This is a genomic window from Lentzea terrae (assembly GCF_003265345.1).
Classification (GTDB): domain Bacteria; phylum Actinomycetota; class Actinomycetes; order Mycobacteriales; family Pseudonocardiaceae; genus Lentzea; species Lentzea terrae.
In genome coordinates this window covers 95649-149309 of record NZ_QFWW01000032.1, presented here as the reverse complement: position 1 = coordinate 149309, position 53661 = coordinate 95649, and the positions used below count along the sequence as shown (strand labels likewise).

The 53661-nt window shown below is 70.6% G+C and carries 61 protein-coding genes and 1 pseudogene (2 of these 62 running past the window's edge); 30 read left to right on the top strand and 32 right to left on the bottom strand.

The features are described from left to right. The 4 genes in view from DI276_RS40665 to acsA are tightly spaced (each overlapping or abutting the next) and all read right to left on the bottom strand, a layout consistent with a single transcriptional unit that may run on beyond the window. Nucleotides 1–1201: the 5' portion of a dihydrolipoamide acetyltransferase family protein gene (locus tag DI276_RS40665; RefSeq protein ID WP_232837255.1), read on the bottom strand. The gene continues 284 nt to the left of window position 1, outside the view; only the first 1201 of its 1485 coding nucleotides appear in the window; it begins with the start codon at nt 1199–1201; its stop codon lies beyond the left edge, outside the window. Then, complete coding sequence (locus DI276_RS40660) at nt 1194–2171, bottom strand: alpha-ketoacid dehydrogenase subunit beta (RefSeq protein ID WP_112273910.1); 978 nt, start codon at nt 2169–2171, stop codon at nt 1194–1196. Before DI276_RS40660 ends, DI276_RS40665 begins: the two co-directional genes overlap by 8 nt. Continuing rightward, nucleotides 2168–3121, bottom strand: coding sequence for a pyruvate dehydrogenase (acetyl-transferring) E1 component subunit alpha (gene pdhA / locus DI276_RS40655; protein ID WP_232837254.1), 954 nt, complete (start codon nt 3119–3121; stop codon nt 2168–2170). Before pdhA ends, DI276_RS40660 begins: the two co-directional genes overlap by 4 nt. Further along, nucleotides 3118–4863 carry an acetate--CoA ligase gene (gene acsA, locus DI276_RS40650; RefSeq protein ID WP_112273908.1) on the bottom strand — a complete coding sequence of 582 codons (1746 nt, stop codon included), beginning with the start codon at nt 4861–4863 and terminating at the stop codon, nt 3118–3120. The genes pdhA and acsA overlap by 4 nt, the downstream gene beginning before the upstream one ends. A gap of 170 nt (nt 4864–5033) precedes the next feature. Here acsA and DI276_RS40645 point away from each other — a divergent pair, with 170 nt between their 5' ends. Further along, nucleotides 5034–5414, top strand: a complete 381-nt coding sequence (locus tag DI276_RS40645; RefSeq protein WP_198681214.1) for a VOC family protein — start codon at nt 5034–5036, stop codon at nt 5412–5414. 16 nt (nt 5415–5430) lie between these two features. Here the strand turns inward: DI276_RS40645 and DI276_RS40640 are convergent, their stop codons facing one another. After that, entirely contained in the window at nt 5431–6792 is a 1362-nt protein-coding gene (locus DI276_RS40640; protein ID WP_112273906.1) for a wax ester/triacylglycerol synthase domain-containing protein, read from the bottom strand. A gap of 91 nt (nt 6793–6883) precedes the next feature. Between DI276_RS40640 and DI276_RS40635 the strand changes: the two genes are divergently transcribed. Together DI276_RS40635 and DI276_RS40630 are read left to right on the top strand one after the other, a co-directional pair. Continuing rightward, on the top strand, nt 6884–7228 hold the full coding sequence (locus DI276_RS40635; protein ID WP_112273904.1) for a YidH family protein: 345 nt from the start codon (nt 6884–6886) through the stop codon (nt 7226–7228). After that, a complete protein-coding gene (locus DI276_RS40630) occupies nt 7225–7515 on the top strand; it encodes a DUF202 domain-containing protein (RefSeq protein WP_112273902.1) in 291 nt (96 codons plus the stop codon). Before DI276_RS40635 ends, DI276_RS40630 begins: the two co-directional genes overlap by 4 nt. Before the next feature lie 6 nt (nt 7516–7521). Here the strand turns inward: DI276_RS40630 and DI276_RS40625 are convergent, their stop codons facing one another. The 3 genes from DI276_RS40625 to sqr are packed head-to-tail and all read right to left on the bottom strand — an operon-like array spanning nt 7522 to nt 9578. After that, nucleotides 7522–7989, bottom strand: a complete 468-nt coding sequence (locus DI276_RS40625; protein WP_112273900.1) for a DsrE/DsrF/DrsH-like family protein — start codon at nt 7987–7989, stop codon at nt 7522–7524. A gap of 21 nt (nt 7990–8010) precedes the next feature. Further along, nucleotides 8011–8328, bottom strand: coding sequence for a TusE/DsrC/DsvC family sulfur relay protein (locus tag DI276_RS40620; RefSeq protein WP_112273898.1), 318 nt, complete (start codon nt 8326–8328; stop codon nt 8011–8013). Nucleotides 8329–8339: 11 nt separating this feature from the next. After that, nucleotides 8340–9578 (bottom strand): type III sulfide quinone reductase, selenoprotein subtype, encoded by a 1239-nt coding sequence (gene sqr / locus DI276_RS40615; protein ID WP_112273896.1) that lies wholly within the window; start codon nt 9576–9578, stop codon nt 8340–8342. Between the two features lie 112 nt (nt 9579–9690). Between sqr and DI276_RS40610 the strand changes: the two genes are divergently transcribed. Beyond that, nucleotides 9691–11418: an aminotransferase class V-fold PLP-dependent enzyme gene (locus DI276_RS40610; RefSeq protein WP_112273895.1), complete on the top strand. Its 1728-nt coding sequence runs from the start codon at nt 9691–9693 to the stop codon at nt 11416–11418. Here the strand turns inward: DI276_RS40610 and DI276_RS40605 are convergent. After that, nucleotides 11385–11648 (bottom strand): metal-sensitive transcriptional regulator, encoded by a 264-nt coding sequence (locus DI276_RS40605; protein ID WP_112273893.1) that lies wholly within the window; start codon nt 11646–11648, stop codon nt 11385–11387. The two genes, DI276_RS40610 and DI276_RS40605, sit on opposite strands and share 34 nt — an antisense overlap. 108 nt (nt 11649–11756) lie before the next feature. On the opposite strand from DI276_RS40605, the gene trxA reads away from it, so the two are divergent. The 4 genes and pseudogenes from trxA to DI276_RS53165 all read left to right on the top strand — a co-directional run bounded on the left by trxA (nt 11757) and on the right by DI276_RS53165 (nt 12963). Further along, nucleotides 11757–12116: a thioredoxin gene (trxA, locus tag DI276_RS40600; protein ID WP_112273891.1), complete on the top strand. Its 360-nt coding sequence runs from the start codon at nt 11757–11759 to the stop codon at nt 12114–12116. A 14-nt stretch (nt 12117–12130) separates the two neighbouring features. Next, nucleotides 12131–12529: a DUF302 domain-containing protein gene (locus DI276_RS40595; protein ID WP_112273889.1), complete on the top strand. Its 399-nt coding sequence runs from the start codon at nt 12131–12133 to the stop codon at nt 12527–12529. Between the two features lie 49 nt (nt 12530–12578). Further along, nucleotides 12579–12680 (top strand): annotated as a pseudogene (locus DI276_RS53530) (hypothetical protein); the annotation flags it as partial. 70 nt (nt 12681–12750) lie between these two features. Continuing rightward, entirely contained in the window at nt 12751–12963 is a 213-nt protein-coding gene (locus DI276_RS53165; RefSeq protein ID WP_157985280.1) for a DUF2202 domain-containing protein, read from the top strand. Nucleotides 12964–12979: 16 nt separating this feature from the next. Here the strand turns inward: DI276_RS53165 and DI276_RS40580 are convergent, their stop codons facing one another. From DI276_RS40580 to DI276_RS40570, 3 genes are read right to left on the bottom strand one after another with little or no spacing between them, the layout of a single operon-like run. Continuing rightward, nucleotides 12980–13837, bottom strand: coding sequence for a sulfite exporter TauE/SafE family protein (locus DI276_RS40580; RefSeq protein WP_112274083.1), 858 nt, complete (start codon nt 13835–13837; stop codon nt 12980–12982). Nucleotides 13838–13842: 5 nt separating this feature from the next. After that, entirely contained in the window at nt 13843–14418 is a 576-nt protein-coding gene (locus tag DI276_RS40575) for a rhodanese-like domain-containing protein (protein WP_112273885.1), read from the bottom strand. After that, nucleotides 14415–15806, bottom strand: coding sequence for an MBL fold metallo-hydrolase (locus DI276_RS40570; RefSeq protein ID WP_112274081.1), 1392 nt, complete (start codon nt 15804–15806; stop codon nt 14415–14417). Before DI276_RS40570 ends, DI276_RS40575 begins: the two co-directional genes overlap by 4 nt. A gap of 288 nt (nt 15807–16094) precedes the next feature. Here DI276_RS40570 and DI276_RS40565 point away from each other — a divergent pair, with 288 nt between their 5' ends. Beyond that, the gene (locus DI276_RS40565; protein ID WP_112273883.1) at nt 16095–16358 is read left to right on the top strand and encodes a hypothetical protein; all 264 of its coding nucleotides are present in this window, start codon (nt 16095–16097) and stop codon (nt 16356–16358) included. Here the strand turns inward: DI276_RS40565 and DI276_RS40560 are convergent. After that, the gene (locus DI276_RS40560) at nt 16345–18909 is read right to left on the bottom strand and encodes a cation-translocating P-type ATPase (RefSeq protein WP_112273880.1); all 2565 of its coding nucleotides are present in this window, start codon (nt 18907–18909) and stop codon (nt 16345–16347) included. The genes DI276_RS40565 and DI276_RS40560 overlap by 14 nt on opposite strands. Before the next feature lie 455 nt (nt 18910–19364). Continuing rightward, on the bottom strand, nt 19365–19868 hold the full coding sequence (locus DI276_RS40550) for a universal stress protein (RefSeq protein ID WP_112273876.1): 504 nt from the start codon (nt 19866–19868) through the stop codon (nt 19365–19367). Between the two features lie 127 nt (nt 19869–19995). On the opposite strand from DI276_RS40550, the gene DI276_RS40545 reads away from it, so the two are divergent. After that, a complete protein-coding gene (locus tag DI276_RS40545) occupies nt 19996–20445 on the top strand; it encodes a universal stress protein (RefSeq protein ID WP_157985279.1) in 450 nt (149 codons plus the stop codon). Nucleotides 20446–20504: 59 nt separating this feature from the next. On the opposite strand, the gene DI276_RS40540 is transcribed toward DI276_RS40545, so the two are convergent. After that, entirely contained in the window at nt 20505–20807 is a 303-nt protein-coding gene (locus DI276_RS40540) for an HPF/RaiA family ribosome-associated protein (protein WP_112273872.1), read from the bottom strand. Nucleotides 20808–20960: 153 nt separating this feature from the next. Between DI276_RS40540 and DI276_RS40535 the strand changes: the two genes are divergently transcribed. The 4 genes from DI276_RS40535 to DI276_RS40520 all read left to right on the top strand — a co-directional run bounded on the left by DI276_RS40535 (nt 20961) and on the right by DI276_RS40520 (nt 25123). Then, on the top strand, nt 20961–23291 hold the full coding sequence (locus DI276_RS40535) for a phosphoketolase family protein (protein WP_232837253.1): 2331 nt from the start codon (nt 20961–20963) through the stop codon (nt 23289–23291). Next, nucleotides 23288–24373: an acetate/propionate family kinase gene (locus DI276_RS40530; protein WP_112274079.1), complete on the top strand. Its 1086-nt coding sequence runs from the start codon at nt 23288–23290 to the stop codon at nt 24371–24373. The genes DI276_RS40535 and DI276_RS40530 overlap by 4 nt, the downstream gene beginning before the upstream one ends. Nucleotides 24374–24463: 90 nt before the next feature. Then, on the top strand, nt 24464–24802 hold the full coding sequence (locus DI276_RS40525; protein WP_112273867.1) for a sporulation protein: 339 nt from the start codon (nt 24464–24466) through the stop codon (nt 24800–24802). 6 nt (nt 24803–24808) lie between these two features. Then, nucleotides 24809–25123 carry a hypothetical protein gene (locus DI276_RS40520; protein WP_112273865.1) on the top strand — a complete coding sequence of 105 codons (315 nt, stop codon included), beginning with the start codon at nt 24809–24811 and terminating at the stop codon, nt 25121–25123. Nucleotides 25124–25184: 61 nt separating this feature from the next. Here the strand turns inward: DI276_RS40520 and DI276_RS40515 are convergent, their stop codons facing one another. Genes DI276_RS40515 through DI276_RS40505 form a run of 3 tightly spaced genes read right to left on the bottom strand, consistent with a single transcriptional unit; the run spans nt 25185 to nt 26526 of the window. Beyond that, on the bottom strand, nt 25185–25400 hold the full coding sequence (locus DI276_RS40515) for a PLDc N-terminal domain-containing protein (protein ID WP_112273863.1): 216 nt from the start codon (nt 25398–25400) through the stop codon (nt 25185–25187). Then, nucleotides 25397–25840 (bottom strand): universal stress protein, encoded by a 444-nt coding sequence (locus DI276_RS40510; protein WP_112273861.1) that lies wholly within the window; start codon nt 25838–25840, stop codon nt 25397–25399. Before DI276_RS40510 ends, DI276_RS40515 begins: the two co-directional genes overlap by 4 nt. Continuing rightward, the gene (locus tag DI276_RS40505) at nt 25840–26526 is read right to left on the bottom strand and encodes a CBS domain-containing protein (protein WP_112273859.1); all 687 of its coding nucleotides are present in this window, start codon (nt 26524–26526) and stop codon (nt 25840–25842) included. Before DI276_RS40505 ends, DI276_RS40510 begins: the two co-directional genes overlap by 1 nt. 163 nt (nt 26527–26689) lie before the next feature. On the opposite strand from DI276_RS40505, the gene DI276_RS40500 reads away from it, so the two are divergent. From DI276_RS40500 to DI276_RS40485, 4 genes are read left to right on the top strand one after another with little or no spacing between them, the layout of a single operon-like run. Next, nucleotides 26690–27154 (top strand): universal stress protein, encoded by a 465-nt coding sequence (locus DI276_RS40500; protein WP_112273857.1) that lies wholly within the window; start codon nt 26690–26692, stop codon nt 27152–27154. Next, the gene (locus tag DI276_RS40495; RefSeq protein WP_112273855.1) at nt 27111–28034 is read left to right on the top strand and encodes an ABC transporter ATP-binding protein; all 924 of its coding nucleotides are present in this window, start codon (nt 27111–27113) and stop codon (nt 28032–28034) included. The genes DI276_RS40500 and DI276_RS40495 overlap by 44 nt, the downstream gene beginning before the upstream one ends. A 2-nt stretch (nt 28035–28036) precedes the next feature. Then, entirely contained in the window at nt 28037–29206 is a 1170-nt protein-coding gene (locus DI276_RS40490) for an ABC transporter permease (protein WP_112273853.1), read from the top strand. After that, a complete protein-coding gene (locus DI276_RS40485; protein ID WP_157985278.1) occupies nt 29203–30300 on the top strand; it encodes an ABC transporter permease in 1098 nt (365 codons plus the stop codon). Before DI276_RS40490 ends, DI276_RS40485 begins: the two co-directional genes overlap by 4 nt. On the opposite strand, the gene DI276_RS40480 is transcribed toward DI276_RS40485, so the two are convergent. Together DI276_RS40480 and DI276_RS40475 are read right to left on the bottom strand one after the other, a co-directional pair. Continuing rightward, nucleotides 30206–31600, bottom strand: coding sequence for a wax ester/triacylglycerol synthase family O-acyltransferase (locus DI276_RS40480; RefSeq protein WP_112273849.1), 1395 nt, complete (start codon nt 31598–31600; stop codon nt 30206–30208). The genes DI276_RS40485 and DI276_RS40480 overlap by 95 nt on opposite strands. Nucleotides 31601–31694: 94 nt before the next feature. After that, on the bottom strand, nt 31695–32393 hold the full coding sequence (locus DI276_RS40475) for a CPBP family glutamic-type intramembrane protease (RefSeq protein ID WP_112273847.1): 699 nt from the start codon (nt 32391–32393) through the stop codon (nt 31695–31697). Nucleotides 32394–32405: 12 nt separating this feature from the next. Between DI276_RS40475 and DI276_RS40470 the strand changes: the two genes are divergently transcribed. Continuing rightward, the gene (locus DI276_RS40470; protein WP_112273845.1) at nt 32406–33464 is read left to right on the top strand and encodes an acyltransferase family protein; all 1059 of its coding nucleotides are present in this window, start codon (nt 32406–32408) and stop codon (nt 33462–33464) included. Beyond that, nucleotides 33461–34261, top strand: a complete 801-nt coding sequence (locus DI276_RS40465; RefSeq protein ID WP_112273843.1) for a 2-oxo acid dehydrogenase subunit E2 — start codon at nt 33461–33463, stop codon at nt 34259–34261. Before DI276_RS40470 ends, DI276_RS40465 begins: the two co-directional genes overlap by 4 nt. A gap of 3 nt (nt 34262–34264) precedes the next feature. On the opposite strand, the gene DI276_RS40460 is transcribed toward DI276_RS40465, so the two are convergent. Further along, nucleotides 34265–35386 (bottom strand): Gmad2 immunoglobulin-like domain-containing protein, encoded by a 1122-nt coding sequence (locus tag DI276_RS40460; RefSeq protein ID WP_112273841.1) that lies wholly within the window; start codon nt 35384–35386, stop codon nt 34265–34267. Between the two features lie 12 nt (nt 35387–35398). Continuing rightward, entirely contained in the window at nt 35399–35644 is a 246-nt protein-coding gene (locus DI276_RS40455) for a hypothetical protein (RefSeq protein WP_112273839.1), read from the bottom strand. Nucleotide 35645: 1 nt separating this feature from the next. On the opposite strand from DI276_RS40455, the gene DI276_RS40450 reads away from it, so the two are divergent. The 6 genes from DI276_RS40450 to fbp all read left to right on the top strand — a co-directional run bounded on the left by DI276_RS40450 (nt 35646) and on the right by fbp (nt 39926). Next, a complete protein-coding gene (locus DI276_RS40450; RefSeq protein ID WP_157985277.1) occupies nt 35646–35828 on the top strand; it encodes a hypothetical protein in 183 nt (60 codons plus the stop codon). After that, entirely contained in the window at nt 35825–36100 is a 276-nt protein-coding gene (locus DI276_RS40445) for a DUF4342 domain-containing protein (protein WP_112273835.1), read from the top strand. Before DI276_RS40450 ends, DI276_RS40445 begins: the two co-directional genes overlap by 4 nt. Further along, nucleotides 36097–36744 carry a LiaF transmembrane domain-containing protein gene (locus DI276_RS40440; RefSeq protein ID WP_112273833.1) on the top strand — a complete coding sequence of 216 codons (648 nt, stop codon included), beginning with the start codon at nt 36097–36099 and terminating at the stop codon, nt 36742–36744. Before DI276_RS40445 ends, DI276_RS40440 begins: the two co-directional genes overlap by 4 nt. After that, nucleotides 36741–37832: an AI-2E family transporter gene (locus tag DI276_RS40435; RefSeq protein ID WP_112273831.1), complete on the top strand. Its 1092-nt coding sequence runs from the start codon at nt 36741–36743 to the stop codon at nt 37830–37832. Before DI276_RS40440 ends, DI276_RS40435 begins: the two co-directional genes overlap by 4 nt. Next, nucleotides 37765–38703, top strand: a complete 939-nt coding sequence (locus tag DI276_RS40430) for a hypothetical protein (RefSeq protein WP_157985276.1) — start codon at nt 37765–37767, stop codon at nt 38701–38703. The genes DI276_RS40435 and DI276_RS40430 overlap by 68 nt, the downstream gene beginning before the upstream one ends. Nucleotides 38704–38807: 104 nt before the next feature. Then, nucleotides 38808–39926 carry a fructose-1,6-bisphosphate aldolase/phosphatase gene (fbp, locus tag DI276_RS40425; protein ID WP_112273827.1) on the top strand — a complete coding sequence of 373 codons (1119 nt, stop codon included), beginning with the start codon at nt 38808–38810 and terminating at the stop codon, nt 39924–39926. A 39-nt stretch (nt 39927–39965) separates the two neighbouring features. Here the strand turns inward: fbp and DI276_RS40420 are convergent, their stop codons facing one another. Genes DI276_RS40420 through DI276_RS40410 form a run of 3 tightly spaced genes read right to left on the bottom strand, consistent with a single transcriptional unit; the run spans nt 39966 to nt 43366 of the window. Beyond that, complete coding sequence (locus DI276_RS40420; protein WP_112274077.1) at nt 39966–42233, bottom strand: heavy metal translocating P-type ATPase; 2268 nt, start codon at nt 42231–42233, stop codon at nt 39966–39968. A gap of 25 nt (nt 42234–42258) precedes the next feature. Beyond that, the gene (locus tag DI276_RS40415) at nt 42259–42783 is read right to left on the bottom strand and encodes a flavodoxin domain-containing protein (RefSeq protein ID WP_112273825.1); all 525 of its coding nucleotides are present in this window, start codon (nt 42781–42783) and stop codon (nt 42259–42261) included. 10 nt (nt 42784–42793) lie between these two features. Next, a complete protein-coding gene (locus DI276_RS40410) occupies nt 42794–43366 on the bottom strand; it encodes a CBS domain-containing protein (protein WP_157985275.1) in 573 nt (190 codons plus the stop codon). A 150-nt stretch (nt 43367–43516) separates the two neighbouring features. Between DI276_RS40410 and DI276_RS40405 the strand changes: the two genes are divergently transcribed. Next, nucleotides 43517–43987, top strand: coding sequence for a GyrI-like domain-containing protein (locus DI276_RS40405; RefSeq protein WP_157985274.1), 471 nt, complete (start codon nt 43517–43519; stop codon nt 43985–43987). Here the strand turns inward: DI276_RS40405 and DI276_RS40400 are convergent. Next, nucleotides 43948–44760, bottom strand: a complete 813-nt coding sequence (locus DI276_RS40400; protein ID WP_232837252.1) for a hypothetical protein — start codon at nt 44758–44760, stop codon at nt 43948–43950. The two genes, DI276_RS40405 and DI276_RS40400, sit on opposite strands and share 40 nt — an antisense overlap. Further along, complete coding sequence (locus tag DI276_RS40395; protein WP_232837251.1) at nt 44675–45292, bottom strand: universal stress protein; 618 nt, start codon at nt 45290–45292, stop codon at nt 44675–44677. The genes DI276_RS40400 and DI276_RS40395 overlap by 86 nt, the downstream gene beginning before the upstream one ends. Between DI276_RS40395 and DI276_RS40390 the strand changes: the two genes are divergently transcribed. The 3 genes from DI276_RS40390 to pflA are packed head-to-tail and all read left to right on the top strand — an operon-like array spanning nt 45280 to nt 49495. Next, nucleotides 45280–46521, top strand: a complete 1242-nt coding sequence (locus DI276_RS40390) for an Acg family FMN-binding oxidoreductase (protein ID WP_112273817.1) — start codon at nt 45280–45282, stop codon at nt 46519–46521. The two genes, DI276_RS40395 and DI276_RS40390, sit on opposite strands and share 13 nt — an antisense overlap. Next, nucleotides 46518–48767: a formate C-acetyltransferase gene (gene pflB, locus DI276_RS40385; protein ID WP_112273816.1), complete on the top strand. Its 2250-nt coding sequence runs from the start codon at nt 46518–46520 to the stop codon at nt 48765–48767. Before DI276_RS40390 ends, pflB begins: the two co-directional genes overlap by 4 nt. Then, a complete protein-coding gene (gene pflA, locus DI276_RS40380; RefSeq protein WP_112273814.1) occupies nt 48764–49495 on the top strand; it encodes a pyruvate formate-lyase-activating protein in 732 nt (243 codons plus the stop codon). The genes pflB and pflA overlap by 4 nt, the downstream gene beginning before the upstream one ends. A 71-nt stretch (nt 49496–49566) precedes the next feature. On the opposite strand, the gene DI276_RS53525 is transcribed toward pflA, so the two are convergent. From DI276_RS53525 to DI276_RS40355, 5 genes are all read right to left on the bottom strand, one after another. After that, nucleotides 49567–49968, bottom strand: a complete 402-nt coding sequence (locus DI276_RS53525; RefSeq protein WP_112273812.1) for a hypothetical protein — start codon at nt 49966–49968, stop codon at nt 49567–49569. Nucleotides 49969–50037: 69 nt separating this feature from the next. Next, the gene (locus DI276_RS40370) at nt 50038–50937 is read right to left on the bottom strand and encodes a carbamate kinase (RefSeq protein WP_112274075.1); all 900 of its coding nucleotides are present in this window, start codon (nt 50935–50937) and stop codon (nt 50038–50040) included. Then, on the bottom strand, nt 50937–51929 hold the full coding sequence (gene argF / locus DI276_RS40365) for an ornithine carbamoyltransferase (RefSeq protein WP_112273810.1): 993 nt from the start codon (nt 51927–51929) through the stop codon (nt 50937–50939). The genes DI276_RS40370 and argF overlap by 1 nt, the downstream gene beginning before the upstream one ends. A 13-nt stretch (nt 51930–51942) precedes the next feature. Next, nucleotides 51943–53187, bottom strand: coding sequence for an arginine deiminase (locus DI276_RS40360; protein ID WP_112273807.1), 1245 nt, complete (start codon nt 53185–53187; stop codon nt 51943–51945). After that, a protein-coding gene (locus DI276_RS40355) for an APC family permease (protein WP_232837249.1) crosses the window boundary here: on the bottom strand, nt 53184–53661 show its final stretch. 896 nt of this gene lie beyond the right edge of the window; the window shows 478 of its 1374 coding nt (coding positions 897–1374); the start codon falls outside the window, past its right edge — the gene reads right to left on this strand; it ends in the stop codon at nt 53184–53186. Before DI276_RS40355 ends, DI276_RS40360 begins: the two co-directional genes overlap by 4 nt.

The following is a 53661-nucleotide window of genomic DNA, read 5'->3' as shown; positions in this document are numbered from 1 at the left end:
CCCTGGCACGGGTGACGAGGTCGCGCACGCGGTCCATCAGCTCCACCGGCCCGAGCTCGGTCGCGTCCGCGATCACCGGAACGATCAGGCCTCCCCCGCGCAGCGACACCGCCATCCCGAGGTGCACGCCTGCACCGGGCTCGAAGTGCTCGTCGGTCCACAACCCGTTGAGCTGCGGCACTTTCGCCGCGGCCCGTGCGCACGCACGCAAGACCAGCGCGATCGGCAGCACGCGGCGTTCGACCGGGAGGTCGCGGTTGAGCTCGGCCAGCCGTGCCATCGCGGCGGACATGTCGATCGTGGTGCTGAGGTAGTAGTGCGGGATCTCGCGCTTCGACCGCGCCATCAGCTTCGCGGTGGCCTCGCGCATCGCCCGGGCCTTGTCGGCCACGGGAGTCACCGGACTCGGCTCAGGCGTCACCGGAGCGGGCTTCGACGTGCGAACGTCACCGGCGCGCACGATTCCGTCCGATGCGGAAGCGGTGATCCGGGTGAGGTCCACGCCCAGTTCTTTCGCGAGGCGCCGCGCGTACGGCGTCACCTTGCCGCGACCGGCCGGTGCGGGCCGCGCGGCCCGTTGCACGTCGGCGCGGGTGATCGCGCCACCTCTGCCGGTACCGTGCAAGGTCGTCAGGTCGACGCCGAGCTCCGCGGAAAGCTTGCGCACCAACGGTCCCACGACCGGAGGTCGTGGCCGGGGCGAAGGCGGGGGCGGGGCGGGAGCCGGCACGGGCACGGGTGCTCGCTCCGGCTGTGGCGCAGGCACTGCTGCGGGCTGCGGCTTCGGTTTGGGCACGATCGCAGGCTCCGGCTGCGATACGGGCACGGCCGCGGGCTCCGGCTGCGATACGGGCACGGCCGCGGGCTCCGGCTGCGATACGGGCACGGCCGCGGGCTCCGGCTGCGATACGGGCACGGCCGCGGGCTGCGGCTTCGGTTGGGACACGGGCTTCGGTTTCGCACCGTCCTCAGACCCGATGACCGCGAGCGGCGTACCCACGGGCACGGTCACGCCAGGCTGCACCAGGATGTCCTCGATCACGCCGCTGTCGAAGCACTCCACGTCGACGGCGGCCTTCGCGGTGTCCACGACCGCGACGACGTCACCCCGCGCGACGGTGTCGCCGGGCTTCACCAGCCACTCGATCACCGTGCCCTCGTCCATGTCGGCACCCAGCGACGGCATCGTGAACTCAGCCACCGCGCACCACCTCCCGCGCGGCGGCGGCGATCGACGCGGGCTGCGGCAGTGCCGCCTCCTCCAGGTGCTTCGCGTACGGGATCGGCACCTCCGCGGTGCACACCCGCCGCACTGGCGCGTCCAGCTCGTAGAACGCTTCCTCGGCAATGCGCGCGGCGATCTCGGCGGACAGGCTGCCGGTTCGCCATCCCTCGTCGACCACCACCGCGCGGTGCGTGTGCCGCACGGATTCGAGGAACGTGTCGGAGTCCAACGGCCGCAACGTGCGGAGGTCGATCACCTCCGCGTCGATGCCGTCCGCCGCGAGGTCGTCGGCGGCGGCCAGCGTCTTGGCAAGACTGCCGCCGTAGGTGATGAGCGTGACGTCCTTGCCCTGCCTGCGGATCGCGGCGCGGGTGATGTCGACGGGACCGGCGTCGTCGGCCAGGTCACCGGAGAGGTTGTAGAGGCCGTTGTGCTCGAAGATCAGCACCGGGTCGGGATCGCACAGCGCTGGCCACAGCATGCCGCGCGCGTCCTCGAGCGTCGCGGGCGCCAGCACCCGCAGGCCGGGGATGTGCGCGTACCAGCCTTCGAGGCTGTGCGAGTGCTGCGCGGCGAGCTGCCGGCCGGCCCCCGTGGTCATCCTGATCACCAGCGGCACCGGGAACTGGCCGCCGGACATGTGCAGCAGGGTCGCGGCGTTGTTCAGGATCTGGTCGAGCGCGAGCAGGCTGAAGTTCACGGTCATGATCTCCACGATGGGCCGCATGCCGTTGAGCGCCGCGCCGATGCCCGCGCCGACGAACGCCGACTCGGACAGCGGGGTGTCGCGGATCCGCTCGGGCCCGAACTCCTCCAGCAACCCGAGACTGACCGCGTAGCAACCGCCGTAGCTGCCGACGTCCTCGCCCATCAGGAAAACCCGCTCGTCGCGGCGCATCGCGTCACGGATCGCCTCGCGCAACGCCTCCCGGTAGGTGGTCTTCACCTGGTCACCTCCGAGGTCACGAAGCGGGTGAGGCCGTCAACCGGTTCGATCTCGGCCGCCTCCGCGGCGGCGACGGCGTGGTCGATCTCGGCGGCCACTTCCGTCTCCAGCGCCGTCAGGTCGTCGTCGGTGAAGTCCGGGCGCATCGCCGCGATCAGGCGATCGATGGGGTCGCGGTCACGCCACTGCACGACCTCGGACTTGTCCCGGTAGCGCTCCGGGTCGTACATCGAGTGCGCGCGGAACCGGAACGTCCGCAGCTCCAGCAGGCACGGGCCGCCACCTGCCCGGATGGACTCGGTGGCACGTCGGGCGGCCTCCCGCACCGCGAGCACGTCCATCCCGTCCACCGCCCAGGCGGCGAGGCCGTAGGAGGACGCACGCAGTGCGAGGTCTGGTGCGGCGTGCTCCTTGGCGAACGACGTGCCCATCGCGTACAGGTTGTTCTCGCAGCAGAACAGCACGGGCAGGCGCCACAGCGCGGCAAGGTTCAGCGCCTCGTGGAACTCACCTTCCGCGGCAGCGCCCTCACCGAAGAAGCAGGCCACGACCCGTGGTTCGCCGCGCATCGCGTGGGCGAGCGCGAGTCCCACGGCGACAGGTAGTCCACCGCCGACGATCGCGTTGCCGCCGAAGAACCGGTGACCGGAGTCGAACAGGTGCATCGACCCGCCGCGGCCCCTGCTGCACCCGGTGACCTTGCCGAACATCTCGGCCATCACCGCGTCCATCGGCACACCCCTGGCGAGTGCGTGCCCGTGGTCCCGGTAGGTCGACACGACCGCGTCCTGGGGGTCGAGCTCGGAAACGACACCGACCGCCACCGCTTCCTCACCCACGTACAGGTGCAGGAAGCCGCGGATCTGAGCTGCGCTGTACAACTCCGCGCAGCGGTCCTCGAACCGCCGGATGCGCGTCATCTCCCGCAGCAGGTCCAGGTGTTCTTTCACCCTCCCACCTCCAGTGTCGACGTGTCGCCCTCTGGCAGTCCCAGTTCCCGGGCTTTCAGCAGCCTGCGCATCACCTTGCCGCTGCGGGTGTGCGGCAGGTGCTGGTCGAACGTGATCTCCTTGGGCGCCACAGCACCCAGCCGCCTGCGGCCGAACGCGATCAGCTCGGTGCGCAGCTGCTCGGTCGGCTCACTGTCCGCGCGCAACGTCACGAAGGCCTTCACGACCTCGCCGACCACCGGATCCGGTTTGCCGATCACCCCCGCCTCCGCGACAGAGGGGTGTTCCATCAGCACGCTCTCCACCTCGAACGGTCCGACCAGGTGGCCGGCCGACTTGATCACGTCGTCCGTGCGGCCGACGAACCAGTAGTAGCCGTCGGGATCGCGCCGGGCCAGGTCACCCGTGAGGTACCAGCCGTCCACAAAGGACTTCGCGGAGCGGGCGTCGTCGTGCAGGTAGCCGCGGAACATCGACGGCCAGCCCGGCCGCAGGGCGAGCTCGCCCACCGCCTCCGGATCGCGCACCTCCACGACGCGACCGCCCTCGCTCGTCACGATTCCGGCCTCCACGCCGGGCATCGGCCTGCCCATCGAGCCTGGCCTGATGTCCTCCGCGGCGTAGTTGCTGATCATGATGGCGCCGGTCTCGGTCTGCCACCAGTTGTCGTGCACCGGCAGACCGAGCGCTTCCTGGCCCCACACCACGACTTCCGGGTTCAGCGGCTCCCCGACGCTGGCGACGAACCGCAGTGCCGAGAGGTCGTACCGCTTCGGCAGCTCGGCGCCGGACCGCATCAGCATGCGCAACGCGGTCGGTGCGGTGTACCAGACCGTCACGCGTTCGTCCTGCAACACCTCGTACCAGCCGTGCGCATCGAAGTCCGCAGCGTCGACGATCATCGTCACGCCGTGCGTGAGCGGAGCGAAGATCCCGTACGACGTGCCGGTCACCCACCCCGGATCCGCCGTGCACCAGTAAACGTCGTCGACGTGCAGGTCGAGCGCGAACGCGGCGGTGACGTGATGCGCCAGCACAGCGCCGTGCACGTGCACAGCGCCTTTGGGCTTTCCCGTGGTGCCACTGGTGAAGTGCAACAGCGCCATGTCGTCCGGTGACGTCGGCGGGATGGTGAAGTCCTCGCTCGCCGAAGCCATCGCCTCGGTGAACGACCTGGTGCCGGGCGGAGCGGGCTCGTCGCCGATCACCAGCACGTGTTCCAGGGCGGGCAGGGAGTCGCGCAGCTGCTCGACCCGCTTGCGGTACAGCTGGGGCGTCGTGACCAGCACCCGGACGTCACCGAGACGCAGGCGTTCCCGCACCGGCTCCGGCCCGAACGCGGAGAACAGCGGCGCGTACACGCTGGTGTTCTTCACCGTGCCGACCGCCGTGACGTACAGCTCGGGCACCCGGCCCAGCAGCGTCGCCACCCGATCGCCCTTTCCGACGCCGAGTTCGCGCAGCACGTTCGCGAACCTGTTGGTGGCAAGGCGAAGACCGTCGTAGGTCAGCTCCGTCACGTGCCCGCCACGGCCACGGCAGCGCAACGCGACCTTCTCCCGCAACGGTCCGGCCGCATGCCGGTCCACGGCCTCGTTCGCGATGTTGAGCCCGCCGCCCGGCAGTCCGGACAGCTGCGAGCGCGCCGCGTCCCAGGAGAACGTCGCGCGCGTCTGCTCGTAGTCCGCCAGGTTCGGCCTGACCGCACCGGCGTTCCGCTTCCTGATCGGTTCCCAGCCCATGCCTCCAGGCTGGAGCGGCGCGGACCCCGGCAGCAGGGACGAAGGTCCTCGGTGTGCCCGTCGTTGGTGTGCGAAACGCGTCGTCCGCCGACAGTCCCGGCGAGAGCGGGACGTACTGCCCTCGCTGGACGGCGTCGCCGCGATCGACGATCAACGGTGGAGGTGTCGTGATGAGCAGAGTCGTGCACTTCGAGATCCCCGTCGACGATCCGGACCGGGCAGGCGCGTTCTACAACGCCGTGTTCGGCTGGGAGGCGCACAAGTGGGGACCCCAGGACTACTGGACGATGGCCACCGGACAGGAGCCCGGTAGCGGCCCCGGAGCCGAGGGTGCGCTCACGCCGCGAGCCGAGGCGCCGGAAGGAGTGCTGGTCTACGTCGACGTCGAGGACGTGGACGTCGCGCTGGCGACGGTCGAGAAAGCGGGCGGATCCGTGGTGCACGACAAGATGCCTATCCCGACGATCGGGTGGTCGGCGCACGTGCGCGACAGCGAGGGCAACCTGATCGGCCTGTTCCAGAGCGACGAGTCTGCTTCCGCCGACGCCTGACGGCTCCTTCGCGCGGTCAGGCGCCTGCCGATTCGGCGATGCGACCGAGTTCGTCGTGCAACGCCCGCGTGAGGACCCCGGGGTCGGGAAACCGGTCCGGATCCGCGATCGCCGTGATGGTGACCGTACCGGCGTAGGTGAACACTTCGAAGTACACGGTCATGTTGCCGTCGGTGCCCGCTCCCATCGGGATGGCCGCTCGGATCCGCCGGCCGGCGAAGGTGATCGGCTCGCCGGGGCCGCGGACGTGGCTGACCAGGGTGTGCATGCGGTGCTGGTGGTTCATGTACCAGCGGTAGGTCCCGAGCGCGGCCAGCGGGCGGAACAGCCAGCCCAGCAACGCGATCGGCGGCGGCCCCTGGGCCGTCGCCTTGTGCGTGCGCACCCAGTTCGCCGTGGACCGCAGCCGCTGCCCCAGGTCGCCGGTGGCGGGGACGGCGACCAGAAGTGGGCTGACCATGTTTCCCCGCACGGGTTCCCCGGCCGCGTGGCCGGACACCGGCACGCCGATCACCACGGTGTCGAGTGACTCCCCGCTCGCCCGCAGCACCCGGTTCAGCGCCGCGGCCACCGCCACCAAGATCGCGTCGTTGGTCGTGCCGCCCCACCGGTGCGCCGCCGCCCGAACGGCGGCCGCGGGAACGCGGACCACGGCCGGCCCGCCCCGCCCACCGGTCCGCCGCAGCAGCGAACACGGTTCCGCGCGCTGAGGACGCAACCCACCCGCGGCTGTGATCGAAGTGCGCAACAAGCGCACGGCCGTGCCGATGCGAGCCACAGCGCGCACACGGCCGGACAAGGCGTCGACGGCCAGCCGGAGCGTTCGCGGACGCGGCCGAGGAAACAGCGCCGGGAGCGCGGAGAGGCCCGGATCAGCCAGGCCGGCGAGGATCGCGAGGCCACCGATCCCGTCCGCGAGCACGTGGTGCAGCACGACCACCAGCGCGACCGCCCCGTCGGCGAGCCCCGTCACGAACACCGCCGACCACCTCGGGCCGGTGGGCGGCAACGGGGTCGCGACCAGGGAGCAGGCCGTGTCGAGCAACGCCCGCTCATCTCCTGGCACCGCACAGCGCACCACGCGCACTTGGCGCTCGACGTCGAAGTCCTCGTCGTCGATCCAGATCGGCCCGCCGCAGCCGAACGGGGTCCGGACCAGCCGCTGCCTCAGCCGTGGCACCGCGGCGACGCGCTCGGCGAGCACCTGCCGGGCGTGGGCCAGGTCGAACCCGCCGGCCTCGTCGAACAGGAGGATCACCCCGAAGTGGGCAGGAGCACGTTCGTCGTCCATCGCCAGGAACGCACGATCCGTCGGACTCGCCCGGTCGATCACCGGGTGGCCGGGCACATCGGAATCAGCTCGGTCCCAGGGCATCATCACTCCAGAAGAACCCGTACGCGGGCAACGCGACCAGGGACCAACGTCCCTCCAGGCGCCGCCGCTCGCCCGTGCGAACGAGGAGGGGCGGATGGCCGCCGAACCACCGGACACCGAACCCGACTACCGCTTCACCCTGGCCAACGAACGCACGTTCCTCGCCTGGATCCGCACCGCGCTCGGTCTGCTCGCCGCGGGTGTGGCGGTCAGCCAGCTCCTGCCCCCGTTCGCCGTGCCGGGAGCCACGACCGGGCTGGCCCTGGCCTGCACCGCCCTCGCCGCGGTGGTCGCCGCCACCAGCTTCCCGCGCTGGCGCCGGGTGCAGCAGGCGATGCGGACGGGTGCCCCGCTGCCGCACAGCCCGATGGTCGGCGTGCTGGCGGCCGGGGTGCTGCTGATGGCCGTGCTCGCCGCGGTCCTGGTGATCGTCGGATGAAGCGCGACACCGGTCTGCAGCCCGAACGCACGAACCTGGCGTGGAACCGCACCACCCTCGCCGCCGCCGCGTGCGCCCTGGTGATGCTGCACGTCGCGGCCGAGCGCGGCTGGAGCGTCGCCACCGTACCCGCGGTGTGCACGGCCGCCGTGGCGGTGACGCTGGTCCTGCTCGGCCGGCACCGGCACCTCGGCGCCACGCGGCCGCGCGTCCTCCTGCTGGTCGCCGTGCTGGTCACACTCGGCTGCGCCGGTGCCCTGCCTCTCGTGCTGAGCGGGCCGCGTTGACGCCGGTCACGTGAAGATGATCTGGCCGCCCGCCGCGAGCTCGTAGAACTCGCCGACCGTGATGATGTCCTGCACCTGGTCGATGAAGTCCTCCTTGGACAGACCGAACAGGTCCACGGAGGCCTGACACGCGTACAGTCCCGCGCCGGTGTCCGCGATCATCTCGACGAACTCGGGGATCGGCGGAATGTCCAGCTCTTCCATCTTGTGCGACAGGTAGCGCGTCATCACCGTGGACACGCCGGGCAGGCCGCCCGCCCAGGTCGCCAGGTGCAGGCCGGGGTTGCCGACGGTGGCGAGCTTGATGTGCTCGTGCCGTGCCTTGTGCACGGCGTCGAGCCCGAAGAAGGTGAAGAACAGGTTGGCCTCGATGCCTTCCGCGCGGGCGCCGTTGGCCATGATCAACGCGGGGTAGATCCCCTCCAGGGAGCCCTTGGAGACGATGATGGAGACCTTCTCGATCTTGTCCGACATCGCGAACGGTCCTTTCTGCGCTCAGATGCAGCCGCGCGGCTTCGGAATACCGGCGATGCGGGCCGCGAGCTTCGCGGGCCCCTTCGGGAACAGCTGGTAGAGCTCCTTCACGCTGACACCCGAGGTCTTGCCCAGGGCACGAACCGTGGGGCCGGTGCCCTTCTCCGCGAACTCCGCGCGCATGAACCTGATGACCTGCCAGTGCCGATCGGTCAAGTCGCCGACACCAGCCTCACGGGCGATCTCGGGCGCCATGTCCTCACTCCACTGCCCGGGTTCGACGAAGAACCCCTCGTCGTTGACCGGCACCTCGGTCCCCGCATACACCTTTGTGGACATTCGTGCTCCCCTCACCGGGCTTCGAACCGCTTGCCCGCAACGGGCATCGCGGCGGACACGCCGGGCAGGTCCCGGCCGGGCAGGAGGCTGTGCCAGTACAGCCAGGAGAACATCAGCTTGCCCAGGTGGTTGAGCCTGGACTCCGCCAACAGCGGCAGTCCTACCGCCGACGGGTAGTGACCGGGCAACGGCTCGGTGTCGTAGTTGAAGTCGATCAGCAGCGCCTTGCCGAACCCGCTCTCGATGAAGCAGTTGGTGTGGCCGTCAAAGCTCGCGTCGAGCTCCTCCCCCGCGAGGAACCGGGCCACGTTGCGGGTCAGCACCTCGCCCTCGAAGTGGGTGACCGACCCCGCCTTCGAGGTGGGGATCGCCGCGGCGTCGCCGATGACGAAGATGTTCTCCCGCACCTTGGACCGCAGGGTGTGTTCGTCGGCGGGAACGAAGCCGAGCGCGTCGCCCAGTCCCCACGACCGCTCGACGCATTCGGCTCCACCGTGCACCGGCACCACGACCGCCAGGTCGAACTCGACCTCGCGCTCGTCGTACGAGATCAGCTTCCCCGCGCCACCGTCGACCTCGCCGGTGTTGAACTCGGTCACCAGCTCGATGCCCTTGTCCTGCAGCATTCCGGCGAGCGCGCGGGAGGCGACGGGCTTCGTGAACGCACCGTCCAGCGGCGTCACATAGGTCAGGCTGACCCGGTCGCGGATGCCGCGTTCCTGGAAGTACCAGTCGGCCAGGAAGCAGAACTCGAGCGGCGCCACCGGGCACTTGATCGGCAGGTCCACGACGTTGACCACGAGCCGGCCGCCGTCGAACTCCTCCAGTGCCCGTGCCAGCGCGGTCGCGCCCTCCAGGTCGTAGAAGCTGAACACCTTGCTCATCCAGCCCGGCCCCGTCAGGCCGTCGGTCTCCTCCGGCACCAGCCGGGCACCGGTCGCGATGATCAGGACGTCGTAGCCGAGCGTGCCGCCGTCGGCGAGGTGCACCCGGTCGGCCTCCACGTCGACTCGGTCCACGCCGCTGCCGCGGTAGGTGATGCCGTCGTGCAGCTGGCGTCGCCGGGACCGGACCAGGTCGTCCGCGTGGGCGAGCCCGAACGGCACGAACAGCAGGCCCGGCTGGTAGACGTGGTCGTCGTCGCGGTCGACCACGGTGATCTCGCACTCGGCGTCCAGGGCGCGGCGCAGCCTGTTGGCCGCCAGAGTGCCGCCCGTGCCACCGCCGAGGATCACGATCCGCTTGGTCATGTCCGTCAGTCTTCGACGGGGCGCGACCGGTCCCCAGGGGCCTTCGTCCCCGCACACGCGGGCCCATCGACAGCGTCCGCGGACTCCCGCCGCGATCCACGATGAACCGGTGATGGGCAACGTTCTCGACGCGGAGGCCTCGCCTCTGCTGGACCGCATCCGGCGCGGCCTCATCGGTGACGGCGAGGTTCTCGACGGACCCTACGGCCCGCGCCGGATCATCTACGCGGACTACACGGCGTCCGGCCGGGCGCTGGACTTCGTCGAGGACTTCATCCGCGCGCACGTGCTCCCCCGCTACGCCAACACCCACACCGAGAGCTCCGGCACAGGTCTGTACACCACGAGGCTGCGTGAGCAGGCCCGGCGGCTCATCCGCGACTCGGTCGGCGGTACCGACGACGACGTGGTCGTCTTCTGCGGCTCCGGCGCGACCGCCGCGATCGCCAAGCTCGTCGCCATCCTCGAACTGCGGCTCCCGGCGGGGTTGAGCGAGAAGTACTCGTTGCTGGACCAGATCCCCTCCGACCAGCGCCCCGTGGTCTTCGTCGGCCCGTACGAGCACCACTCCAACGAGCTGCCGTGGCGCGAGTCCATCGCGGACGTCGTGGTCATCGGCGAGGATGCCCGCGGGCACATCGACGTCGCCGAGCTGCGCCACCAGCTGGTCCGGTACGCCGACCGTCCACTGAGGATCGGCAGCTTCTCCGCCGCCTCCAACGTCACCGGCGTGCTCACCAACGCCGACAGCATCGCCGCGCTGCTGCACGACCACGGCGCGCTGTCCTTCTGGGACTACGCGGCCGCCGCCCCGTACGTGCCCATCCGCGTGCGGGAGAGCGCACCGGGCCGCGGCGACCACAAGGACGCGATCTTCCTGTCACCGCACAAGTTCCCCGGCGGCCCGCAAACCCCCGGTGTGCTCGTGGTCCGCACGGAACTGGTCACCAACCGGGTGCCGACCGTGCCGGGTGGCGGCACCGTCGCGTTCGTCCACCCGCTCGGCCATCGCTACCTGACCGACCCGGTCGCCCGGGAGGAAGGCGGCACACCCGCCATCGTCGAGTCCGTCCGCGCCGGTCTGGTGTTCGCGCTCAAGGACGCCGTCGGCACCCGCCTGATCCAGGCCAGGGAGGAACGCCTGTGGCGGCACGCCCTGGTCACGTGGGAGGACGAACCCGGCATCGAGATCCTCGGCAGCCACGACGCGGCCCGCCTGTCGATCGTGTCGTTCCGCGTCCGCTCCGGCGACCGGTTCCTGCACCACAACTTCGTGGTCGCCGTGCTCAACGACCTGTTCGGCATCCAGTCGCGCGGAGGCTGCTCCTGCGCCGGGCCGTACGGACACCGGTTGCTCGCCATCGACACGGCGCACTCCCGCGGTTACGACCACGAGGTCGCCATCGGCTGCGACGGGGTCAAACCGGGCTGGGTGCGGCTGAACTTCAACTACTTCATCACCGACGCCGTCCGCGACTACCTCGTCGAGGCCGTGCGGCTGGTCGCCCGGTACGGCCATCGGCTGCTGACCGACTACGTCTTCGACCCGCACACCGGGCTGTGGCGGCACCGCGCCACCGCGACCGTCCCGCTGGGACTGCCGGATCTGCGCTCCGTCGCGATCGCCGGCACTCCCCCGCCCCACCGGTCAGCGCCGGCCGACGACGCGGTCCTCGCCACGCAACTGGAGGACGCCCGGTGCCTGCTCGCCTCTCGCGCGGACCTGCTCGACGACGGCCCCACCGGACTGCCGGAGGACTTCGAGTCGCTGCGCTGGTTCGTGCTGCCACCTGTGTGCCTGCTCGGTCAGGCCAGTGCGAGAAACAGCTTCTCCAGTTGAGCGCGGTCGGCCACCGACTGCTCGGAGCCGTCGGAGATGCACTGCTCCAGCCCGCTGGCGATCAGCTTGAAGCCGGCCCGGTCCAGCGCGCGCGACGCCGCGGCCAGCTGCGTGATCACGTCCTTGCAGTCCCGTCCGGACTCGATCATCTGCACGAGCCCGCCGACCTGCCCCTGCACGCGCCGCAGCCGCTTGACCACGTCGGTGAGCACTTCCTCGTTCAGCTCCACCAAGGACCTCCTTCTGTACCCCCCAGGGTACCTGAGCACCGGAACAACCCCGCCGCGAACGACGTTGGAACAGATACCCCCTGGGGTACCTGACGAGAGGAGAGCCTCATGGCGGTCGTTGAGCTGACCAAGTCCAACTTCACCGAGGTCGTGGGCCGGCCCGGCACTGTCCTGGTCGACTTCTGGGCGTCGTGGTGCGGCCCGTGCAGGATGTTCGCGCCGGTCTTCGAGCAGGCCGCGCTCCGGCACGGCGACATCACGTTCGGCAAGGTGAACACCGAGTCCGAGACCGACCTGGCGCGAACGTTCGGCATCTCGTCGATCCCGACGCTGATGGTCGTGCGCGACGGAGTCGTCGTCTACGCGCAGCCCGGCGCACTCCCCGCGGCCGCCCTCGAGGAACTGATCACCCAGGTCGGCGCGCTCGACATGGACCAGGTGCGTGCCGCCGCCCGGCCACGCCGCTGAAAAGGAGCCATACCGTGAAGTACGACCTGACCATCACACTCGACCTGCCCTACGAGGACGCGGTCCCGGCCGTCCGCGCGGCGTTGAAGGAACAGGGTTTCGGTGTGCTGACCGAGATCGACGTCCGGGCGACCATGCGCGAGAAGCTCGGCGCCGAAGTGGAGCCGTACGTGATTCTCGGCGCGTGCAACCCGCCGTTGGCACACAGGGCACTTGAAGTCGACCGGACGATCGGCCTTCTGCTCCCGTGCAACGTCGTCGTCCGCGCCGACGGCGACCACACGCTGGTCCAGGCGCTGGATCCCGCCCTGATCGCCGAGGTGCCGGAGCGCGAGGAACTGCGCCCGATCGCCGAGGAGGCCGGCCAGCGGATCCAGGCCGCCCTGGACTCGCTGGTCACCACGGCACGCTGATGGTGAAGGCGGTGCCCTCGGCGCTGGACGTGGCCGTGACGGTGCCGCCGTGCGCGGCCACGAGCTCCCCGCGTTCGCCGACCGCTACGACCTGCAGATCTTCGACCGCATCGCCGCGGCGGAGACCACGCACCTCGAGGCGGTCCGGACCCTGATGACCCGCCACGGGATCACCGATCCCACCGCGAACCAGGCGCCTGGTCGCTTCACCACCCCCGGCCGTGCAGGCGACCTACGACCAGCTGCTGGCCAAGGGATCCGGCAGCCAGGACGCCGCGCTCGAAGCCGGCCGCACGGTGGAAACGGCGGACATCTCGCTGCTGCGCCAGTCGCTCGACGGCCTCAGCGCGCCCGACGTTCAGCGCGTCTACGGCCACCTGCTGACCGCATCGCAGCACCACCTGACCGCGTTCGACCGGTGGCTCAACCGGTGAGGCAAGGGTGGCGGCCCTACTCGGGGCCGCCACCTGCTGTCACCCTGTGATCCTTGCGGTGCTTGCGGTGCACGAGCCACACGCCACCGCCTGCGGCGGCCAGCACCGCCGCGCCTACGGAGTACAGGACCGGCAGCTGCTGAGCCAGCACGAAGCCGCCCATCACGAGGACGAACCAGCCGAACCCCTTGCGCAGCACCGTTTCCGGGATCCGCCCGGCCAGCCTGCCGCCCGCCAGGCTGCCCGCCACCGCGGCCGCGGTGACCAGCGCGGCGAGCGTCCAGTCGATGTGGACGGTCGCCAGGTAGCCCGCCAGTCCGGCGACGGACTTCATCGCGATCACCACGAGGGACGTGCCGACCGCGACCGCCATGGGCAGTCCTCCCAGCAACGCGAGCGCGGGCACCACGAGGAAACCGCCGCCCGCACCGACCAGACCGGTGACCAGACCCACCACGACGCCCTCGGCGACGACACGTCCGATCGGCAGTTCTCCGTGCGGCGTCGCCTTGCCGCCCTCACGGCGTCCGCGGATCATCGCCACCGCGGTCGCGATCATCATCAACGCGAAGCCTGCCAGCAGCCACGTGCCGGGGACGAACTGCGCGAGCCGGCCGCCGCCGTACGCCCCGGCCATGCCCGCGGCGCCGAACACCAGTCCCGTGCGCCAGCGCACCCGCCCTGCCCGTGCGTGCGACACGGCACCAACAGCACTGGTGACACCCACGACGAACAACGACATCGCGATCGCCTGCTTGGGATCCTGACCGGCGAGGTAGACCAGGATCGGCACGGTCAGGATCGACCCCCCGCCGCCGAGCACCGCCAGAGCCACTCCGACGAGGACCGCGGCGAGCAGCGTGAGCACGATCATCCCGCTCACCCTCTTCCGTCACCCAGCGCGGCGACCACGGCCTCGACGGTGGTGCGAGGGCCGCGGTTGTACGGCAACTTCGCCAGCAGCAGTCCGAGCAGGCAGGTGTTGCTCAGCGCGGCCACGACCAGCCCTGCACCCACCAGACCCGCGAGCCACGTGACGGGCGGGACGAAGACCCCGGCGAGCACCGCGCTCACCACGATCGCTCCCGCCACCAACCGGACCTGGCGTTCGAGGTCCCAGCGCGGCTTCCCGTGCCGCACCGGGCCTCCCTCCGCCTGCCAGGCCGTCATCCCACCGGCCAGCAGCCGGAGGTTGGGCAGGCCGGCCGCCGTCAACGCCTGCTCGGCCTGCCCTGCCCGCTGTCCGGACCGGCAGACCAGCACCACCTGCTCGTCCAGGTGGCGGCGCAGCTCGTCGCGGTGCTCGCGCAGCAGGTCCAGCGGCACGTTGTAGGCACCGGGGATGTGCGCGGCCTCGAACTCACCGGGGGTGCGCACGTCGATCAGCCGCGGGCCCGTCCCGGACTCGACCAGCCGCCGGAGCTCCGCGACGTCCAGTGTCACCGGAGCGCTCACCGCTGCTCCCCCGCCACGACCAGACCGGCGTGCCGGGCGGTGTCGAAGTCGTCGTCGACGTGCACCACGACACGGCCCGCGCGGGCGAGCACACTCGCCGCGATGGAGGCCCGGTAGCCGGACTGGCAGTGCACCCACACGACACCGCCGGGCACGTCCGCCACCCGCTCCGGCAGATCGGGCAACGGGATGTGCAGCGCGCCGTCGAGGTGGCCCTGCTGCCATTCACCGCCCATCCGCACGTCCAGCAGCACGTCGGCGGGAGGCAACCCGTGCGGCGGACGCCCTGCCCGTGTCGCGGCGAGGTCCGCGAACGTGGCCACGGCCAGCTCACCCAGCCGGCTGTCGTCGTCGGCCCACTGCTCCGGCGCGCCGGTCGCCGCGGCCGCGGGCCGGTCGATCCCGATCCGCGCCAGCTCGCGCTGCGCCTCGGCCACCTGCTCGGCGGACTCGCCCAGCAACGTGATGGGAGCGCCCCACGGCGCCATCCAGCCCAGCCAGGTGGACATCGGACCGTCCAGCCCGAAGCTCAGCGTGCCGGTCAGGTGCCGGTGGGCGAACGCCTTGCGGGAGCGCAGATCCACCACCCACTCCTGGGCGTCGATCCGGCCGCGCAGCTCTGCCGCGTCGGCGATCCGGACCGGTGTGAGATCGACCAGTTCCGCCCCCTCGGCGTTCCGCACGCCCATGTGGGCGTAGTACGCGGGATACGCGTCCAGCCCGGCCAGCACCTGCACGACGAAGTCGTGTGTCTCCAGCCGCAGCGCCGGGTTCGCGGTCTTCTCCCTGCCGATCGTCGAGGACGGCGCGTCCGCCTGGGTCGCCGAGCAGAAGCTGCCGAACCCGTGCGTCGGCCACACCTGTGCACCGTCCGGCACCAGGTCGGCGAGCCGTCGCACCGAGGCGTGCTGGTGACGCGCCAACGTGTCGGCGTGCTGGTTGCCGAGCAGGTCCGTCCGGCCGGTCGTGCCGAACAACAGCGAACCACCGGTGAACACACCGATCGGCCCGTCCGGGCCGTGCAACACGTACGACACGTGGTGGAACGTGTGGCCTGGCGTGGCCACCACAGTCAGCCACATCTGGCCGGACAGCGCGATCTCGTCCCCGTCGCGCACCGGTAACCGGTCGAACCCGACGTGGTCCGCCGCCGCCACCGCGTACACCGCGCCGGTCAGCCTGGCCAGCGCCAGTCCGCCGGACACGTAGTCGTTGTGCAGGTGGGTCTCCACGACGTGCGTGATGCGCACGCCGCGCCGGCCCGCCAGCGCCACCACCCGGTCGATGTCGCGCTGCGGATCGACCACCACCGCCACCTGTCCGTCGTGTGCCAGGTAGCTCCGGTCACCCAGCGACGAGGTCGCCACGACCTCAACTTCTACCGTCATGATCATCCCTGTGTCAGATCCCTTGGGAACCAATGGAATTCCCATCACTCCCACATACCCCTGGGGGTACCTACGACTCCACCATACGACTCGCCGCGACCTTCCGGCAACTACCCCCGGGGGTATGTGGGACGTCGCACCTCGGTACGCTGCCGAGCGAGACCGGGTTCGCCGCCTCACCGGGGCGAAGGCCGACCGGTCCCTGTCACAACGGGACCTTGGCCCCTGGGACGGTTGCTCCAGGCGACGGAGAGTGTGGGCGTTCGTCCAGCCCACAGGAGGCCTGCAGTGCACCACACCAGCGCGGCCCGCACCCCGGTCGCTCTCACCCGCTACTTCGATGAGGTCGTCAACAGGCTTGCACGTGAGGGCATCGACGTCGCGCAGGTCGTCCTGGAGCTCTCGCCGTCGCGCCCCAGGTGCGGCGAGGTGGTCACCGAGCGAGGTCCCGTGCTGCGCTGGCGTGAGGACCTCGGCTGGAGCAACGGCATCAGGTCCACCAGCCCGGCCGCGCACCCCGGCGAGGTCGCCGGGCTGCTCAGCCATCTGTGAGCAACCGCGCGTGCTTGCGGGCCTGCAGGGCCTTCGCGGCCGTGTCCGCCAGCAGCACGGCGGGCACCGTGGCGGCTGCGAGCACCCAGCCCAGTGCCGAGGGGGCGTGCCCGCCGAGCAAGCCGGGAAGTGGTGGCACGAACAGGAACACGATCAGGACGGCGAGTTCGAACGCCACCGCCCACAGCAGCAACCTGTTGCCCCGCAGCCGTTTCTTCATCACGGGACGGGCCGCACTGCGGCACGCGTAGGCGTTGGCCAGCTGACCGAGCACGATGGCGGTGAACGCGGTGCCGGACGCGGTCGCGAGCAGTGCCGCGTCGGGGGTGGCGCCCAGCCGCCAGCCGCCCGCGAGGAGCACCACGACGAACGCGGCCATCGACACCGCGGCTTCCGCGGGGCCGAGCACGCCGAACACCCGCCGCATCAGCGAGGCGTCGATCAGTGAGCCGGTGCGCAGACGGCCTCGCATGGTGCGGGAGTTCGGCGGCTCGGCACCGAGGGCGAGCGCGGGCAGCAGGTCCGTGCCGATGTCCAGGGCGAGGACCTGCAGGACGGTGATCGCGAGCGGGATCGTGCCCCCGGACAACGCCCACACCACGAACGGCGTCAGCTCGGCGACGTTGTCGGTGAGGTGGTAGGTCAGGAAGCGGCGGATGTTGGCGAAGGTGGCGCGGCCCAGCTCGACCGCGCCGACGATGGTGCCGAAGTGGTCGTCGAGCAGCACGAGGTCGGCCGCCTCGCGCGCCACGTCGGTGCCGGACGCTCCCATCGCGACGCCGATGTCCGCCGCGCGCAGGGCAGGGCCGTCGTTCACGCCGTCGCCGGTCATGGCCACCACGTGTCCCTTGCGCTGCAACGCCTTGGCGATGCGCAGCTTGTCCTCCGGTGTCACGCGGGCGACGACGACGCCGTCGCGGTCGAGCAGCGCGCCGAGCTCGTCGAGATCGGCGGGCAGCTCCGCCCCCTCCACCACGAGCTGGTCGGGACCGCGCAGGCCGACCTGGTCGGCGATCGCGCGCGCGGTGGCGGGGTGGTCACCGGTGATCATGGCGATGCGGATGCCCGCCGACCGGCACGAGGCGATCGCCTCTGCCACGTCGTCGCGGGGCGGATCCTGCAGACCCACCAGGCCGAGCAGCTCCAGGTCCCGTTCGGCGTTCTCCCAGGACTTCTCGTCGCCCGGCCGCGCGGGCCGGCCCGCCACCGCGAGCACGCGGAGGCCCCGCACCGCCAATGTGGCGATCGCGTCCTCAGCCCCGTGCACCGGCAGACACCGGGGCAGGACGGTCTCCGGGGCACCGGTCACGTGCACGCCGTCGGAATCCACAACGGACGATCGGCGGCGCCGGGGGTCGAACGGGAACCGCACGGCGTCGGCCGACGGACCGTCGACGCCGACGCGTCCGGCGAGCACGTGCAGCGCGACCTCCATCGGGTCGCCGACCGGGAGCCACCGCTCGTCCTGAAGCCGTACGTGGGCGCGGGGAGAACACCGCTTGGCGCTGGCCGCCAACGCACGCACCCCGTCCACCGCGGCGGGTGCACCTTCCACGGTGCCGACGGGCTCGTAGCCGTTGCCGTGCACGCTCACCTCACCGGCGGGTGTCCATACGTGCACGACCGACATCTCGTTGCGGGTCAGCGTGCCGGTCTTGTCCGTGCAGATGAACGTCGTCGCGCCCAGCGTCTCCACCGCGTCGAGCCGGCGCACCAACGCCTTGCGGCTCGCCATCGTCTGCGCGGCACGGGCCAGCGACAGCGTCACGGTCGGCAGCAGCCCTTCCGGCACGAGCGCGACCGTGACACCGACCGCGAACAAGAAACCCTCGGTGAGCGGCAGTCCGAGCAGAAGGCTGACGCCGAAGAACGCCGCGCCCACGGCGGTCGCGAGCAGCGCGAGGACCACGACGACGCGGTGCAACTGCCCGGCGAGCGGGCTGCGCGGCGGCTTCGCGTCCTGGGTCAGCGCGGCGATGCCCGCGAGTTCCGTGTGCCCGCCGATCGCGGTCACCAGCACCGTCGCCTCGCCCTCGGCCACGTACGTGCCCGCGTGAACCTGCTGTCCCGCAACCGGTCTCATCGGAACGCTCTCGCCGGTCAGCATCGACTCGTCGACGGCGAGCCCCGAGGCGGTGAGCACCTCACCGTCTGCGCAGACCCGTGACCCCGCCTCCAGCAGGAGCTCATCACCTACGACGAGCTCCGACGCGTCCACGTGATGGGGATGCCCGTCCCTGCGCACCATCGCGCGCAGCGGCATCAGGTCGCGCAACCGCTGCGCGGCCCGGTCGGCCCGGTACTCCTGGGCGAACGCGAACACGCCGTTCAGGACCACCACGACCACGATCGCCACGGCCAGCGCGGGCATGCCGGCGAGCAGCGCGAACAGCGCCGCCACCCACAGCATCAACGCGAAGAAGTGGATCAGCTGCTCCACCAGCAACAGCAGGGGATGCCGCCGGCGTGCTCGCGGCAGCACGTTCGGGCCGTCGACCCGCAGTCGCCTCGCCGCTTCCGCCGAAGACAGTCCTGTGCTTGCGAGAGTCATGCTTTCATCCCAGCCGAGGCGGCACGGGGCGCACAGGGCGTGACGTCCTCGCCGGATCAGGACCAAGGCCCCGTCAATTCCGCGAATTTCCATCTGGCGCGAATTTCGGACACAGCTGTCCAGTAGCGGACATAATGGTCCGACACGGCGCTTAGCTGGCCGTTCATGGCAGCCATAAATGGGAGCAACCCAAACTGTTGCGGCGATCCGTCCACTTCGGACGGTTGTCCGGCAGCTGTGGACGATCTCGTGCTGTGCGGCGAGGACCTGCTGCGGGCGCTCGTCGCGGACCGGCGCGCCGGGTCGACCTCGCGGTGATCGCGGCGCGGTTCCACAACGGTCTCGCGGACGCCGTGGTGGCCTGCACAACAACGGGTTCCGCGTGCTCACGCACCGCCAGGTGCCTGCCAACGACGGCGGCGTCAGCCCAGGTCAAGCCGCCGTCATCGGCCGCCTCACAACAACGGTCCCGGAGTGAGCGGAGGACGGGGCACCTCGGCGTGCTCTTCCCGTGGCGGCCGGGGTTCCTTCACCACCACGACCGGGCACTGGGCGTGGTGAACGCAGTAAGAGCTGACCGAGCCGAGGATCGCCTCGACGATCGGCCCGTGGCCGCGGTTGCCGACGACGAGCAGCTCGGCGTTGGCGGAGGCGCTGGTGAGCTCCGTGCGCGGATCGCCGTGCACCACCACCGTGCGCAGTTCGACGTCGGTGACGTCCTTGACGGCGTGGTTCAGCACGGCGTGCTGGGCGGCTTCGAGGCGTTCGGGGGTCAGCTCCATCCCGATCTCGGCGGGCAGCGGTCCGATGATGATGCCGGGCTCCCGGTACCAGGCCGAGATCACCGCGAGCGGGACACCTCGGCGGCGGGCTTCGTCGGCGGCCCAGCGCAGCGCGGCCTGGGCAGAGGGTGACCCGTCCACACCGACGACGACGGGCTTCTGTTCTGAGTCGCTCATGTCGTCCAGCGTCGCGGGCGGCGTGAGGGGCCAGGCAGGGCGGATGGGCTCGCCCGCGTCGTGCCATTGGTCCCTGCCGAACGGCTCCGGTGGTGCCGGACGCTCGTGGGGAGCGATGGGAGAACTGATGAAGCGACGAGTGATCATGGTGGGAGTGGACGGCTCGGCATCCTCCCGCGCCGCGCTGAAGTGGGCGTTGAAAGAGGCCATGTGGACCGGGGCCCAGGTGGAGGCCGTGCTGGCCTGGCAACGCGAGGACGCCTTCGTGCCGGCGACCTCGATGGGCGTGCACCCGTACCGGGAGAAGCCGCAGCGGCATCCGGCACAGGAGCTGCACTTCGCGGTGCTGGACATGCGGGCCGAGGTCCCGGCGGCACCCGATGTCGTCGAGACCACCGTGGTGGGCCAGGCGAAGGACGCGCTCGTGCGCGCCTCGCGGCACGCCGATCTGCTCGTGCTGGGCACCCGCGGGCACAACGCCCTGGTGGGAGCGATCCTCGGCAGCGTCACCGCGCACTGCCTCAAGCACGCCGAATGCCCGGTCGTCGTGATCCCACCTCGCGCGGTGCCGAGCTAGACCTCTGTGCACGACGAAGGGCGCTTCCCCAGGTGGGAAGCGCCCTTCGTCGTGGTTGGTCAGTTGTGCATCTTCAGCAGACGGGTGTGCAGCTGGTCGTGCACCTCGTCGATCGCCTCGGCGAACGTGGCAGCCTCGGCCTGCGCGGGCAACGACGTGCCGTTCACGTCCAGGTTCACCTGCACCGCGATCGTGCGCGGGCCCGGACGGGTCAGCCGCGCTCGTGCGAACTGCACCGGTGCGGGCGCGTAGCGGCTGAGCGGGGCGATCTTGTCGTGGGCGTACTGCCTGGCCTCCGCGGGTACCCGCTCACCGAGCTCCACCACGACGTTGCCGATCTCGGTCGCGCCTGCGTGCTTCATCGAACACCTCCGTCGGTCCTGATGCGTGCACTGTCGCCGAACTCGATCACCCCGCGACAGGTGCCAAGGGGCCGTGCGGGCAGGGACCTGGGTCCCTGTTCCCTGATCGATCAGGTCAGCATCGTGAAAGCACACCGAGCAGAGGAGTGCGAGATGTCCCACGCCGACCTGTCGCTGGTCGACGCGTACTGGCGAGCCGCGAACTACCTTTCCGCCGGCCAGATCTACCTCATGGACAACCCGTTGCTGAGCGAACCGCTGGTGCCGGAGCACATCAAGCCGAGACTGCTCGGTCACTGGGGCACAACGCCTGGCCTGAACTTCGTCTACGCCCACCTCAACCGCGTCATCAAAGAGCGCGACCTCGACGTCCTGTTCGTCACCGGACCCGGTCACGGCGGCCCCGCGCTGCTCGCCAACACGTGGCTGGAGGGCAGCTACACCGAAACTCATCCGGACGTGCCGCGCGACGCGGAAGGCATGCACCGGCTGTTCCGGCAGTTCTCCTTCCCCGGCGGCGTGCCGAGCCACGTGGCGCCCGAGGTGCCCGGCTCCATCCACGAGGGCGGTGAGCTGGGGTACTCGCTCGCGCACGCGTTCGGTGCCGCGCTCGACAACCCCGATCTGATCGTGGCGTGCGTGGTCGGCGACGGCGAGGCGGAGACCGGGCCGCTCGCGGCCAGCTGGCACGCCGGCAAGTTCCTCAACCCGCAGCGGGACGGCGTGGTGCTGCCGATCCTTCACCTCAACGGCTACAAGATCGCCAACCCGGCATTGCTGGCCAGGATCCCGCACGAGGAGCTCGACGCGTTGCTGCGCGGCTACGGCTACGCGCCCTTCTACGTCGAGGGTGACGAGCCGACCGCGATGCACGCGCGAATGGCCGAGGTTCTCGACCAGGTCGTCGACGAGATCAGGCGGATCAAGAGCACGCAGGACCGGCCGCTCTGGCCGATGATCGTGCTGCGCAGCCCGAAGGGCTGGACCGGTCCGTCCGAAGTGGACGGCGTGCCGGTGGAGAACACCTGGCGCGCGCACCAGGTGCCGCTGGCCGGTGTGCGGGACAACCCTGACCATCTGCGGCAGTTGGAGCAGTGGTTGCGCAGCTACCGGCCCGCCGAGCTGTTCGACGACAACGGTGCGCCACGACCGGAACTCGTCGCCCTCGCACCTGAGGGAACTCGCCGCATGGGCGCGACGCCGCACGCCAACGGCGGACTGTTGTTGCGGGAGTTGAAGATGCCCGGTGTCCGAGCCCACGCGGTCGAGGTGAGCAAGCACGGCACCACGCACTCCGAGCCGACGAGGGTGCTCGGCCGGATGCTGCGCGACGTCGTGACGCTCAACGCCGACAGGCGGAACTTCCGCGTCTTCGGCCCGGACGAGACCGCCTCCAACCGGCTCGGTGCGCTGTTCGAGGTCACAGGGAAGCAGTGGCAGGCGCAGACGTTGCCCGTGGACGAGCACCTCACCCACGACGGCCGGGTGATCGAGGTGCTGTCCGAGCACCTCTGCCAGGGCATGCTGGAGGGCTACCTGCTCAGCGGCCGGCACGGACTGTTCAACTGCTACGAGGCGTTCATCCACATCGTCGACTCGATGTTCAACCAGCACGCCAAGTGGCTCAAGACGAGCAAGAAGCTGGAATGGCGCAGGCCCGTCGCGTCGCTGAACTACCTGCTCAGCTCGCACGTCTGGCGCCAGGACCACAACGGCTTCTCCCACCAGGACCCCGGCTTCATCGACCACGTCATGAACAAGAAGGCCGAAGTCGTCCGCGTCTACCTGCCACCGGACACCAACACCCTGCTCGCGGTCGCCGACCACTGCCTGCGCAGCAAGGACTACGTCAACGTCATCGTCGCCGGCAAGAACGAGACACCGGACTGGCTCGACGTCGACGAGGCGATCCTGCACTGCGCGCGCGGCGCGGGCATCTGGGAGTGGGCCAGCACGGACGACGGCGTCAGTGAGCCCGACGTCGTGCTCGCCTGCGCGGGTGACGCGCCCACTGTCGAGATGCTCGCCGCGGCTCGCCTGTTGCGCGAACACCTGCCGACTCTCCGAGTGCGCCTGGTGAACGTGGTGGACCTGATGCGCCTGCAACCGGACACCGAGCACCCGCACGGCATGCCGGACCGCGAGTTCGACGCCCTGTTCACCGCAGACCGGCCGGTTCTCTTCGCCTACCACGGCTACCCGTGGCTGATCCACCGCCTGACCTACCGCCGCACCAACCACCACAACCTGCACGTCCGCGGCTACAAGGAAGAAGGCACCACGACCACGCCGTTCGACATGCTGGTGCTCAACGACATGGACCGCTACCGGCTGGTGATGGACGTGGTCGACCGGGTGCCGGGACTCGGCCCGAAGGCGGCCCGGCTGCGGCAGCTCATGCAGGACCAGCGCGCCCGCCACCACGCCTGGATCCGCGAGCACGGCGAGGACCTGCCCGAGATCCGCGAGTGGACCTGGCAGTGAACGTTCTCGTGGTGAACGCGGGCTCCTCCAGCCTGAAGCTCGGTGTGCTCGGCGACGACGGCACCGTCCTCGCCGAGCACCACGTCGAGCGCTGGCAGGGAGACACCGGTCCGCTGCGGGACTTCCTCGGCCACGCCCCCGCCGTGGACGCGGCCGGGCACCGGGTCGTGCACGGCGGATCCGCCTTCACCAGCGCGACCGTGATCGACGACGAGGTGCGCGACGAGATCGAGGCCCTCACCGCGCTCGCCCCGTTGCACCAACCCCGTGCGCTGGCCGGCATCGACGCCGCCCGAGAGCTGCTGCCCGCGGTCCCGCACGTCGCGTGCTTCGACACGGCGTTCCACACCACGATGCCGGCTGCCGCGACGACTTATGCCGTACCCGCGGCGTGGCAACGCAAGTGGGAGTTGCGCAGGTACGGATTCCACGGGCTGTCGCACTCCTACGCCTCCCGGCGCGCGGCCGAGCTGGCCGGCACGCCGGACGGCCGCGTGGTCAGCTGCCACCTCGGCGCCGGGGCGTCGCTCGCGGCTGTCGCGAGTGGACGTTCGGTGGACACGACGATGGGCTTCACTCCCCTGGCGGGCCTGGTGATGGCGACCCGCAGCGGTGACGTCGATCCCGGTCTGCTGGTGTGGCTGCAACGGGCGGGGCTGTCCCTCGACGAGCTGGAGGACGGTCTGGAGCACCACGCGGGCCTCGCGGGCCTGTCCGGAGCCGGCGGCGACCTGCGCGACGTGCGCCGAGCCGCAGCGGCCGGCGACCGGCGGGCGGTGCTCGCGATCGAGGTGTACGTGCACCGGCTGCGTCAGGGGATCGCCGCGATGGCCGCGTCACTTGGCGGGATCGACCTGCTGGTCTTCACCGGCGGCGTGGGTGAGCACGACGCCGAGCTGCGTGCCGACGCCGCCGCCGGGCTGGAGTTCCTCGGCATCGGCGTGGACGCGGACCGCAACACCGGGACGGGACGGATCAGCCGGGACGGGTCGGCTGTCGGAGTGTGGGTCGTCGAGGCCAGGGAAGACCTGGAGATCGCCGGACAGACCCGTGCCGCGCTGGGCCACGGCCCAGTGGCTTGAGGCTCACCGGCGCGAGGACCTGCGCCCCTGTCCGGCCGCGGTGCCACCGCCGAGGCTGGAGGCGTCAGTCCGACGTCGAAGGGAGCGACGATGAAGATCGACGAGATCATCGGCAGGACCAAGGACTCGCTGGAGGCGCGCACCGTCTACGCCGAGCCCGTCGAACGGGACGGGATCACCGTGATCGCCGCCGCCACCATCGCGGGCGGCGCGGGCGGCGGCACCGGACGGGACGAGAAGGGCCAGGAGGGCGAGGGCGGAGGCTTCGGCCTCACCGCGAAGCCGGCGGGTGCCTACGTCATCGACCACGGCGAGCTGCACTGGAAGCCCGCGGTCGACGTGAACCGGCTGATCGCCGTCGCCGGCTCGATGGCCGTCGCCGCGCTCCTGGTCGTGGCGCGCGTTCTCCGGCCGCGGCAGAAGGACTGAGCCGCGATGGCCCGCCGGACGTGGGTGGTGCTGGTGGCCGTGGCACTCGTGGCCACGGCCTGCGCGGCCGGACCGAACGCGGTGTCCGCTGTAGACGGTGTGACGGTCGCGGGGTTCTGGCGCGGGGTGTGGCACGGACTGATCTACCCGGTCACGTTCATCATTTCGTTGTTCACCGACAACGTGAACATCTACGAGGTGCGCAACAACGGCAACTGGTACGACTTCGGGTTCGTGGTCGGCATCGGCCTGCTGCACACCGTGCTCGGCCACGGCCACCGCGTGTCACCCAAGCGCCGCAAGGCCGCCAAGGCATCCTGAGCGGTCGACGCGAAGGGGCGGTGCGGAGGTTCTCCTCCGCACCGCCCTGGGCACGCCGGGATCAGGTCCTCCTGCCCCAGCGGAAGTAGGCGATCGGGCCGGCGAAGTTGATCAGGATCACGAGTGCCCACCACAGTTTCCGGCCTCGGACGAACTCCGCGGGCCGCAGTGCCAGATCGGTCCACGCCGCCCCGGCGAGAGCGGCCTCCGCGACCATGGTGGCCACCGCCGTCCTGCGCTGCCACGGAGTCAGTTCACTCCAGTGCTTTCTGGTCATCCGGTCTTCGCCTCCTTCACGACCACGACGGGGCAGGCCGCGTGGTGCAGGCAATGTGCGCTGACGGAACCGAGAAGCGCCTCGGCGACCGCGCCGTGCCCGCGGTTGCCGACGACGAGCAGATCCGCGCCCGCGGACGCGTCCACGAGCACGCCGCGCGGATCGCCCTCGGCGAGCACTGGGCGGATGCGCACACCGACGTTGCCGATGTCGTACATCGCCTCGTCCAGGACCTTCTGCCCGAGCGACTTCATGTGCCCGTCCGACAGTTGCACGGCCACCTCGGCGGACACGGGACCCGAGACGAGGCCCTTGTCGCGGTGCCACACCGATATCGCTGCCACGTCGCAGTCACGCAGCACGGCCTCGTCCACGGCCCAGCGCAGGGCCGCCATCGAGACCGGCGAGCCGTCGACTCCGACGACGATCGAGCCGCCCATCAGCCGAAGATCTCGGTCTGGCGCTTCGGCTTCGTGTCGTCCCACTCCGCCCTGAGGTGGTTCTCGACGTCCACGACACCGGGGGTCGCCCGCACGAGGTGTTCCGCGATCTCGATCTGGCTGCGCTGCTCGAGCCGGCCGCTCACCGTGACGACACCTGAGGAGACCTCGACGTCGATGCTGCGCGGGTCGACCCACAGCGCCCGGCCGAAGACCTCCTCCTTGATCTCGCGGCGCAGGTCCTCGTCCTCCCGCACGAACAACGACAGCAGGTCCCGGCGGGACAGCACGCCCACCAGCACGCCGTTGTCGTCGACCACGAACAGCCTGCGCACGCCCGCGGCCGCGAGCTCGCGGGCCGCCCTGCTCGCCGGGGTGTCCGGAGTCACCGTCCGCACCGGCGAGGACATGACGTCCCGCGCGATCAGACCGGCGGACTGCGCCCAGCGGTGCTTCTCCGCGCGTCCGGCGAGCAGAGCGGGAGCCTCTTCGGCGCCGGCGCGGAACTCCTCCTTGGGCAGCAGGTCCGCCTCGGAGACCACGCCGACGGGCCGGTCGTCCTCGACCACCGGCACGGCGCTGATCTTGTTGTCCTCCAGAAGTCGCACGAGATCCTGGAACGGCGTGTCGGGGCTCGCACCGATGACCTCGGCGGTCATCAGTGAGGCCACGGTGGGTTCGCGCATGACAATCCTCCGCGAGTCGTCGGGTACCTGCCTGACCAGCGTTCATCCGGGGCGGGGACCCGCGACACGTGCGAAAGCCGGTGCCCGCACGGGACGAAGGGCTCTGCGCGACGAGGTCGGGAACTGGGCAAGCTGATCAGCGAACCCACCCGAGGAGCAGCTCATGAACGACAAGTCCCGCATCGTCGTCGGCGTCGACGGCTCCCCCGCCGCGCGGGCCGCGCTCGCCTGGGCAGTCGCGGAGGCCAAGCGCACCAACGCGTCCGTGCTGGCGCTGTCGGTGTGCCAGCTCAACCCCTCAGTCGACGAAGGCATCGATCCGTTCAGCGCGAGGCACCGCCAGGACCTGGAGGCGGCGCTGGAGTCGCTCGGCCCGGCCGTGCTCGACGTGCGCATCGACACCGAGGTGCCGCAGGGCGTGCCCGGTCCGGTGCTGGTGGAGCGCTCGGCAGGCGAGGCCTGCCTGGTCGTCGGCGAGCACGGCGCGCACCGGGCGGACGTGCTGGTGATGAGCTCCGTCACCAGCTACTGCCTGCGGCACGCGCGGTGCCCGGTGGTCGTGGTCCCGCTGGAAGGAGCGCACCATGTCGGTCCTCTCATGCTCCGGCCTGAGCCGCAGGTTCGGTGACGTCCAGGCCGTCGACGACGTCTCGTTCTCGATCGCCGAAGGAGAGACCTACGGTCTGCTCGGGCCCAACGGCGCCGGCAAGACCACCACCATCTCGATGATCACCGGCGTGCTCGAACCGGACGCCGGTGAGGTGGTCGTCGCCGGGCAGCCCATGTCCACCAGCGCCATCGCCGCCAAACGACTGGTCGGCTACGTGCCGCAGGAGCTCGCGCTCTACCCCGACCTCACCGGCAGGGAGAACCTGCGGTTCTTCGCGAGCCTCTACGGCGCGGCCCGCGCCCGCGTGGACCACGTGCTCGACGTGGTCGGCCTGGCGGACCGCGCGGGCGACCTGGCCCGCGAGTACTCCGGCGGGATGAAACGGCGGCTCAACGTGGCGATCGGGCTGCTGCACGAGCCACGCCTGCTGGTGCTCGACGAACCCACCGCGGGAGTGGATCCGCAGAGCCGCAACCAGATCATGGACAACGTCCGGGCGCTCGCCGCCGAGGGCATGGCGATCCTCTACACCACGCACTACATGGAGGAGGCCGAACGGCTCTGCGACCGGGTCGGGGTGATCGACTCCGGCCGGCTCATCGCCGAGGGCACCCGCCGGGAGCTGGTGGAGCAGCTCGGCGAGCGGGACCGGATCTCCTTGCTGCTGGACGGGGATCTCGCCCACGCCGCGACGATGCTCGGCGGCATCCGCGACGTGAAGAGCGTGGCGGTGCACGGGCACGGCCTCGAACTCGTCGTCGACGACGCGCGGGAATGCCTGCCCGTCGTGCTGTCCGCGGTCACGTCCAACGGCGTGGTGGTGCGGTCCGTCGAGGTGAACGAGCCGAACCTGGAGACCGTCTTCCTGCACCTCACCGGCAAAGCACTGCGGGAGTGACCATGCGGCACGCACTGCTGATCGCTCTGCGCGACCTGCGCGAACGAGCCCGCGACCGCACCGCCTACGTGCTCGCGCTCGTGCTGCCGCTCGGTCTCGCGGGCGTGTTCACGTTGATCCTGGGCAACATCGGCGGCGACGGCGAGGTGTTCCGCTACGCGGTTGCCGACGCCGACCGGGGAGTCATCGCCACGACGTTCACCGACGAGGTGCTGCGCGGCGCCGCGACGGGCGGCGCGATCGAGCTCCGCACCGCGTCGTCGGCGGCGGAAGCCAGGGCGATGGTGGACAAAGGTCAGGCGACGGCGGCGTTCCTGCTGCCGGAGGGCCTCACCGAGGACGTGATCGCGGGACGTGCGGCGCGGATCGAGGTCGTCGGCGACGTCGACGCACCGACCGGCACCCAGGTCGCCCGTTCGCTCGCCGAGGCCTACACCGGGCGCCTGGCCGCGGTGCGGGTCGCGGTGGCGGCGACCGTCCACTCCGGAGTGACCACTCCGCCGGCCGATCTCGCCGCCGAGGCTGCCGCATCACTGCCCTCGACCGTCGTCGCCGAGGACACCACCGGCCGCCGGCAGCTGGAACCGAAGACCCAGTACGCGGCGGGCATGGCGGTGTTCTTCCTGTTCTTCGCCGTGCAGTCCGGCGTCACCGGTCTGCTCGACGAACGCCGCATCGGCACGTTGGCGCGGTTGCTCGCGGCACCCGTGCGCCGGTCGTCGATCCTCGCGGGCAAGTTGCTCACGAGTGTCGTCATCGGTGTGCTGAGCATGACGGTGCTGATCGTGGCGTCCTCGTTGCTGATGGGAGCGCATTGGGGGCACCCGGCCGGCGTCGGGCTGCTGGTGCTCGCCGGGGTGCTGGCCGCCACCGGGGCGATGGCGGTCGTGGCCGCCCTCGCGAAGACCGCGGACCAGGCGGGTGGCTGGCAGGCCGTCGTCGCGATCGTGCTCGGTGCGCTCGGCGGCGCGTTCTTCCCCGTGGCACAGGCGGGTCGCGCTCTGGAGGTGCTCAGCCTCGTGGCGCCGCACCGCTGGTTCCTGCGCGGGCTCGCCGACCTGGCCGGTGGCGGGGTGGCCGCTGTGCTGCCCTCGGTCGCCGCCATGACCGCTTTCGCCGCGGTCACCTGTGCCGTCGCCCTGGTGTTGTTCCGGAAGGTGGTGCGACCGTGAAGATCCTCTCGATCGCGTGGGTGAACCTGCGGCGGGTGACGCGCGACCGCACCGGCGTGTTCTTCCTGGTGGCGCTGCCGTTGATGCTGGTCTTCATCATCGGCGCGTCGTTCGGCGGAGCGACCACGCCGTTGCTCGGCGTGGTCGGCGAAGCCGGGGCGCTGCGCACCGAACCCTCGGTGCGGGTCAAGGACTTCCCGGACGAGGCAGCGTTGCGCGCCGCGGTGGAGCACGGCGAGGTCAGTGCCGGTCTGGTGCGGACGAGCGCGGACACGCCGCGCATGCTGGTGCGTGCCGACCGCACGGGCCAGCAGTTGCGGATGCTCGTCACGACGACGCTGACGCGCGAGGCGAACCGTTCCGCAGCAGGTGACTTCGTCGCGTCCCACACCGGGCTCGACCGCGCCACCGCTCTGTCCGTTGTGGACTCGGTCCGGGTGGAGCCGGTCGAGGTCCGCACCAGCACCACGGGCGAGGCGCTGTTCCCCCAGGACTTCTCCGGTTTCGACCTCGGTGCGGCCAACCAGCTGGTGTTGTTCACCTTCCTCAACGCGCTCACCACCTCGGCCGCGCTGGTCGAGTCCCGCGCTCTCGGTGTCACGCGGCGGATGCTCGCGACCCCGACGCCGGCCCGTGTCGTGGTGGCCGGCGAGGCGCTCGGCCGCGTCGCGATCGCGTTGCTGCAGGGGCTGATCGTGCTCATCGGCTCGGCGCTGCTGTTCGGCGTCCGCTGGGGCGACCCGCTCGGCGCGGCCGCACTGCTCGGCGCGTTCGCCCTGGTCTCCGGAGGTGCCGGGCTGCTGGTCGGCTCGTTGTGCCGCACTCAGCAGCAGAGCACGGGCGCGGGCATCCTGCTGGGGTTGAGCCTCGCGGCGTTCGGCGGGTGCATGGTGCCGATCGAGTTCTTCAGCCCCGCGCTGCACACCGTCGCCTTCACCACGCCGCACGGCTGGGCGGCCGACGGGTTCGCGGCGCTCACGCGGCGCGGTGGAGATCTCCTCACCGTGATGCCGCACCTGGGCGTGCTGCTCGGGTTCGCGGTCGTGCTGTTCGTGCTCGGCGCCTGGCGGTTGCGGCGGGCGGTGACGGCGTGACGCGGGCCGCGCTCACCAGTTCGGCGATGGCGTCCCGCAACGCTCCTGCCAGCACGTCCACGTCGGGGTTGCTGTCGTAGTCGGCGGTGATGCCGATGGTGAGCCGGTCAGCGTACGAGAGCACGGCGATGGCCGTCCTGATGCGCACGGCGATCGGCACGTAGGGCAGGATTTCAACGATCGGGCGGCCCAGCACTTTCAGCGGTTTCCTGGGTCCCGGCACGTTCGTGGTCACCGTGACGATGCTGCGCTGCGGCAGCATCGCGCCGAGCCGGATGCTCCACGACAGCGGCGCGAACGGCTCGTGCCGTGCCAGTTCGGTCACCATGTGCCCCGCCTCGGACTCGTTGCCCTTCTTGAGCGTGTTGAACCGTTGGTGCACAACGGAAAGCGCGTCCACAACGTGCTCCGTGTCGACCGGCAGGAACGCCAGCCGGGCGCTGACCTGGTTGCCCATCCGGCCGTCACCACGCACCGACACCGGCACGACCGTGCGCACGCTCTCCGGATCGGGCTCTTCTCCCCGTGCGAGCAGGACGGCGCGATACGCAGAGCCGACTGCCGCGAGCACAACGTCGTTGACGGTGACACCGAAGGTGTGCGCGATCTCCTTCACCTCCGCCAGCGAGGCGCGGACGATCCGGTAGTGCCGTGCGGAGCCGAGCGGCCCGAACAACGACGAGGCGTGCACCGGCAGCAGTGAGCCCACGAGCGACACCAGGCCGCTCACCGCCGACGCGACCAGGCGCGCGGTGCGCACCGGGGAGCTCACCACGGCAACCAGCAGCGACAGCAAGCTCGCCTCCTGCTCCGGCGCAGGTTCCGGTGCGGGTGCGTCGCCGTACATCACGTCGTAGAGCATCGTGCCGCCCACGCCGTCGACCAGGCAGTGGTGCACCTTGGCGACGATCGCCCAGCGGCCGCCCTCGAGCCCCTCGACCACCCAGTACTCCCACAACGGGCGGTCGCGGTCCAGGCGCTGCCCCATGATGCGGGCGATCAGCGCGGACAGCTCCGCGTCACCACCCGGCGCGGGCAACGCGGTGCGGCGCACGTGGTAGGCGAGGTTGAACGCCGGATCGTCCTGCCAGCCCGGCGTGCCCAGGTCGAGAGGGACGCGGACGAGCTTCTCGCGGGAGCGCGGCAGCACGGGCAGCTTCGCCCGCATCAACGCGAGGAACTCGTCGTGGGACGGCACCGGTCCCTCGATGACCGCCACCGAGGCGATCGCGAGGGAGGCGTGCGGATCCGCGTCCTCGATGTCGAGGAACGCCGCGTCGAGCGGGCTCAGGAGGTCCATGAACCCAGTGCAGCAACTCCGGACCTGCTGCGACACGGCCCGGCGTCCCGCTCGGGGCGAGCACTTGGGCCCTGCCCGAACGGCCGCACACCGATCACGCTGACGACAGGACGTACCAGGCGACCAGCACACCGCCGGAGTTCGTCGCGAGGTGCACCAGCGCGGGTGCGAGCACGCCCCTGCCGGTGTGCCGCCACCAGAGCAGCAACACACCCGCGACCGCCGCGGCGAGCATTGCCACCACGGACACCAGCGCCAGCGACGCCCCGCCGAAGACGGCGCCGACCGCGGCGTTGCTCGTCAACGCCAGTGAGGGAAGCACGTGCCACAGCCCGAACAGCGCCGACGCCCCGAGCACCGGCCCCCAGCGCCAGCGGTCGCCGCCGCCGAGCAGGGCCGGCAGCACGCCGCGGAAGGCGACCTCCTCCAGCAGCACCGTGCCGAACGGGATGCGGATCAGCATCACCCACAGCAGCGGCCCCACCGCCAGGTCCTGCACCCGGCCGTCGTGGAAGAACGTCCGCAGCGCCGGCACCGCGAGCGCGATCCCGAACCCGAGCGCGATCACGGCGAGGCCTATCAGTCCGAAGAGACCCGCACGGCGCAGGTGCGCGCGGTCGAGCCCGATGGCCGCGGCACGCAGCCCGGACCAGTACGCGAGGCCGATCAGCCCGGCGGTGGTGACGACACCGGTGATCGGGTAGGCCCAGCCGGGCAGGACGCGGTTGACGAGGGTGGTGGCCAGGACGAGAAGGACAACTGCGGCGAAGAACGCCGCGATACGACGGCTCATGGTTCTTCCAGTATGCGCCCGCGAGAGGACTACCTGGACTGGCTGCGTGCCACGAGCTTGATCGTCGTTGTGCTGTGGCACTGGGCTTTCACGATTCTGCGCTGGACACCGGACGGCCCGGTGCCGACGAGCCCGCTCGGTTTCCTGTCCGGGCTGTGGATCCTGACCTGGCTGCTGCAGGTGCTGCCGGTGTTCTTCTACGTCGGCGGGTGCGTGCACAGCCACTCGTGGGACCGCGACCGCGAGAACGGTGCCGGGACCTACATCTGGCGGCACGTCCGGCACCTGTTGCTCCCCTCGCTCGCGCTGCTCGGCACCTGGGCGGTGCTGGGATCGTTCGCCGGCGCCGTGTTCGGCTTCCCGTGGATGCGCGGCGTGGTGCTGCTCGTGATCAGCCCGCTGTGGTTCGTCGGCGTCTACGTCGTGCTCATCACGCTCGTCCCACTGAGCTCGTGGTTGCACCGGCGGTTCGACGTGCTGGTGCCGGTGTGGCTCGGCGGTGTCGCGATGCTCGTGGACGTCCTGAGGTTCCGCTACGACCTGCCCTGGATCGGCTGGGTCAACATGCTCGTGGTGTGGTGGCTGGCGCATCAGGCCGGGTTCTTCCACGAGCGGCTGACCAGGCGGACGGGGTGGGCGCTGCTGTCCGGCGGCCTGTTCGGGCTGGCGGGGCTGGTGTTCTCCGGGCTGTACCCCGGCTCGATGGTCGGTGTGCCCGGCGACCGGCTCTCCAACGTGGGCCCGCCGACGTTCGTGCTGGTGGCCCTGCTCGCCTTCCAGATCGGCTTCGCCGAGGTCATCCGGCCGCTGGTGGAACACCTGCTGCGCAACGACCTCGCGCGGCGGATCGTGACTGCGGTCAACGCGTTCGCGCTGCCGCTGTTCCTGTTCCACAGCACCGGGATGGCGCTCGCCAGGACGTTCGGTTACGTCGTGCTGGCCCGGCAGATCTCCGACGACCGCGCCCCCGACCTCATCTGGTGGTTGCAGCGCCCGCTGGCCGTGCTGGCGTCGCTGGTGTTCACCCTGCCCTTGATCGCACTGGTGGGATCGAGAAGGAGACGACCATGACCTCGCGGAAGCTTCCGGTGTGGCGCAAGCTCGCGTGGGCCGCGTGGCGGCCGCCGTCGGATCCCCAGTTCTACGGTGAGCTGGACGTCGACGCGGAGGCGTTGCTCGACTACATCGCGCAGGTCCGGGCCACGAGCGGACGGCACGTGACCATCACGCACCTCGTCGGCCGAGCGGTCGCGCACGGCCTGGCCCGTGTTCCCGAGCTGCGGGTGCGCGTCGCGTTCGGGCGTGAGCACGACCGCGAGTCCATCGACGTCTTCTTCATCACGTCGGTGCACGGCGACAAGGAGCTCAGCGGTGTGAAGATCACCGACGTCGTGCACAGGTCCGCTGTGGACGTCGCCGAGGAGCTGGAGCGCAGGAACGCCGCGATCGCGGACGGCACCGACCCGGAGTTCGGCAAGGGCAAGGCGTTGCTCGGGTGGTTGCCGGTCTGGCTGCTGCGGCCGGTGCTGCGGTGCGGCGCCTGGCTCACGGCGGGGCTCGGGCTGGACCTCAAGGCGATCGGCCTGCCGCGTGAGGCGTTCGGCGGCGCGATGATCACCTCGGTCGGCATGTGGGGAGTGCGGCGCGCGTTCTCGCCTCTTGCCGCGTACTACCGGATTCCGGTGCTCGTGCTGGTGGGGTCGGTGGAGCAGCGGGCGGTGGTCGTCGACGGCGAGGTCGTGGCACGGCCCGTGCTCGGGATCACGGCGACCTTCGACCACCGTTACGTCGACGGGTCTCAGGCCGTGCGGTTCGCCACCGCGGCGCGGGAGTACTGCGCCGATCCGGGTGCGTTCGAGCCGGCTTGACCGTCACCCGTTCGCGGTCACCGTCGGTTGCGCGCCCCCGAACCCCACCCGCACCGCGGTGGTGAGCACGACATCACCGTTCGCGGCCGAGAACTCCTGGAACAGCACCCATCCGCCGCCACCGTTCACCGGGGCGAAGGTGATCGCCCCGGTGAACAGGCGCAGCGCGTCCCCTCCCCCGGTCACGAAACCGCGGCCGATCTCAGTGGCGCCCTTGTCGGTCAGGACGCGCACGGTCACGTTGCCCTCGAACACGTGCGCGCGACCAGTGGCGGTGAACGGCGTGGTGAGCACGTCACCGCTGTGGGGCGCGTCGACCTGGATCATCCCGGCGCTGGTGCCGGTGACCGACCACGTGCCTCCGTCGCGGCGCAGCGTCACCACCGTCGGCTGACCCGTCGACGGCACGGTCACGTCGTCGGGGGTCGGCGGGTAGCAGGTGACCTCCGCCAGGTTGCCGGTGCGGCGCACCGTTCCGGCGAACACGCCCCGCATGCCGGCCACCGCGAGCAGGAACCGCTTCGCCTCCCCGATCGCGTCCTGGACCTCGCCCTGGGACGGCGGCGTCAGCTGCAGCCAGTGGTAGAAGGCCGCCACGTCACCGTTGAACGAGTACACAGTGGACTTGACCGTCGGGAACTGCTGGAGCGTCGCGTCGAGTTCCGCGAGCAGTGCCGCACTGCCAAAGCTGGAGGTCGCGTTCGGGATGAGCTCGCGGAAGTCCAGGAAGTCCGCGTAGGCGACACCGCTGACGACGCGGACGCTCTTGAGGTCGCCCGCCGTCTCGCCCTCGAACATCGACCAGTACCCGGCCTTCCGCTCCGCCTCGCCGGGACCGCGTAGCAGCTCCGTCAGCGCCGCCGTCGCGACCGCCTCGGTCTTCGGCACCGAGCGCGGCACCGCGACCACCTTGCGGGGATCGTCCGGCGTGCCCTGGTGGAAGTACACGGCGAAGCTGGTGATGTCCGCCGTCGAAGTCGCCGTCGGGGTCGCGGACGGTGTCGGTGTCGGTGTCGCGGTGCGATCCGCCCGCACGGCGACCAGCACGGCCGCGACGACGGCCAGAAGCACCACCACGGCGCCGACGACGAGACCCACGCGTCGTTTGTCGTGCCACCGCTTCATCTCAGTCTCCCCTCACGCGAACGAGCTCAGGACGTGAAGTCCGGAGGTGGTCAGCTCGGCGGGTGCCTGCGTGCCGAAGGCGGCCTGGCGGGCCGGCCGGAACAGTCCCTCGGCGAACAGCTGGCCGGTGGCCACGAAGTCGCACCACAGCCCGTCGACAGCGAGGCTGGGAACACGCCCGCACAGGAGTTCGCCACGGCCGTCCGCGATCGCCTGCAGCATCGCGCGGTGCCTCGCCGTGTAACCGTTGGTGCTCATCGTGTTCCCCTTCCTGTTCGCAATTGGGCGGCTGAAGGAGAGCCTGCCCTTCGGCACCGGGCTCGTCGCAGAAGCCAAGGTGGGTTTCATCGCCGGGACCCAGGACCGGTCGGACAGGACCGAAGGTCACTGCCCCGGCCGCGCTCCTGGCGAGATGGTGGAGGTGGAAGGGAGACAGACATGACCGTGGAACAGGAAACCAAGGTGAGCAGGCTGCGCGGCGAGGCTCTCGTCGAGAAGGTCAAGGAGCTCATCCACGAGGGCAACGTCCGGCGTCTGATCCTCAAGAACGACAAGGGGCACACCGTCATGGAGATCCCGGTGACCGCGGGTGTCGTCGCCGCGATCGCCGCCCCCGTCGTCACCGCGATCGGCGCCGTCGCCGCGCTCGCGAGCGACTGGACCATCGAGGTCGACCGTCGCTCCGACGCCGCGCCAGAGGACCCGAAGCCGTGAGACCCGTCCGCGTGTGGGTGGGGCTGGTGCTGCTGGCACTCGGTGTCTTCGGCATCCTCGACGCCACCGACGTGGTCGACTCCGGTGCGGCCGTCGGCCGCTGGTGGCCGGTCGCGCTGGTGGGGCTCGGTCTCGTGGCGATGGTCGCGCAGCGCCGTGTCTCGCTCGGCCCGGTCGTCATCACGCTGGCCGGGCTGGTGCTGCTCATGGGTTCGCTCGGGTGGGCCACCGGTGACGTCCTGTGGCCGACGGTGCTGGTGTGCGCCGGGATCGCCGTGCTCGTGGGGCTGCGCAGGCACCACGGCACCCGTACGCCGGTCGCGGTGTTCGGCGGCACCACGACCCGTGAGCGCACCCAGCACCTGCGGCACGCCGACGTCTCCGCGATCTTCGGTGGCGCCACGCTCGACCTGCGCCAGGCGCAGGTCGACAACGAGGCGAGCATCGACGCGTTCGCGCTCTTCGGCGGTGTCGAGGTGCTGGTGCCCGAAGGGTGGCGCGTCTCCGTGGGCGGGTTGCCGTTCATGGGCGGGATCGTGGACAAGACCGAGAACGACGGGCTGAGCGACGACGCACCGGTGCTGACCGTCAACGGCACCGCGCTGTTCGGCGCCGTCGAGATCGCGAACCAGCCGAAGTCGTGAACGGGAACCTGCGCCGGTGGAGCCGGGGCGGCGCGGCCGCCCTGGTTCTGCTGGCGCTCGGCTACGTCGGCTGGCGTGTCGCGGTGGCGCTCGCGGCCGTGCTGATCCCGGTGGCGGTCGCCGTTCTGCTGGCCGCACTGCTGTGGCCGGCCGTGACCTGGCTGCGCCGTCATCACGTGCCCCGGGCCCTGGCCGCGGCACTCGTGCTCGTCACGTCGCTCGCACCGCTCGGCACCCTGCTGGCCTTCACGGTCGACGCGTTGATCAGCGGCGCGGGCGGGCTGGGCGCCGCGCTGCGCGACGCCCTCGGCAAAGGCCGCGACTGGCTCGTGCACGGTCCGCTCTCGTTGAGCGAGCCGCAGATCGACGCCGCCCTCAACGACCTCGTGAACCTCGTCGCTGGTCAGAGCGAACGGATCCTCGGTGGTGCCACGGCGACCGCGGCGGCGCTGGGCACCGCGCTGGCCGGTGTCGTGCTCAGCCTGTTCGCCCTGTACTTCTTCCTCTACGACGGCGACCGGCTGTGGCGCGGTGCGCTGCGCGTGACGCCCGTGCAGTTGCGCGACCGTCTCGACGGCATCGGCCGGAGGGTTTTCCACGCGTTGTCCGGGTTCACCAGGGCTACGCTGGCGGTGGCCGTCGTGGACGCCGTCGCGATCGGAGTCGGACTCGCCGTGATCGGTGTGCCGATGGTGGTTCCGTTGACGTCATTGGTGTTTCTCGGTGCGTTCGTGCCGTATGTGGGCGCGTTCGTCGCGGGCGGTGCCGCAGTGCTGGTCGCGCTCGTGACGGGTGGCCCGGTGACCGCGCTGCTCGTGCTCGCGCTCACGGTGGCCGTGCAGGAGCTGGAAGGGGAGGTCCTGCAACCGTTCCTGCTCGGCCGGGTCGTCCGGTTGCACCCGCTGACCGTCGTGCTCGCCGTCGCGACCGGCGTGGTGCTGGCCGGTGTCGTGGGGGCGTTGTTCGCCGTTCCCGTCGTGCTCGTCGTGCGGGAGATCTGGCATCGGGAAGGGGAAGGCCGTGAATCTGAAGACACAGCAGAACGAGGCGCTGCACCGGCTCACGACGCAGGGAGTGCTGTCGCCTGACCAGGAGACCGCCGTGCGCGAGGCGCTCACCGGCACGCAGGCGCCGTCACGGGTCGCCGACCGGATCGCGGAGGTCGCCGGCTACGTCGGCGGCGGCCTGGTGCTCGGTGGCGCCGCGCTGCTGCTGGGAGTGTCGTGGGAGGACTTGTCCCGGCTCGGCCGGGTCGCCGTCCTCGGCGGCACCACGGTCGCGCTCGTCGTGGCGGCCGTGGTGGTCGCCGGTGGACTCACGGCGATGCGAACCGTTGAACACCACCGCAGACGTGTCGTCAGCGCATTGCTTTCGCTCGCCGCGATCACAACAGCGTTCACCTCAGGTGCCGCGGTGACGTCCCACGAGGTGATCGTCGGCAGTAGCTCGGGACTCGCCGCCGCGATCCTGGCCTACGCCGTGGTACCAACAGCGCTGGCGTACCTCACCACAGCCGCTGCGGCCGTCAGCACGGTCCTCGCGTGGGTCACCGAGTTCATTCCGGACAGTCCGGTTCCCGGTGGCGTCGCGTTGTTCCTGCTGGGCCTCGTCGGCGGCGGCCTCGCCCTGCTCCAGGTGCTGCGACCGGTGCCGCTCGCGCTCGCCACTGGTGCCGCGGTAGCACTGTTCGGCGCACAACAACCGTTGGCGGGCAACGGCTCGGACCTCCTCGCCTACCTGCTCACCGCCGGCCTCGCGCTCGCGTGCTTCGCGGCCTACCTCGGTGTGCGCACCACGGTTCTGCTCGTCGCGGGGGTCGTGGCCACCACGGTCGTCGTGCCGGAACTGGTTTGGGACTTGACAGACGGCGCGGCAGGGGGCGGTGTGCTGCTCCTCGTGGCGGGTGCCGTGCTGCTGGCGACGAGCCTGGGGAGCCGGTGGTTGTGGCGCATCCGCTGATGGCCCAAGGCATGCGTCGAATGAGGGCCTTGGTCCCTCTCGCACCGGGGCCGCGAGGGAGAACGTGAGAACAGGAAATCACGCGACTCGCCGGGAGGCGAACCATGATCACGCTGAGCATCATCAAGGCCGACACGGGTGGCTTCGTCGGCCACTCCGCTGTGCATCCCGACATGCTGGCCGCCGCGCAGGAAGCACTCTCCACCGCGGTCGGGGACCACCTGCTCGTCGACGCGAAGGTCGCCAGCTGCGGCGACGACATCTCGCTCATCATGACCCACGAACACGGCGCCGACGCGGAGCCGATCCACTCGTTCGCCTGGGACGTCTTCGGACAGACCACGGCGATCGCCAAGCGGCTCGGTCTCTACGGCGCGGGCCAGGATCTGCTGTCCGACGCGTTCAGCGGCAACCTGCGCGGCATGGGGCCGGGGTACGCGGAGCTCGAGTTCACCGAACGGCCCAGCGAGCCGATCATCTGCTTCCTGGCGGACAAGACCGAGCCCGGCGCCTGGAACCTGCCGCTGTACAAGATGTTCGCCGACCCGTTCAACACCGCGGGTCTCGTCATCGACGCGAAGATGCACGCGGGCTTCCGGTTCGAGGTCTACGACCTGTACGACGAGAAGAAGATCTGGTTCGACTGCCCCGCGGACCTCTACGAGATGCTGATGTACATCGGCGCACCCGCCCGTTATGTCATCCATTCCGTGCAGTCCAAGACGCTCGACGAGCAGGCCGCCGCCACCTCGACCCAGCGGCTGTCGCTCATCGCCGGCAAGTACGTCGGCAAGGACGACCCGGTCATGATCGTCCGCGCCCAGTCCGGGCTTCCCGCCGTCGGCGAGGTGCTGGAACCGTTCGCGTTCCCCTACTCGGTCGCCGGCTGCATGCGCGGCTCGCACCACGCGCCTATGATGCCCGTCAGCATCGGGCAGGCCCACCCCGCCCGCTTCGACGGACCACCACGCGTCACCGCGCTGGGGTTCCAGGTGCGTGAGGGCAAGCTCATCGGCCCGAGGGACATGTTCGACGACCCGTCGTTCGACCTGGCGCGGTCGCAGGCCAACGAGGTCATGGACTACATGCGCAGGCACGGCCCGTTCGAACCGCACCGGTTGCCGCTGGAAGACCTCGAGTACACCACGATGCGCCTCCTGGAGCAGCGCCTCGCGAACCGGTGGGAGCCGATGGCGCCCGCCCCGTTGCCCGTCGTCCGGTGACAGACGGTCGTGAGTGGTTTCCGTCCTGACGGAAACCACTCACGACTGCGAGTCGGTCAACGCGAAGTACGCCTCTTCCTCCTGGGCGAAGTGCAGGCGCAGCACGGCGTCCAGCCCGTACAGGGTGGCTCTGAGGTCGTCGACGCTGCCGCTCGCGGGAGTTCCCTGCTCGGCCAGGTGCCGGCCGAGCCGGCGGGTGAGCCGTCCGATCTCCGCGTGTCCCCTGCTCATCGTCACGGTCGCCTCGGCATCGCCGAACTCCGCGGCGAGAGCGGGGTACAGCTCCACCTCCTCGGCGAGTTCGTGCGGCAGCACTCGCGTCACCATCAGCTCGTGCGCCCGGTGTACCGCCGCGAGTGCCTCTTCGGTCAGGCCCGCTCGCAACTCGTCGGCGGCGAACCGCACGGCCTCCCGCGCGGCACGCAGGTCCTCGTGCTCGGCGTCGAACCGCTGCAACAACCGCGTCGTGTCCGCGCTGAGCCGCAGCCGCCGCACCGGCAGCAGCACGCGCAACGAATGCAGGATCACCGCGGCGTCGATCGCCTCCTGCACCACCGCGCCGCCCACCGGGGCGAGCCATCCGAACGCCGCGAACCCCATCGCGACCAGCGCCAGGCCCATGCCCCAGGACGCGCTCAGCGTCGCGATCCGCCGGGCCCGCACGGCGATCTCCACACCGTCGGCGAGCCGGTCGATGCGGTCGTCGAGGATGATCGCGTCGGCCGCCTCCACGGCCGCGGACGAGCCCCGGTTCCCCAGCGCCACCCCGACACCGGCCGCGGCGAGCGCGGGCGCGTCGTTGATGCCGTCGCCCACCATGACGGTGAGACCCTTGGCGTTCTCGGCCCGCACGCGGTCCACCTTGTCCTGCGGGGTGCACCGGGCGACGACGTCGTCGAACCCGAGCAACCCCGCCACGTCCTGCGCGACAGCGGTGCGGTCACCGGTCAGCATCACGATCCGGCGCAGGCCCGCCGCGCGCAGCCTGCGCACCGTGCGAGCCGCGTCCCTGCGCACCGGATCCCGGAGCAGCAACGCACCGGCGACGTGGCCGTCGACCTCCACCCACACCGCGGTCGCCGCGTCCAGTCCCGCTCGCGCGACGACAGCGCGTTCCCAGTCCAGCGCCCCGCTCTCGTCGCGCTTGCCCACGACGACGCGCTGCCCGCCGACCGATCCGGTCACCCCGCGGCCCGGCTGCTCCCGCACGTCCAGCGCGGGCGGTGGCCGCAGTCCCGCCGTCGCGGCGGCCTCGACCACGGCGGCCGCGAGCACGTGGCTGGACAGCTGCTCCGCCGCGGCCGCGACCTCGAGCACCCGCTCGGTCGTCCAGCCCGGCGCGCACACCACGTCCACGACGGCCGGATGGCCCTCGGTGACGGTGCCGGTCTTGTCCAGCACGGCGATCTTCACGTGCCCCAGCGCCTCCAGCGCCTGGCCGTCCCGCATCACCACACCCGCACGTGCAGCGCGCGACATCCCCGCGGTGATCGCGACCGGCACCGCCAGCAGCAACGGGCACGGCGTCGCCGTGACGAGCACGGCGACCGCGCGGACCGGATCACGTGCCAGCACCGCCGCCAGCGCGGCGACCAGTAACGCGAGCGGCAGGAAGAAGGCGGCGATCCGGTCGGCGATCCGCACGATCGGCGCGGTCGAGGCGGCGGCCTGCTCGGCAAGTCGCAACACACCGGCGTACGTGCTGTCCTCCGCGGTGGCGGTGGCGCGCAGGTCGGCCGCGGCACCCGCCGCGACCACACCGCTGCGGACCCGGTCACCGCGCGGCCGGTGCACCGCGAGGGGTTCTCCGGTCAGGGCGGACTCGTCGAACTCCGCGTCGGCGAGCAGCACCGCGTCGACCGGCACGATCTCGCCTGGACGAACGACCACGACATCGCCGGGGACGACCTCTCCGACAGGTACCCGTCGCAGCTCGTCACCGACGCGCACCTGCGCGAACCGCGGCGCGCGGTCGAGCAGAGCGCTCAGATCCCGCCGCGCGCGGCGTTGCGCGAAGGCGTCGAGCGCGTGCCCGGTGCCGAGCATGACCGCGACCATCGCGCCCGCCAGGTACTCCCCGACCAGCAGCGTGCCCGCCAGCGCCAGCACGGCGAGCACGTCCGCGCCGAACCGCCTGGCACGCAGGTCCGCCACGACCCAGGTGATCGCGGGCAGGAGTGCCGCGACGGTGGCCACCGCCCAGCAGATCCGGGCGGCACCGGGTTGCCAGAACCACAGCGCGCCTCCCACGACGGTCAGCGTCACCACCAGCGCGAGGAACGCGTGCCCCGCCCACCGCTTCGCCATCCCGAGCACAGTCTTCACGGCCGGGTCACCTGGCCGTGGCCTCGATGTCGGCCAGCGCACCGGCGATGGTGGCGGCCCACTGCTCGATCGCCTGCCAGTCGCGGAAGTCGCCGAACCGGCCGCCCACGGCGCGGAACACCAGCGCGCCGAACTTCCCGAGCATCTCCGCCCGCACGACACCGCTGAACAGCCGGTGCTCGACCGGCGTGACGTCCTCGCGCAGATGCGCCAGGATCGCCGGTTCCTCCAGCCCCGCCCACTTGCGCAGCGGCCCGTGCAGAGAGCCCGGCAGGCCGACGCTGAACAGCCACACGGGCTTGTCCACGAACTTCCGGCGTTCTCTGGACAGGAAGGCCGCACCGGACGGCAGCCAGGCCTGGTCGTGCACCGCGCTGCCGACGACGTAGGCGTCGTAGTTCTCCGCGTCGGTGACCTGATCCACGCTGGACGTGGCAACCACGTGCCCATGTGCGCGCAACACTTCCGCGATGCGCTGTGCGACGCCCACCGTCGAGCCCGCCGCGGTCGCGTACGCCACCAGCACCTTCATGATCTCCTCCTCAGAGGTCGTCGTCGCAGGGCTGAACCACGACCGAACGCACTCCCGGCACGCTCTCGACCAGCGCCGTCACTGCCTGCTCCTCCGCGCGGCCGGTGAACGGCCCCAGCACGGTGGCCGCTCCGGACACCACCACGACGTCCCACGGCCGCGCGCCGAGGTGGTCGCACAACAGCTTGCTGATCCGCGCCGCCGTCACCTCGTCCTGCGGGGTGAGCGCCCGCAGCAGATCTCCGCGGCTCACCACACCGACAAGCAGGTCGCCGGCCACCACGGGCAACGACCGGTAGTGGTGCCCCAGCAGCTGCCGCGCGATCTCGCCCACCGGCATCTCGGCCTCCACGGCCACCACGGGCTCGCTCATGGCCTCGCTCACGTGGTGTGCGGCGCGGCGTGCCCGCAGCTCCTCGCGCAGCAGGTCTTCACCCGACACGACACCGACGAGCCGGCCGTGGTCGTCCACCACGGGCAACGCGGCGAAACCGTGCTCGGCGACGAGTGCCGCGGCTTCCTCGACGGACGTCCCCGGCGACACGGTCACCACGGGGGCGGACATCACGTCGAACGCGCGCATCTGCACTCCTCCGTCCACTCAGGACAGCGATCGGCCGTCCACAACCCCCAGCCTCCGCCGCACCGCAGGCAACCGCCACGTCCTTGCGCCCCAACGGCCATGGACCTTCGACCCTGCCGGACCAGGACATCGCGAACGACGCTCTGGTGCATGACATACGACATCACGCTCACCGAACTCTCCCCCACGACGGCATGTCACCTCAGGGTGCGCACGTCCGCTCACGGCATCGCCGCGTCGGTCGGCGGCGGGCTGCAGAACCTCTACGAGTTCGCGGCCGCGGCGAACGTGGCGCCCTCCGGTCCGCCGCAGCTCGCGTATCCGGGACCGGTCACCGACGGCGACTTCGAGCTCGACCTGTACCTGCCGATCCCCGGCGAGGTCCCGGGCCAGGACCCCGTCGACGTCGTCGACCTGCCGGGAGGACCGGCCGCGCGCACGTTGCACCGGGGTGCCTACGACAAGATTCCCGCCGCGTACGAAGCGGTTTTCACGTGGGTCCACGAACACGGCCACACCCCGTCCGGCCCGCCGAGGGAGCTGTACCTCAACGGGCCGGACGAGGAGAAGAGCTCCGACGACTACGTCACCGAGGTCGTCGTGCCGCTGCTGCGGCGCTGAGCACCGGCAACGGCCACCGCGAGCAGCACCACGCCCAGCAGGAACATCAGGCCCCCGCCGATCATCAGGCCGATGGACACCGGACGCAGCGCCGGAACCTCGGCCTGAGCGGCGAGGCCGGCGTCGACCACTCGCGAGCGGTCGGTGTTGAGCACCACCGCGGTCCAGCTGCCCTGCTCCGCGCGCCAGCTCACCTGACCGGTGCCCGACGCCGCCCAGAAGGTCTGCGCGGCGGGATCCGCCGGCACGCCACCGTCGCGGTGCCAGTACGTCACCCGGTCACCGGCCATGCTCACCTCGTCGTGCTCCACACCGGACAGATAGCGCCTCACGTCATCCGTCCGGCCGATGCCGATGAACACGCCGTTGTCGGCCTTCAGCCGCACCTCACCGAGCCAGTTGTCCGCCAGCACCCAGTCCGCGTCCGTCCAGCGCAGCTCCAGCGTACCGAACTCGATCGCGTACCCGTTGCTGTGGAACGACTCCGACCTCGTGCTCAGCAGTCCGGACGAGTCGCGCTGCGTCTGGTCCGCCCACAGACCGAACCCGCCCGTTCCGCCGACGGCACCACCGGTGATCAGCAGCAGCGCCCCGATCACCACGGCGGTCACGCGACCGGCCGACCAGCCCTGTGCGGGCGGTGCCGGCGGTGTCGGTGACTGCTCGATCGTCGTCGTTCCCGCCTCGTCACCACCGGAGTCGAAGCGGAACGGCGGGTAGGAGTCGGTCATCAGGCCCGCGTAGGCCGCCACGCGCAACGCCCAGCGGTCCATGCCCAGCACGAAGTCGAACAGCCCCTGGGGGTAGCGGCCGGTGAAGAGCAGCGCGACGCCCGCGAACGACGACCACCGGGCCGCCGGGTACGGCGGTGCCGCGCACCACGACGACCGGGCTCTGGGCGTGTGCCGCCAGTGCCACGGCCGTGGAGCCGATGAACAGGCCGGTCACGGTGCCGAGACCCCGTGAGCCGACCACCACCTGCCGGGCCGTTTTCGACAGCTCGATCAGCAACGCGCCCGCGCCGCAGCAGAAGACCTCGGTCGTCACCTCGACTTCGGGAGCCGCCGCTCGTGCCGCCGCCCTGGCCTCCTCCAGCCACGCACGGCCCTGTTCCTCCATCGCGTGGCGGATGTCGCTGCCGACGAGCACGACCTCGGGATAGCCGCGGGTCGGCAGCATGAAGGCGTGCACGAGCAACAACGGCACCTGAAGCCGGGCGCACTCCTGCGCGGCCCAGCCGGCCGCGGCCAGCGCCGAGTCCGAGCCGTCGACACCGCACACGATCGGGGCGGATGGGGCTTTCATCGTTGTCCTCCAGTCAGAAGGCGGGCGTGGATCACACGCTACGAATCGGAAAGCCGTGTGCACGCTGCCGTTGGTCCCGCACCGGTCGGGCCCTTGGCACCGGCCATCGGGCTCACCACACCGACGCCCGCCGATCCCGGTCAGGTCGGGACCTTCGACGGTGGGACCACGCGGTGACCGCACGGACAGTTGGGAGACGGAGAGTTCGACTGCGACACGAAGAGGTGAAGGACATGGCCGAGGTGCCCGAGGCGCTGGGGCTGGCGCCAGAACAGGTCCACCAGGTGCTCGAGGCCGCTTCGCTCGCGCCGTCCGTGCACAACGCCCAGCCCTGGCGGTTCCGCGTGCTGCCCGACCGGATCGAACTGCACCCCGACCCGTGCCACCGGCTTCCCGCGACCGATCCCGACAACCGCGAGCTGCGGTTGTCCTGCGGTGCGGCGCTGTTCAACCTGCGGCTGGCGCTGCAGGGCCTGGGCGTGCGGCCGCTCGTGTCGATGACGCCCGGCCACGACGCGCCCGGTGCGCTGGCGATCGTGCGGCGTGGAGGCACGATGCCGCTCGACGACGAGCACCGCGCGCTGCTCAAGGCGATTCCCCGCCGCCGCACGAACCGCAGGCCGTTCCACGAAGCGCCCGTCGACCCCCGCCAGCGTCACGCGCTGGTGCGAGCGGCCGAGCTGGAGCGCTCGTGGCTGCACCTCGTCTCGAGCCGTGAGGAACGTGCCCTGCTCAAGAAGTTCGTCCAGCGGGCGCACGAGATCCAGCTTCGCGACGACGCCGTGCAGGCCGAGCTCGCGGCGTTCACGGGGCACCGCCCTGGAGCGAGCGACGGCATCCCACCGGCTTCGGCGGGAGTCCGCCCGGAGCTGCAGGACGAGTGGGTCTTCCGCAACTTCCAGGGACCCGAACGGAGGCCCGGCAAGGACTACGAGTCCGACCCGCTGATCGTCGTCCTCTGCTCCTTCTACGACGGTCCGCTCGGCGAACTGCAGGCGGGACAAGCAATGCAGCGCGTTCTGCTCGCCGCCACCGTGCACGGGTTGTCCGCGTCGTTCCTGTCCCAGCCGGTCGAGGTGCGCAGCGTCCGCGAGCAGCTGCGGCGCTCGCTCGGCGGCATCCTCGTGCCGCAGACCGTGCTGCGACTGGGATTCAGCACACCGGTTCCGGCGACGCCGCGTCGTCCCGTCTCCCAGCTGCTGCTGGAACCGAACGGCTGCAGGTCATGACCGCTACGACGGAACGCCTGACCATCGGATGGCGCGGATTCCGCGCGGGGCCGTGGTGCAATGAGGTCGACGTGCGTGGCTTCATCCAGGCCAACTACACGCCGTACGAAGGCGACGCGGAGTTCCTGTCCGGACCGACGCCGCGCACGACCGCGTTGTGGCACCGGTTGACGGAGATGTTCGTCGACGAACGCGCACGTGGGATCTACGACGTCGACGCGAGCACACCGTCCTCGATCACCGCGCACCGTCCGGGCTACGTCGATCGCGACGCTGAACTGATCGTCGGCTTGCAGACCGACGCACCGCTCAAGCGCGCCATCATGCCCACGGGCGGCCTGAGAATGGTCGAAACCAGCCTGAAGACCTACGGCTACCAACTCGACCCGCGGGTCGAGGAGATCTTCACCAAGTACCGCAAGACGCACAACGACGGTGTGTTTGACGCCTACACGGCGGAGATCCTGCGAGCGCGCAAGGCCGGCATCATCACCGGTCTCCCGGATGCCTACGGGCGAGGCCGGATCATCGGCGACTACCGGCGCGTCGCTCTCTACGGCGTCGACCGTCTCATCACGGCGAAACGGGCCGAACGCGCGGCCCTGGACGGGTTGATGTCCACAGAGGACGTCATCAGGGACAGGGAGGAACTGGCCGAACAGATCCGTGCACTCGGCGAGCTCCGCAGCATGGCCGCGTCCTACGGGTACGACATCTCCGGTCCGGCGACCAACGGCCGGGAAGCGGTGCAGTGGCTTTACTTCGCCTATCTGGCGGCGGTGAAGGAGCAGAACGGCGCGGCGATGTCGCTGGGCCGCACGTCCACGTTCCTCGACATCTTCCTGCAGCGCGACATCGACGAAGGTGTGCTGACCGAGCGCGAGGCTCAGGAGCTCGTCGACGACCTGGTCATCAAGCTGCGGATCGTGCGGTTCCTGCGCACGCCGGAGTACGACCAGCTGTTCTCCGGCGACCCGACCTGGGTCACCGAGTCCATCGGCGGCATGGGCGACGACGGCCGCCCACTGGTCACGCGGACCAGCTTCCGGTTCCTCCAGACCCTCTACAACCTCGGCCCGGCACCCGAACCGAACCTGACGGTGCTGTGGTCGCCACGCCTGCCGGTGGGCTTCAAGCGGTTCTGCGCCGAGGTCTCCGTCGACACGAGCTCCATCCAGTACGAGAACGACGACCTCATCCGGCCGCGGTTCAGCGACGACACCGCGATCGCGTGCTGCGTGTCGGCGATGAAGGTCGGCGAGCAGATGCAGCTGTTCGGTGCGCGCGTCAACCTCGCCAAGGCGTTGCTGTACGCGATCAACGGTGGCCGCGACGAGATGACCGGTGTCCAGGTGGCACCGGCGTTCCCGCCGATCACCTCCGAGCACCTGGACCACGACGAGGTGCGGGCGGCGTTCGACCGGATGATCGACTGGCTCGCCAAGACCTACGTCGAGGCTTTGAACATCATCCACTACATGCACGACAAGTACGCCTACGAACGCATCGAGATGGCGCTGCACGACCACCCGGTCCAGCGACTGCTCGGCTGCGGCATCGCGGGGTTGTCGGTCGTGGCGGACAGCCTGTCGGCGATCAGGTACGCCAGGGTGCGCGTGATCCGTGACGGTACCGGCCTCGCGACCGACTACGTGGTCGAGGGCGACTTCCCGAAGTACGGCAACAACGACGATCGCGCGGACGCGATCGCCGTCGAGCTGGTCGAGGACTTCATGCGCAAGGTGCGGCAGTACCCCGCGCACCGCGGCGCCGTGCACTCGCAGTCGGTGCTCACCATCACGTCGAACGTGGTCTACGGCAAGCACACCGGCAACACCCCGGACGGCCGCCGCGTTGGCGAGCCGTTCGCACCGGGTGCCAACCCGATGAACGGCCGCGACCGGCGCGGACTCGTCTCGGCGGCGCTGTCGGTGGCGAAACTGCCGTACGACCAGGCCCAGGACGGCATCTCGCTCACCGCGAGCATCACGCCCGTCGGTCTGGGGAGAACCGAGGACGAGCAGGTGACCAACCTGGTCGGCCTGCTCGACGCCTACACCGACGCCGGCGGGTTCCACCTCAACGCCAACGTGCTCAACCGAGAGACCCTGCTCGACGCCATGGCACATCCGGAGAACCACCCGCAACTGACCATCCGGGTCTCCGGTTACGCCGTGAACTTCATCCGGCTCACGCCCGAGCAGCAACGCGACGTCATCAACCGCACCTTCCACGAGTCGCTGTGACCACCACCGGATCAGTCCACTCGTGGGACGTCTCCACCGCGGTCGACGGACCGGGCACCCGCTTCGTGCTGTTCCTCAGCGGGTGCCCGCTGCGCTGCCTCTACTGCGCGAACCCGGACACCTGGCACCTGCGCGACGGCCACCGCATGACCGTGGACGAGGTCATGGCCGAAATCGCGAAGTACCGGCGGTTCATCGAGATCGCTGGTGGCGGGCTGACGCTCACCGGCGGAGAACCGTTGCTGCAGCCCGCTTTCACCGCCGCCGTGTTCCAGCGCGCCAAACAGCTCGGCCTGCACACTGCGCTCGACACGTCCGGTTTTCTCGGAGCGCGGGCATCCGACGAGCTTCTGGCCGACACCGACCTGGTGCTGCTGGACATCAAGTCCTGGGACCCGGCCACCTACCGGCACGTCACTCGCGGCGAGGTCGCGCCCACACTGCAGTTCGCGCGTCGGCTGTCGGCGCTGCGCAAGCCGATGTGGATCAGGTTCGTGCTCGTGCCCGGACTCACCGACGACTGGGACAACGTCGCGGGCATCGCGTCGTTCGTCAGCACACTGGACTCCGTCGAACGCGTGGAGGTGTTGCCCTTCCACAAGCTCGGTGCGTCCAAGTACGCCGCGCTCGGCATTCCGTTCACGCTCGCCGACGTCCCCACGCCCGACGCCGAGCTGGTGCGGCGGGTGCGCGACCAGTTCGCCGGCTGTGGCGTCCCCGTGCACTGATCAGGCGAGCGAGAGCTGGGCGCGGTGGAAGTCGAAGTGCCGCACCGGGAAGCGGTACAGGTCCGCCACGGTCATGAACTCGCGGAAACACGGGTCCCAACGGGTCGGGTAGGGCATGCCCTTCGCCAGGCTGAGGTCGTTCTCGCGATCGAGGCGGCGGTGCAACGACGCGATCGTGCGGTCGCACAACGCGAGCATCGCGCCGCGGGGCATGACGCTCCCGCCGAGCCAGGAGCCGGCGAAGTTGACGGCGTCGAAGGGTTTCGTGCCGGCGTTGAGCAACCGGGCTCAGGCACGGCCCACCCCGTCGGGCGCGCGACGATCCGCGCCAGCCCCACCAGCGCGCGCATGATCAGGAAGCCGAGCAGCATGTGGAACAACAGCTGCCGGTTGGTCCACCGCGTGCCGTTCGACCGGCGGCGCAGTTCGTCGCCAGACGTCTCGCTGAGCAGCGCGCGGAACGTCGTCCGCACACGCTCGAAGTCCTCGTGAACCGCCTACCTTTCCACGGCTCCAGTGTGCGCCTCGCGCGCCGAAACCGCCTACGCGCTGATCGTCGTGCCGGCCTCACCCAGTAGCAGCGCCTCCGCGTCGGTCAGCGCACCGATCGCCGCCGTGGACCCGGTCGCCAGCACGAACCGGCGGCAAGCCTCGATCTTCGGCCCCATCGACCCGGCGGGGAACGTCAGGTGCTCGAGTTCCGCCACGTCGAGGTGACGCAGTGGTTCGGCGTCCGGCAGGCCGAAGTCGGTCATCACGGCGGACACGTCGGTCAGCAGGAGCAGGCGGTCGGCTTTCAGAGCGATCGCGAGCTCGGCCGAGGTGAGGTCCTTGTCCACGACGGCCTCCACGCCGCGCAACTGCCCGTCGTCGACGACGGGCGCGCCTCCGCCGCCCGCGCAGACCACGACCGTTCCGCCGCTCGCCAGTTGCTCGATGGACTCCTGTTCGATCAGCCGCAGCGGCTCCGGTGACGGGACGACGCGGCGCCAGTTCGGTCCGTCCGCCGCCATGGTCCAGCCGTTCTGCCCGGCGAGCCGGTCGGCCTGGTCGCGGTCGTAGATCGGGCCGATGAACTTGGTGGGCGCGGCGAACGCCGGATCCGCGGCGTCCACGACGGTCTGGGTGACGACCGCGAGCACCGGTTTGCGGACCCCGGCGTTGCGCAGCGACTGGGCCAGCCAGTAGCCGATCATCCCCTGCGTCTCGGCTCCGAGGGTGTCCAGCGGGTACGGGCGCGTGAGGGACGGATCGGCCTCGCTTTCCAGCGCGAGCAAGCCGATCTGGGGGCCGTTGCCGTGGCACACCACGAGTTCGTGTTCGGCGGCCAGCGGCGCGAGTGCTCGCGCCGCTGCCTCGACGTGGTGGAGCTGAACGGAGGCGTCCGCGCGTTCGCCGCGCATCAGCAGGGCGTTGCCACCGAGGGCCACGACGATCCGCATCACGATGCCAATCCGGCGACGATGACCGCCTTGATGGTGTGCAGGCGGTTCTCGGCCTGGTCGAAGACGACCGATGAGGACGACGAGAACACCTCGTCGGTCACCTCCGCGCCTTCCAGGCCGTACTGGTCGTAGACGCGACGGCCGACTGTCGTGGTGCGGTCGTGGATGGACGGCAGGCAGTGCAGGAACTTCGTACCGGGCTTGCCGGTGGCCTTCATCAGCTCGCCGGTGACGCGGTAGGGCGTCAGCAGCGGCACGCGGGTGTCCCAGGCTTCCGGCGAGTCGCCCATGCTCACCCACACGTCGGTGTAGATGAAGTCGGCACCGGAGACGGCCTGCTCCGGGTCGTCGGTGACGAGCACACGGGCACCGCTCACCGCGGCCAGCTCCTGCGCTTGAGCGATCACGTCGGCGGGTGGCTGCAACTCGGTGGGTGCGCCGATGCGGACGTCCATGCCGAGCAGGGCGCCGGTGATGAGCAACGACCGGGCGACGTTGTTGTGGCCGTCGCCCACGAACGCGAAGCTGATGTCCTCGACCTGCCCGTCGAAGTGCTCGGTCATGGTGAGGACGTCGGCGAGCATCTGGGTCGGATGCCAGGAGTCGGTCAGGCCGTTCCACACCGGCACACCGGCGTGCTCGGCGAGTTCCTCCACGGTGTCCTGGGCGAAGCCGCGGAACTCGATGGCGTCGAACATCCGGCCGAGCACCTTGGCGGTGTCCGGAACGGACTCCTCGCGTCCCATGTGGGAACCGGTCGGGTCGAGGTAGGTGACGTGGGCGCCCTGGTCGTGGGCCGCGACCTCGAACGCGCAGCGGGTGCGGGTCGAGCTCTTCTCGAAGACCAGGGCGATGTTCTTGCCCTGCAACAGGGGGTGCTCGGTGTGGGACGCCTTGGCGCGCTTCAGTCCGCGTGCCTGGGAGACGAGGTCGAGGAACTTCTCCTTGGTGAGGTCCAGTTCCTTGAGCAACGAGCCTGGGTGTCGCATCGAAGAAGTCCTTTCAGATGCCGTCGCGCTGGATCGGGCAGGTCATGCAGCGGGCGCCGCCCCGGCCGCGGCCGAGTTCGTTGCCCGGGATGGAGATGACCTCGATGCCGTGGTCGGTGAGCATGGTGTTGGTGACGGTGTTGCGCTCGTAGCCGACGACGACGCCGGGCGCGAGTGCGAGGAAGTTGTTGGCGTCGTCCCACTGTTCGCGTTCGGCGGCGCGAGCGTCCTCGTCCGCGCACAGCACCCGGAGGCGGTCGGCGCCCAGCCGATCGGCGATGGTGGCGAACACCGAGGCCCGCTCCTGCACCCGCAGGCCGGCGGAGCTGCGTTCGACCACCTCCTCCGCGTCGGCGGGGGTGATCACCCACGTCCGCAGGGCGTCCGGGTCGAGGCCCGGATAGCGGATGAACGTCTCCAGATCGAGCATCGTCATGACGGTGTCGAGGTGCATGAGGGCGTGTGAGCGGGGCAGCTGCACGGCGATCACCGAAGTCGCCTGGCCGGTGCGGAACAGTTCGCGCGCCAGCATCTCCACGCCCATCGGGGTGGTCCGCTCCCCCATGCCGACCAGCACGACGCCGCGCCCCAGGACGAGGATGTCCCCGCCTTCCAGCGTGGCCGGCTGGTGGTTGGCGTCGTCGGCGCCGTAGTAGGTCGGGAACATCGCGTCGGCGAACAGCGGGTGGAACCGGTAGATCGCCTGGCAGTGCAGGGATTCCCGGCGCCGGGCGGCCTTGGCCATCGGGTTGATCGTCACGCCGCCGTAGATCCACGCCGAGCTGTCGCGCGGGAACAGGGTGTTGGGCAGGGGCGGCAGCACGAAGTCGTCCAGTCCCAGGGTGTTCCAGCGCAGGCTGGGCACGCCGAGCGGGGACAGGTCGGCGCGGGTCACGCCGCCGACGAGGAGCTCGGCGAGGGTCGGGGCGTCGACCTTCTCCGCGAACTCGCGCACCGGGCCGGCCAGCGTCGGTCCGAGCAGTTCCGGTGTGCACACGCGGTCCAGCACGAACGCCCGCGCCTCCGGCAGCGCCAAGGTCTCCGCGAGCAGGGTGCCGGTGTGGTGCACGGTGATCCCGCGATCGCGCAGCACACCGGCGAACACGTCGTGCTCCTCCTGAGCCTTCGCGGCCCACAGCACGTCGTCGAACAGCAGCTCGTCGCAGTTGCGCGGGGTGAGCCTGCTGAGCTCCAGGCCCGGCCGGTGCACGATCACCTGGCGAAGTGCACCGACCTCCGAGCCGACGCCCAGGCTCATGACGTGACCTCGCCGTACTCGCGACGGCCGACCTTCAGCCAGACGTAGAGCGGCACACCCAGCAGCAGGCACACGACGCCGTAGTAGACGGCCTGGTAACCACTTCCGGCCAACGCCCAGAACGCGAAGACGAGCGCGAGCACCGACACCACGCCGTCACGCACGAGGTGCGGCCATTCGGCCTTGCGGCCGCGGACCAGCAGCCAGAACAGCTGTGCGGCGGCGCTGAACAGGTAGGGCACGACGGCGGTGAACACCGACAGCAGCACGAGCGTGGTGAAGACCTGCTCGAAGTTGGTGTAGCTCACGACCACCAGCGCCGAGGCGAGCACGGTCGAGCTGATGATGCCGAAGCTGGGGATGTCGCGGCGCGTGCGCAGGAACGCCTTCGGGAACAGCTTGTCCTTCGCCGCCGCCATCGGCATCTCACCGACGATCAGCGTCCAGCCGACGAGGCAGCCGAGGCCGGAGACG

What these genes read in the sequence shown, in the direction of transcription:
- acsA (WP_112273908.1), bottom strand. Translation starts at nt 4,863, where the DNA reads ATGGGCTGGGAACCGATCAGGAAGCGGAACGCCGGTGCGGTCAGGCCG.
- DI276_RS40645 (WP_198681214.1), top strand. Translation starts at nt 5,034, where the DNA reads ATGAGCAGAGTCGTGCACTTCGAGATCCCCGTCGACGATCCGGACCGG.
- DI276_RS40640 (WP_112273906.1), bottom strand. Translation starts at nt 6,792, where the DNA reads ATGATGCCCTGGGACCGAGCTGATTCCGATGTGCCCGGCCACCCGGTG.
- DI276_RS40635 (WP_112273904.1), top strand. Translation starts at nt 6,884, where the DNA reads ATGGCCGCCGAACCACCGGACACCGAACCCGACTACCGCTTCACCCTG.
- DI276_RS40630 (WP_112273902.1), top strand. Translation starts at nt 7,225, where the DNA reads ATGAAGCGCGACACCGGTCTGCAGCCCGAACGCACGAACCTGGCGTGG.
- DI276_RS40625 (WP_112273900.1), bottom strand. Translation starts at nt 7,989, where the DNA reads ATGTCGGACAAGATCGAGAAGGTCTCCATCATCGTCTCCAAGGGCTCC.
- DI276_RS40620 (WP_112273898.1), bottom strand. Translation starts at nt 8,328, where the DNA reads ATGTCCACAAAGGTGTATGCGGGGACCGAGGTGCCGGTCAACGACGAG.
- sqr (WP_112273896.1), bottom strand. Translation starts at nt 9,578, where the DNA reads ATGACCAAGCGGATCGTGATCCTCGGCGGTGGCACGGGCGGCACTCTG.
- DI276_RS40610 (WP_112273895.1), top strand. Translation starts at nt 9,691, where the DNA reads ATGGGCAACGTTCTCGACGCGGAGGCCTCGCCTCTGCTGGACCGCATC.
- trxA (WP_112273891.1), top strand. Translation starts at nt 11,757, where the DNA reads ATGGCGGTCGTTGAGCTGACCAAGTCCAACTTCACCGAGGTCGTGGGC.
- DI276_RS40580 (WP_112274083.1), bottom strand. Translation starts at nt 13,837, where the DNA reads ATGATCGTGCTCACGCTGCTCGCCGCGGTCCTCGTCGGAGTGGCTCTG.
- DI276_RS40570 (WP_112274081.1), bottom strand. Translation starts at nt 15,806, where the DNA reads ATGACGGTAGAAGTTGAGGTCGTGGCGACCTCGTCGCTGGGTGACCGG.
- DI276_RS40560 (WP_112273880.1), bottom strand. Translation starts at nt 18,909, where the DNA reads ATGACTCTCGCAAGCACAGGACTGTCTTCGGCGGAAGCGGCGAGGCGA.
- DI276_RS40550 (WP_112273876.1), bottom strand. Translation starts at nt 19,868, where the DNA reads ATGAGCGACTCAGAACAGAAGCCCGTCGTCGTCGGTGTGGACGGGTCA.
- DI276_RS40545 (WP_157985279.1), top strand. Translation starts at nt 19,996, where the DNA reads ATGAAGCGACGAGTGATCATGGTGGGAGTGGACGGCTCGGCATCCTCC.
- DI276_RS40540 (WP_112273872.1), bottom strand. Translation starts at nt 20,807, where the DNA reads ATGAAGCACGCAGGCGCGACCGAGATCGGCAACGTCGTGGTGGAGCTC.
- DI276_RS40535 (WP_232837253.1), top strand. Translation starts at nt 20,961, where the DNA reads ATGTCCCACGCCGACCTGTCGCTGGTCGACGCGTACTGGCGAGCCGCG.
- DI276_RS40525 (WP_112273867.1), top strand. Translation starts at nt 24,464, where the DNA reads ATGAAGATCGACGAGATCATCGGCAGGACCAAGGACTCGCTGGAGGCG.
- DI276_RS40520 (WP_112273865.1), top strand. Translation starts at nt 24,809, where the DNA reads ATGGCCCGCCGGACGTGGGTGGTGCTGGTGGCCGTGGCACTCGTGGCC.
- DI276_RS40515 (WP_112273863.1), bottom strand. Translation starts at nt 25,400, where the DNA reads ATGACCAGAAAGCACTGGAGTGAACTGACTCCGTGGCAGCGCAGGACG.
- DI276_RS40510 (WP_112273861.1), bottom strand. Translation starts at nt 25,840, where the DNA reads ATGGGCGGCTCGATCGTCGTCGGAGTCGACGGCTCGCCGGTCTCGATG.
- DI276_RS40505 (WP_112273859.1), bottom strand. Translation starts at nt 26,526, where the DNA reads ATGCGCGAACCCACCGTGGCCTCACTGATGACCGCCGAGGTCATCGGT.
- DI276_RS40500 (WP_112273857.1), top strand. Translation starts at nt 26,690, where the DNA reads ATGAACGACAAGTCCCGCATCGTCGTCGGCGTCGACGGCTCCCCCGCC.
- DI276_RS40495 (WP_112273855.1), top strand. Translation starts at nt 27,111, where the DNA reads ATGTCGGTCCTCTCATGCTCCGGCCTGAGCCGCAGGTTCGGTGACGTC.
- DI276_RS40490 (WP_112273853.1), top strand. Translation starts at nt 28,037, where the DNA reads ATGCGGCACGCACTGCTGATCGCTCTGCGCGACCTGCGCGAACGAGCC.
- DI276_RS40480 (WP_112273849.1), bottom strand. Translation starts at nt 31,600, where the DNA reads ATGGACCTCCTGAGCCCGCTCGACGCGGCGTTCCTCGACATCGAGGAC.
- DI276_RS40475 (WP_112273847.1), bottom strand. Translation starts at nt 32,393, where the DNA reads ATGAGCCGTCGTATCGCGGCGTTCTTCGCCGCAGTTGTCCTTCTCGTC.
- DI276_RS40470 (WP_112273845.1), top strand. Translation starts at nt 32,406, where the DNA reads ATGCGCCCGCGAGAGGACTACCTGGACTGGCTGCGTGCCACGAGCTTG.
- DI276_RS40465 (WP_112273843.1), top strand. Translation starts at nt 33,461, where the DNA reads ATGACCTCGCGGAAGCTTCCGGTGTGGCGCAAGCTCGCGTGGGCCGCG.
- DI276_RS40460 (WP_112273841.1), bottom strand. Translation starts at nt 35,386, where the DNA reads ATGAAGCGGTGGCACGACAAACGACGCGTGGGTCTCGTCGTCGGCGCC.
- DI276_RS40455 (WP_112273839.1), bottom strand. Translation starts at nt 35,644, where the DNA reads ATGAGCACCAACGGTTACACGGCGAGGCACCGCGCGATGCTGCAGGCG.
- DI276_RS40445 (WP_112273835.1), top strand. Translation starts at nt 35,825, where the DNA reads ATGACCGTGGAACAGGAAACCAAGGTGAGCAGGCTGCGCGGCGAGGCT.
- fbp (WP_112273827.1), top strand. Translation starts at nt 38,808, where the DNA reads ATGATCACGCTGAGCATCATCAAGGCCGACACGGGTGGCTTCGTCGGC.
- DI276_RS40420 (WP_112274077.1), bottom strand. Translation starts at nt 42,233, where the DNA reads ATGGCGAAGCGGTGGGCGGGGCACGCGTTCCTCGCGCTGGTGGTGACG.
- DI276_RS40415 (WP_112273825.1), bottom strand. Translation starts at nt 42,783, where the DNA reads ATGAAGGTGCTGGTGGCGTACGCGACCGCGGCGGGCTCGACGGTGGGC.
- DI276_RS40410 (WP_157985275.1), bottom strand. Translation starts at nt 43,366, where the DNA reads ATGCGCGCGTTCGACGTGATGTCCGCCCCCGTGGTGACCGTGTCGCCG.
- DI276_RS40405 (WP_157985274.1), top strand. Translation starts at nt 43,517, where the DNA reads ATGACATACGACATCACGCTCACCGAACTCTCCCCCACGACGGCATGT.
- DI276_RS40400 (WP_232837252.1), bottom strand. Translation starts at nt 44,760, where the DNA reads ATGGACCGCTGGGCGTTGCGCGTGGCGGCCTACGCGGGCCTGATGACC.
- DI276_RS40390 (WP_112273817.1), top strand. Translation starts at nt 45,280, where the DNA reads ATGGGGCTTTCATCGTTGTCCTCCAGTCAGAAGGCGGGCGTGGATCAC.
- DI276_RS40395 (WP_232837251.1), bottom strand. Translation starts at nt 45,292, where the DNA reads ATGAAAGCCCCATCCGCCCCGATCGTGTGCGGTGTCGACGGCTCGGAC.
- pflB (WP_112273816.1), top strand. Translation starts at nt 46,518, where the DNA reads ATGACCGCTACGACGGAACGCCTGACCATCGGATGGCGCGGATTCCGC.
- DI276_RS40370 (WP_112274075.1), bottom strand. Translation starts at nt 50,937, where the DNA reads ATGCGGATCGTCGTGGCCCTCGGTGGCAACGCCCTGCTGATGCGCGGC.
- argF (WP_112273810.1), bottom strand. Translation starts at nt 51,929, where the DNA reads ATGCGACACCCAGGCTCGTTGCTCAAGGAACTGGACCTCACCAAGGAG.
- DI276_RS40360 (WP_112273807.1), bottom strand. Translation starts at nt 53,187, where the DNA reads ATGAGCCTGGGCGTCGGCTCGGAGGTCGGTGCACTTCGCCAGGTGATC.